This window comes from Pseudomonas sp. GW823-FHT06B06 (genome assembly GCF_058795195.1).
The window spans coordinates 168,633-222,567 of record NZ_JBXAHO010000008.1; the positions used below are offsets into that span (position 1 = coordinate 168,633).

At 59.2% G+C, this 53,935-nt stretch carries 51 protein-coding genes and 2 pseudogenes (1 of these 53 running past the window's edge); 28 read left to right on the forward strand and 25 right to left on the reverse strand.

Annotated features, from left to right (window positions below):
* Window positions 1-1,385, reverse strand: the 5' portion of a protein-coding gene (aspA, locus tag AC1Q8Q_RS09815; protein WP_020797941.1) for an aspartate ammonia-lyase. 40 nt of this gene lie to the left of the window's left edge; 1,385 of the gene's 1,425 nt are visible here — the first part of the coding sequence; it begins with the start codon at window positions 1,383-1,385; the stop codon falls past the left edge of the window.
* 180 nt (window positions 1,386-1,565) lie between these two features.
* Between aspA and AC1Q8Q_RS09820 the strand changes: the two genes are divergently transcribed.
* The 5 genes from AC1Q8Q_RS09820 to AC1Q8Q_RS09840 all read left to right on the forward strand — a co-directional run bounded on the left by AC1Q8Q_RS09820 (window position 1,566) and on the right by AC1Q8Q_RS09840 (window position 5,375).
* Window positions 1,566-2,483 (forward strand): LysR substrate-binding domain-containing protein, encoded by a 918-nt coding sequence (locus tag AC1Q8Q_RS09820; RefSeq protein ID WP_033045512.1) that lies wholly within the window; start codon window positions 1,566-1,568, stop codon window positions 2,481-2,483.
* Between the two features lie 328 nt (window positions 2,484-2,811).
* Entirely contained in the window at window positions 2,812-3,303 is a 492-nt protein-coding gene (gene purE / locus AC1Q8Q_RS09825; protein WP_007971731.1) for a 5-(carboxyamino)imidazole ribonucleotide mutase, read from the forward strand.
* 11 nt (window positions 3,304-3,314) lie between these two features.
* A complete protein-coding gene (locus tag AC1Q8Q_RS09830; RefSeq protein ID WP_020797939.1) occupies window positions 3,315-4,397 on the forward strand; it encodes a 5-(carboxyamino)imidazole ribonucleotide synthase in 1,083 nt (360 codons plus the stop codon).
* A gap of 112 nt (window positions 4,398-4,509) precedes the next feature.
* Window positions 4,510-4,755 carry a GlsB/YeaQ/YmgE family stress response membrane protein gene (locus tag AC1Q8Q_RS09835; RefSeq protein ID WP_020797938.1) on the forward strand — a complete coding sequence of 82 codons (246 nt, stop codon included), beginning with the start codon at window positions 4,510-4,512 and terminating at the stop codon, window positions 4,753-4,755.
* Window positions 4,756-4,838: 83 nt separating this feature from the next.
* Window positions 4,839-5,375, forward strand: coding sequence for a DUF3299 domain-containing protein (locus AC1Q8Q_RS09840; RefSeq protein ID WP_083349920.1), 537 nt, complete (start codon window positions 4,839-4,841; stop codon window positions 5,373-5,375).
* An 84-nt stretch (window positions 5,376-5,459) separates the two neighbouring features.
* On the opposite strand, the gene AC1Q8Q_RS09845 is transcribed toward AC1Q8Q_RS09840, so the two are convergent.
* Window positions 5,460-6,359, reverse strand: coding sequence for a D-hexose-6-phosphate mutarotase (locus AC1Q8Q_RS09845; protein WP_492615004.1), 900 nt, complete (start codon window positions 6,357-6,359; stop codon window positions 5,460-5,462).
* A gap of 73 nt (window positions 6,360-6,432) precedes the next feature.
* Window positions 6,433-6,837, reverse strand: coding sequence for an acyl-CoA thioesterase (locus AC1Q8Q_RS09850; protein ID WP_007896491.1), 405 nt, complete (start codon window positions 6,835-6,837; stop codon window positions 6,433-6,435).
* 362 nt (window positions 6,838-7,199) lie between these two features.
* Between AC1Q8Q_RS09850 and AC1Q8Q_RS09855 the strand changes: the two genes are divergently transcribed.
* The 8 genes from AC1Q8Q_RS09855 (at window position 7,200) to AC1Q8Q_RS09890 (ending at window position 17,737) form a co-directional block, all read left to right on the forward strand.
* Window positions 7,200-8,498, forward strand: coding sequence for an MFS transporter (locus AC1Q8Q_RS09855; RefSeq protein ID WP_168757000.1), 1,299 nt, complete (start codon window positions 7,200-7,202; stop codon window positions 8,496-8,498).
* Between the two features lie 234 nt (window positions 8,499-8,732).
* Complete coding sequence (locus tag AC1Q8Q_RS09860; RefSeq protein WP_020797934.1) at window positions 8,733-9,731, forward strand: phosphate ABC transporter substrate-binding protein PstS; 999 nt, start codon at window positions 8,733-8,735, stop codon at window positions 9,729-9,731.
* Between the two features lie 190 nt (window positions 9,732-9,921).
* Window positions 9,922-12,204 (forward strand): ABC transporter permease subunit, encoded by a 2,283-nt coding sequence (locus tag AC1Q8Q_RS09865; RefSeq protein WP_033042684.1) that lies wholly within the window; start codon window positions 9,922-9,924, stop codon window positions 12,202-12,204.
* A 15-nt stretch (window positions 12,205-12,219) separates the two neighbouring features.
* Window positions 12,220-13,890: a phosphate ABC transporter permease PstA gene (gene pstA, locus AC1Q8Q_RS09870; RefSeq protein WP_020797932.1), complete on the forward strand. Its 1,671-nt coding sequence runs from the start codon at window positions 12,220-12,222 to the stop codon at window positions 13,888-13,890.
* A 131-nt stretch (window positions 13,891-14,021) separates the two neighbouring features.
* On the forward strand, window positions 14,022-14,855 hold the full coding sequence (gene pstB, locus AC1Q8Q_RS09875; RefSeq protein ID WP_020797931.1) for a phosphate ABC transporter ATP-binding protein PstB: 834 nt from the start codon (window positions 14,022-14,024) through the stop codon (window positions 14,853-14,855).
* A 71-nt stretch (window positions 14,856-14,926) separates the two neighbouring features.
* Entirely contained in the window at window positions 14,927-15,688 is a 762-nt protein-coding gene (gene phoU / locus AC1Q8Q_RS09880) for a phosphate signaling complex protein PhoU (RefSeq protein ID WP_008064514.1), read from the forward strand.
* Between the two features lie 80 nt (window positions 15,689-15,768).
* Window positions 15,769-16,665: a response regulator gene (locus tag AC1Q8Q_RS09885; protein WP_020797930.1), complete on the forward strand. Its 897-nt coding sequence runs from the start codon at window positions 15,769-15,771 to the stop codon at window positions 16,663-16,665.
* 175 nt (window positions 16,666-16,840) lie between these two features.
* A complete protein-coding gene (locus AC1Q8Q_RS09890; RefSeq protein WP_168756999.1) occupies window positions 16,841-17,737 on the forward strand; it encodes a peptidoglycan DD-metalloendopeptidase family protein in 897 nt (298 codons plus the stop codon).
* A 114-nt stretch (window positions 17,738-17,851) separates the two neighbouring features.
* Here AC1Q8Q_RS09890 and AC1Q8Q_RS09895 read toward each other — a convergent pair whose 3' ends face one another.
* The 3 genes from AC1Q8Q_RS09895 to phoB form a co-directional block, all read right to left on the reverse strand.
* A complete protein-coding gene (locus AC1Q8Q_RS09895; RefSeq protein WP_008064508.1) occupies window positions 17,852-19,192 on the reverse strand; it encodes a hemolysin family protein in 1,341 nt (446 codons plus the stop codon).
* A 123-nt stretch (window positions 19,193-19,315) separates the two neighbouring features.
* On the reverse strand, window positions 19,316-20,602 hold the full coding sequence (gene phoR / locus AC1Q8Q_RS09900) for a phosphate regulon sensor histidine kinase PhoR (protein ID WP_240963565.1): 1,287 nt from the start codon (window positions 20,600-20,602) through the stop codon (window positions 19,316-19,318).
* A gap of 80 nt (window positions 20,603-20,682) precedes the next feature.
* Window positions 20,683-21,372, reverse strand: a complete 690-nt coding sequence (phoB, locus tag AC1Q8Q_RS09905; protein ID WP_020797927.1) for a phosphate regulon transcriptional regulator PhoB — start codon at window positions 21,370-21,372, stop codon at window positions 20,683-20,685.
* A gap of 152 nt (window positions 21,373-21,524) precedes the next feature.
* Between phoB and AC1Q8Q_RS09910 the strand changes: the two genes are divergently transcribed.
* The gene (locus AC1Q8Q_RS09910; RefSeq protein WP_168756998.1) at window positions 21,525-21,911 is read left to right on the forward strand and encodes a COG4315 family predicted lipoprotein; all 387 of its coding nucleotides are present in this window, start codon (window positions 21,525-21,527) and stop codon (window positions 21,909-21,911) included.
* Between the two features lie 113 nt (window positions 21,912-22,024).
* Here AC1Q8Q_RS09910 and ubiA read toward each other — a convergent pair whose 3' ends face one another.
* Both ubiA and AC1Q8Q_RS09920 read right to left on the reverse strand, forming a co-directional pair.
* Window positions 22,025-22,915, reverse strand: coding sequence for a 4-hydroxybenzoate octaprenyltransferase (ubiA, locus tag AC1Q8Q_RS09915; RefSeq protein WP_020797925.1), 891 nt, complete (start codon window positions 22,913-22,915; stop codon window positions 22,025-22,027).
* The gene (locus AC1Q8Q_RS09920) at window positions 22,915-23,478 is read right to left on the reverse strand and encodes a chorismate--pyruvate lyase family protein (protein WP_033045499.1); all 564 of its coding nucleotides are present in this window, start codon (window positions 23,476-23,478) and stop codon (window positions 22,915-22,917) included. The genes ubiA and AC1Q8Q_RS09920 overlap by 1 nt, the downstream gene beginning before the upstream one ends.
* 202 nt (window positions 23,479-23,680) lie before the next feature.
* On the opposite strand from AC1Q8Q_RS09920, the gene AC1Q8Q_RS09925 reads away from it, so the two are divergent.
* The 7 genes from AC1Q8Q_RS09925 to AC1Q8Q_RS09955 all read left to right on the forward strand — a co-directional run bounded on the left by AC1Q8Q_RS09925 (window position 23,681) and on the right by AC1Q8Q_RS09955 (window position 29,332).
* Complete coding sequence (locus AC1Q8Q_RS09925; protein ID WP_007995385.1) at window positions 23,681-23,851, forward strand: rubredoxin; 171 nt, start codon at window positions 23,681-23,683, stop codon at window positions 23,849-23,851.
* 18 nt (window positions 23,852-23,869) lie between these two features.
* Window positions 23,870-25,018, forward strand: a complete 1,149-nt coding sequence (locus AC1Q8Q_RS09930) for an NAD(P)/FAD-dependent oxidoreductase (protein WP_020797922.1) — start codon at window positions 23,870-23,872, stop codon at window positions 25,016-25,018.
* A gap of 194 nt (window positions 25,019-25,212) precedes the next feature.
* On the forward strand, window positions 25,213-25,488 hold the full coding sequence (locus tag AC1Q8Q_RS09935; RefSeq protein ID WP_003213368.1) for an HU family DNA-binding protein: 276 nt from the start codon (window positions 25,213-25,215) through the stop codon (window positions 25,486-25,488).
* 205 nt (window positions 25,489-25,693) lie between these two features.
* Window positions 25,694-26,599: a leucine-rich repeat domain-containing protein gene (locus AC1Q8Q_RS09940; protein ID WP_168756997.1), complete on the forward strand. Its 906-nt coding sequence runs from the start codon at window positions 25,694-25,696 to the stop codon at window positions 26,597-26,599.
* A gap of 377 nt (window positions 26,600-26,976) precedes the next feature.
* The gene (locus tag AC1Q8Q_RS09945) at window positions 26,977-27,351 is read left to right on the forward strand and encodes a DUF6124 family protein (protein WP_492615005.1); all 375 of its coding nucleotides are present in this window, start codon (window positions 26,977-26,979) and stop codon (window positions 27,349-27,351) included.
* 148 nt (window positions 27,352-27,499) lie between these two features.
* Window positions 27,500-27,886 carry a hypothetical protein gene (locus AC1Q8Q_RS09950; protein WP_020797918.1) on the forward strand — a complete coding sequence of 129 codons (387 nt, stop codon included), beginning with the start codon at window positions 27,500-27,502 and terminating at the stop codon, window positions 27,884-27,886.
* A 141-nt stretch (window positions 27,887-28,027) separates the two neighbouring features.
* A complete protein-coding gene (locus AC1Q8Q_RS09955; protein WP_168756995.1) occupies window positions 28,028-29,332 on the forward strand; it encodes an NHL repeat-containing protein in 1,305 nt (434 codons plus the stop codon).
* Window positions 29,333-29,422: 90 nt separating this feature from the next.
* Here AC1Q8Q_RS09955 and AC1Q8Q_RS09960 read toward each other — a convergent pair whose 3' ends face one another.
* The 6 genes from AC1Q8Q_RS09960 to exbB form a co-directional block, all read right to left on the reverse strand.
* Entirely contained in the window at window positions 29,423-30,823 is a 1,401-nt protein-coding gene (locus AC1Q8Q_RS09960; protein WP_020797916.1) for an aminoacyl-tRNA deacylase and HDOD domain-containing protein, read from the reverse strand.
* Between the two features lie 78 nt (window positions 30,824-30,901).
* Window positions 30,902-32,977 carry an ATP-dependent DNA helicase RecG gene (gene recG / locus AC1Q8Q_RS09965; protein WP_020797915.1) on the reverse strand — a complete coding sequence of 692 codons (2,076 nt, stop codon included), beginning with the start codon at window positions 32,975-32,977 and terminating at the stop codon, window positions 30,902-30,904.
* Between the two features lie 8 nt (window positions 32,978-32,985).
* Entirely contained in the window at window positions 32,986-33,915 is a 930-nt protein-coding gene (locus AC1Q8Q_RS09970; protein ID WP_008064487.1) for a hydrogen peroxide-inducible genes activator, read from the reverse strand.
* Between the two features lie 174 nt (window positions 33,916-34,089).
* Window positions 34,090-34,839, reverse strand: a complete 750-nt coding sequence (locus tag AC1Q8Q_RS09975) for a TonB family protein (RefSeq protein ID WP_492615006.1) — start codon at window positions 34,837-34,839, stop codon at window positions 34,090-34,092.
* On the reverse strand, window positions 34,836-35,264 hold the full coding sequence (gene exbD / locus AC1Q8Q_RS09980; RefSeq protein WP_020797913.1) for a TonB system transport protein ExbD: 429 nt from the start codon (window positions 35,262-35,264) through the stop codon (window positions 34,836-34,838). Before exbD ends, AC1Q8Q_RS09975 begins: the two co-directional genes overlap by 4 nt.
* A gap of 6 nt (window positions 35,265-35,270) precedes the next feature.
* The gene (exbB, locus tag AC1Q8Q_RS09985; protein ID WP_492615007.1) at window positions 35,271-36,245 is read right to left on the reverse strand and encodes a tonB-system energizer ExbB; all 975 of its coding nucleotides are present in this window, start codon (window positions 36,243-36,245) and stop codon (window positions 35,271-35,273) included.
* A gap of 190 nt (window positions 36,246-36,435) precedes the next feature.
* On the opposite strand from exbB, the gene AC1Q8Q_RS09990 reads away from it, so the two are divergent.
* The gene (locus AC1Q8Q_RS09990; protein WP_020797911.1) at window positions 36,436-37,293 is read left to right on the forward strand and encodes an SDR family oxidoreductase; all 858 of its coding nucleotides are present in this window, start codon (window positions 36,436-36,438) and stop codon (window positions 37,291-37,293) included.
* A 126-nt stretch (window positions 37,294-37,419) separates the two neighbouring features.
* Here AC1Q8Q_RS09990 and AC1Q8Q_RS09995 read toward each other — a convergent pair whose 3' ends face one another.
* The 6 genes from AC1Q8Q_RS09995 to AC1Q8Q_RS10020 form a co-directional block, all read right to left on the reverse strand.
* Entirely contained in the window at window positions 37,420-38,160 is a 741-nt protein-coding gene (locus AC1Q8Q_RS09995; RefSeq protein ID WP_168756993.1) for a hypothetical protein, read from the reverse strand.
* A 67-nt stretch (window positions 38,161-38,227) separates the two neighbouring features.
* Window positions 38,228-38,608, reverse strand: coding sequence for a RidA family protein (locus AC1Q8Q_RS10000; protein WP_003229509.1), 381 nt, complete (start codon window positions 38,606-38,608; stop codon window positions 38,228-38,230).
* Between the two features lie 27 nt (window positions 38,609-38,635).
* Entirely contained in the window at window positions 38,636-40,741 is a 2,106-nt protein-coding gene (gene spoT, locus AC1Q8Q_RS10005; RefSeq protein ID WP_008062824.1) for a bifunctional GTP diphosphokinase/guanosine-3',5'-bis pyrophosphate 3'-pyrophosphohydrolase, read from the reverse strand.
* A gap of 57 nt (window positions 40,742-40,798) precedes the next feature.
* Entirely contained in the window at window positions 40,799-41,062 is a 264-nt protein-coding gene (gene rpoZ, locus AC1Q8Q_RS10010; protein ID WP_007921129.1) for a DNA-directed RNA polymerase subunit omega, read from the reverse strand.
* Window positions 41,063-41,229: 167 nt separating this feature from the next.
* Window positions 41,230-41,850 (reverse strand): guanylate kinase, encoded by a 621-nt coding sequence (gmk, locus tag AC1Q8Q_RS10015; RefSeq protein ID WP_020797909.1) that lies wholly within the window; start codon window positions 41,848-41,850, stop codon window positions 41,230-41,232.
* Window positions 41,851-41,860: 10 nt separating this feature from the next.
* Entirely contained in the window at window positions 41,861-42,724 is an 864-nt protein-coding gene (locus AC1Q8Q_RS10020) for a YicC/YloC family endoribonuclease (protein ID WP_020797908.1), read from the reverse strand.
* A gap of 267 nt (window positions 42,725-42,991) precedes the next feature.
* Between AC1Q8Q_RS10020 and rph the strand changes: the two genes are divergently transcribed.
* Both rph and AC1Q8Q_RS10030 read left to right on the forward strand, forming a co-directional pair.
* Complete coding sequence (gene rph, locus AC1Q8Q_RS10025; RefSeq protein ID WP_020797907.1) at window positions 42,992-43,714, forward strand: ribonuclease PH; 723 nt, start codon at window positions 42,992-42,994, stop codon at window positions 43,712-43,714.
* A 29-nt stretch (window positions 43,715-43,743) separates the two neighbouring features.
* On the forward strand, window positions 43,744-44,112 hold the full coding sequence (locus tag AC1Q8Q_RS10030; protein ID WP_020797906.1) for a DUF4870 domain-containing protein: 369 nt from the start codon (window positions 43,744-43,746) through the stop codon (window positions 44,110-44,112).
* A 167-nt stretch (window positions 44,113-44,279) separates the two neighbouring features.
* On the opposite strand, the gene crc is transcribed toward AC1Q8Q_RS10030, so the two are convergent.
* Window positions 44,280-45,059: a catabolite repression control protein Crc gene (gene crc, locus AC1Q8Q_RS10035; protein ID WP_008062840.1), complete on the reverse strand. Its 780-nt coding sequence runs from the start codon at window positions 45,057-45,059 to the stop codon at window positions 44,280-44,282.
* Between the two features lie 82 nt (window positions 45,060-45,141).
* Here crc and pyrE point away from each other — a divergent pair, with 82 nt between their 5' ends.
* Window positions 45,142-45,786 carry an orotate phosphoribosyltransferase gene (gene pyrE / locus AC1Q8Q_RS10040; protein ID WP_020797905.1) on the forward strand — a complete coding sequence of 215 codons (645 nt, stop codon included), beginning with the start codon at window positions 45,142-45,144 and terminating at the stop codon, window positions 45,784-45,786.
* Between the two features lie 179 nt (window positions 45,787-45,965).
* Here pyrE and argB read toward each other — a convergent pair whose 3' ends face one another.
* The 4 genes and pseudogenes from argB to coaBC all read right to left on the reverse strand — a co-directional run bounded on the left by argB (window position 45,966) and on the right by coaBC (window position 50,137).
* Window positions 45,966-46,871 carry an acetylglutamate kinase gene (gene argB / locus AC1Q8Q_RS10045; protein ID WP_020797904.1) on the reverse strand — a complete coding sequence of 302 codons (906 nt, stop codon included), beginning with the start codon at window positions 46,869-46,871 and terminating at the stop codon, window positions 45,966-45,968.
* 17 nt (window positions 46,872-46,888) lie between these two features.
* Window positions 46,889-48,292, reverse strand: a pseudogene (locus tag AC1Q8Q_RS10050) (phosphomannomutase/phosphoglucomutase); the annotation flags it as partial.
* A 175-nt stretch (window positions 48,293-48,467) separates the two neighbouring features.
* Window positions 48,468-48,923: a dUTP diphosphatase gene (gene dut / locus AC1Q8Q_RS10055; protein WP_008054604.1), complete on the reverse strand. Its 456-nt coding sequence runs from the start codon at window positions 48,921-48,923 to the stop codon at window positions 48,468-48,470.
* A gap of 5 nt (window positions 48,924-48,928) precedes the next feature.
* Entirely contained in the window at window positions 48,929-50,137 is a 1,209-nt protein-coding gene (gene coaBC / locus AC1Q8Q_RS10060) for a bifunctional phosphopantothenoylcysteine decarboxylase/phosphopantothenate--cysteine ligase CoaBC (protein ID WP_020797901.1), read from the reverse strand.
* 136 nt (window positions 50,138-50,273) lie between these two features.
* On the opposite strand from coaBC, the pseudogene radC reads away from it, so the two are divergent.
* The 3 genes and pseudogenes from radC to AC1Q8Q_RS10075 form a co-directional block, all read left to right on the forward strand.
* A pseudogene (gene radC, locus AC1Q8Q_RS10065) lies at window positions 50,274-50,786 on the forward strand (RadC family protein); the annotation flags it as partial.
* Window positions 50,787-51,997: 1,211 nt separating this feature from the next.
* Window positions 51,998-52,330, forward strand: a complete 333-nt coding sequence (locus AC1Q8Q_RS10070) for a DUF2790 domain-containing protein (protein WP_492615008.1) — start codon at window positions 51,998-52,000, stop codon at window positions 52,328-52,330.
* A 218-nt stretch (window positions 52,331-52,548) separates the two neighbouring features.
* On the forward strand, window positions 52,549-53,935 hold a 1,387-nt coding region (locus tag AC1Q8Q_RS10075), incomplete at its 3' end, for an OprD family porin (RefSeq protein WP_492615009.1).

The following is a 53,935-nucleotide window of genomic DNA, read 5'->3' on the forward strand; positions in this document are numbered from 1 at the left end:
TCCGGGCGCAGGATGTCGGCGAGCATGGCGTCGTCGAGCAGACCTTCTTCGCGCACCAGTTCCAATACGCCGCGGCCGCTTTCGAGGGCGATGCGGGCGATACGGGTGGCGTTTTCATAGCCGATGTACGGGTTCAGCGCGGTCACCAGGCCGATCGAGTGCTCGACCAGTTCACGGCAACGTTCTTCGTTGGCGGTGATGCCGGTGATGCAGTGCTCGCGCAGCATGTCCATGGCGCGTTGCAACAGGCGGATCGAGTCGAAGATCTTGAAGGCGATCAGCGGCTCCATCACGTTCAGTTGCAGCTGGCCGCCTTCGGCCGCGATGGTCAGGGCCAAGTCGTTGCCGATGATCTGGAACGCTACCTGATTCACGGCTTCCGGGATTACCGGGTTGACCTTGCCTGGCATGATCGAGCTGCCTGGCTGACGCGCCGGCAGGTTGATTTCGTTGATGCCGGTTCGTGGGCCGCTGGACAGCAGGCGCAGGTCGTTGCAGATCTTCGACAGCTTGACCGCGGTGCGCTTGAGCATGCCGGAGAACAGCACGAAGGCGCCCATGTCAGAGGTGGCTTCGATCAGGTCGGCTGCCGGTACAAGCGGGTGACCGCTGATGGTGGCCAGGCGCTGAACGGCCAGGTGCTGGTAACGCGGGTCGGCGTTGATGCCGGTGCCGATTGCGGTACCGCCCAGGTTCACTTCGGTCAGCAGCTCGGGTGCCAAGGTCTTCAGGCGTGCCAGGTCTTCGCCCAAGGTCGTGGCGAACGCACGGAATTCCTGGCCAAGGGTCATCGGCACAGCGTCTTGCAGCTGGGTACGGCCCATCTTCAGGACGTGGCTGAATTCTTCACCTTTGGCGGCGAACGACTGGATCAGGCTGTCGAGGCTGGCCAGCAGCGCGTCATGACCCAGCAGCAGACCCAGGCGGATCGCGGTCGGGTAGGCGTCGTTGGTCGACTGCGCCATGTTCACGTCGTTGTTCGGGTGCAGGTACTGGTATTCGCCCTTCTGGTGACCCATGGCCTCCAGCGCGATGTTGGCGATGACTTCGTTGGCATTCATGTTGGTAGAAGTGCCAGCGCCGCCTTGAATCATGTCCACCACGAATTCTTCGTGGAAATCGCCGCGGATCAGTCGTGCACAGGCTTCGCTGATGGCCGCGTGCTTGGCTTCACTCAAGTGACCCAGCTCGCGGTTGGCGTCAGCGGCGGCTTGCTTGACCATGGCCAGGCCGACTACCAGCTTCGGGTAATGCGAGATCGGAACGCCGGAGAGACGGAAGTTGTTCACCGCTCGCAGGGTCTGGATGCCGTAATACGCTTGAGCCGGTACTTCGAGTACGCCAAGCAGGTCTTTTTCTGTGCGGAATGATGCAGCGGAGGACATGATAGAAATCATCTCAATATGGACCCGGGCTGTGCCGGAACACTGCAAATGCTAGGCTTGTGGAGAATTTTGGGCCAATGCTGTTAAACACTGGCCTATGCACATTCGGCATAATGCCCATGTGACGCCATGTTGACGGCGAGCGTGTGACCTAATTTGGTGCGTGTCCGGGAGGATGTGATGAATCTGGAAAGTAAATGGCTGGAGGACTTCAGTGCCCTGGCCGCCACCCGCAGCTTCTCCCAGGCAGCGGAACGCCGCTTTGTGACTCAACCGGCCTTTAGCCGCCGAATCCGCAGCCTCGAAGCCGCGCTGGGATTGACCCTGGTCAACCGCTCCCGCACGCCGGTCGAGCTGACGGCGGCAGGCCAGTTGTTCCTGGTTACCGCGCGTACCGTGGTCGAGCAGCTCGGTGAGGTGCTGCGCCACCTGCATCATCTGGAAGGCGGGCAGGGCGAAGTGATGCAAGTCGCGGCGGCACACTCACTGGCTCTTGGGTTTTTCCCTCGCTGGATCGCGCAACTGCGCAATGAAGGCTTGAACATCGCCACACGGTTGGTCGCCACCAACGTTGGCGACGCCGTGCATGCGTTGCGCGAGGGCGGTTGTGACTTGATGCTGGCGTTCTATGACCCGGACGCGGCCATGCAGATGGACCCTGAGATTTTTCCTTCCTTGCACCTTGGGCACACCGAAATGCTCCCGGTGTGCGCGGCAGACGAGCAGGGCAAGCCCCTGTTCGACCTGGAGGGCGAGGCAAGCGTGCCATTGCTGGCCTACAGCGCCGGAGCGTTTCTTGGGCGTTCGGTCAATGGTTTGCTGCGCCAGCGCGCGCTGCGCTTTACCACCGTGTATGAGACCGCCATGGCCGATAGCCTCAAGAGCATGGCCCTGGAAGGCCTGGGGATTGCCTGGGTACCACAACTGAGTGTGCGCGCCGAGCTGGCGCGCGGTGAATTGGTGGTGTGTGGTGGCCCGCAATGGCATGTGCCGCTGGAGATTCGTTTGTACCGCTGCGCGTTGGTGCGCAAAGCCAACGTGAGGTTGTTGTGGCGCAAGCTGGAAGGCGGGGCAGCGCAGGGCGCGACCAATTCTTGAACACAATGAAAACCCTGTAGGAGCGGGCTTGCCCGTGAAGGGGCCAGCAAAATCAACATAAATGTGTGATGTGTCGACGTTATCGCAGGCAAGCCAGCTCCAACAGGAATTCGTGGTGTACTGGATTGACCTTCAGGTCAATAAATCCGGTGCTTTGCGGTGGGTGACAGATGGTCGCAATGGGGGCTGTTTATCTGCTTCATTGAGGTATACTGCGCGGCCTTCGGCCGGTTCGCCTGGCCATAATTCGTACAATCAAGCCACGCATTCTGCGTGGCTTGTTGTTTTTTGATGCGCCTGCGGGCGCCCAGAGAGAAGAGGCACGACGATGAGTGCATTGGTTGGCGTGATCATGGGCTCCAAGTCCGATTGGTCCACCCTTAGCCACACCGCCGATATGCTGGAAAAGCTCGGCATCCCTTACGAGGTGAAAGTGGTCTCTGCCCACCGCACCCCGGACCTGCTGTTCCAGTACGCTGAAGAAGCCGAGGCGCGTGGCATCGAGGTGATCATCGCCGGTGCCGGTGGCGCAGCCCACTTGCCTGGCATGTGTGCAGCCAAGACCCATCTGCCGGTGCTGGGCGTGCCGGTGCAGTCGGCGATGCTCTCGGGCGTCGATTCGCTGCTCTCCATCGTGCAGATGCCAGCAGGCATTCCGGTCGCCACCCTGGCCATCGGCAAGGCCGGTGCGATCAACGCCGCCCTGCTTTCGGCGAGTATCCTGGGCGCCAAGCACCCGCAGTTCCACGCGGTGCTGAAAACCTTCCGTGCTGAACAGACAGACAGCGTCCTGGAAAATCCAGACCCACGCATCGCCTGAGGTTGTTGACGATGAAGATCGGTGTAATCGGTGGCGGCCAATTGGGTCGCATGTTGGCGCTGGCGGGAACTCCGCTGGGTATGAACTTCGCTTTCCTCGACCCGGCGCCGGACGCGTGTGCCGCCGCGTTGGGTGAGCATCTGCGCGCCGATTACGGCGATCAGGATCACCTGCGTCAGCTGGCCGATGAAGTCGATCTGGTGACTTTTGAGTTCGAGAGCGTCCCGGCGGAAACCGTGGCGTTCCTGTCGCAGTTCGTGCCGGTTTACCCGAGTGCCGAAGCCCTGCGCATCGCTCGTGATCGCTGGTTCGAAAAGAGCATGTTCAAGGACCTGGGCATTCCAACCCCGGCGTTCGCCGACATTCAGTCGCAAGCCGATCTGGACGCCGCCGTGGCTTCCATCGGTCTGCCAGCCGTGCTGAAAACCCGCACCCTGGGTTACGACGGCAAGGGCCAGAAAGTCCTGCGTACAGCTGAAGATGTGGTTGGCACTTTCGCCGAGCTGGGCAGCGTGGCTTGCCTGCTGGAAGGTTTCGTACCCTTCACCGGCGAAGTCTCGCTGATCGCCGTGCGCGCCCGCGATGGCGAAACCAGGTTCTATCCGCTGGTACATAACACCCACGACAGTGGCATCCTCAAGCTGTCCGTGGCCAGCACCGATCACCCGTTGCAAGCCTTGGCCGAAGATTATTCCAGCCGTGTGCTCAAGCAGCTGAATTATGTTGGCGTGATGGCGTTCGAGTTCTTTGAAGTCGACGGGGGCCTGAAGGCCAACGAAATTGCCCCGCGCGTACACAATTCCGGGCACTGGACCACCGAAGGTGCCGAGTGCAGCCAGTTCGAAAACCACCTGCGGGCGGTCGCCGGCCTGCCGCTGGGTTCAACCGCCAAGGTCGGCGAAAGCGCAATGCTGAACTTCATCGGTAAAGTGCCGGAGACCGACAAAGTCCTGGCCATCGCCGATTGCCACCTGCATCACTACGGCAAGGCATTCAAGGTCGGCCGCAAGGTGGGTCACGCCAATCTGCGCTGTGCAGACCGCGAAACGCTGGCCGCACAGATCCTCAAGGTCGAAGCGCTCATCGCCGAGTAAAACAGTTTCATGTGGCAGCGGCGGAACCATTCAGGGACCGCCGTTCTCTCATGGCAGGATGCCAAAGTCTGACTAGGCTTTGGACACTGCCATTTAATCAGAGGGAAATGCCATGGGAATCATCGGAACCATCTTTATCGGCTTGATCGTCGGCCTGCTGGCACGCTTCCTTAAACCGGGCGATGACAGCATGGGCTGGATCATGACCATCCTGCTTGGTATCGGCGGTTCGCTGGCAGCCACCTACGGCGGCCAGGCTCTGGGTCTCTATCAAGCGGGTGAAGGCGCAGGCTTCATCGGCGCACTGGTGGGCGCCGTCATCTTGCTGGTGATCTACGGCTTGATCAAAAAGAACTGACTCAAGCGACAAAGTCCTCTCGGCTGCGCAGCCCGGGAGGACTAGAATGCCCGGCGATCTCCTTAACCCTACCGGGCATTTTCATGCGACGTCTTCTGCTGACTCTTGTTTTACTGAGTACGGGCCTTGCCCATGCCGGCGAGCTGCCGGAAACCGACTGGCTCGAACTGATGCCCAAGTCGGACCAGAAAGCCCTCGAGGCCATGCCTGAAATCGACCACGACTCTCCGGAAGCCAATGGCACCTTCACTGAAAAAGGTGGCATGAAGCAGAGCAAGGGCTTGCCCGCGGTGATGTATTCGACCAAGACCGTAGCGTCCATGAACGACAAGGACATCCGTATCGGTGGCTATCCGGTACCGCTGGAGTCCGACGCCAAGGGCCGCAGCACCTTGTTTTTCCTTGTGCCATACCCGGGGGCCTGCATCCACGTACCGCCGCCGCCACCCAATCAATTGGTGCTGGTGCGTTATCCCAAGGGTTTGAAGCTGGAGGATATCTACACGCCGCTGTGGGTGACCGGCACGCTGAAGATCGAGAAGGTCAGCAATGACCTGGCGGATGCGGCGTATGCGCTGGACGCGGCGAAGGTGAGGGTGGTGCAGGAATCGGACCTGTGATCGAGTGAAGCAAAAAGATCGCAGCCTGCGGCAGCTCCTACAGGGATCTGTGTAGGAGCTGCCGCAGGCTGCGATCTTTTGATCTTAAAGCACTTTGCTGCCAATACTCACGCCGAGTGTATGACTGGCCCCCGGAGCCAAAGCCACCACATCACCCATCACATTTGCCGTTTCAATGCACAGCATGCGTTGCCAGCCATCGTCGGCCATGTCGCTGAAAGCCGCGGCGCGTTCGGTCCATGGGTTCCAGATTACAGCCGAACGTGAACCGGAACTGGTGAGCTCGATACGCCGCTCCCAGGACGGGTCGACAATGCTGAGCTGGGTCGGCGTATCGAGGTAAATGCGATCGGTTTCGCCGGTAAAGTGCAAGTCACCGGACTGGGTCACGGTTTTCCAGTCGTCCAGCGTCTCGATATAGCTCAGCCCGTCCAGCCCTTCGACATGCACATTTCGCACATCACTGACGGCGAAATAGCTGTGCAGCGCCTGGCTGATCGTGACGGTGTCGGTGCCCTGGTTGTGACTGGTCAGGCTGATATGCAGTTGCTCATCCAGACGAATGCTCAACTTCAGGTCGACCTTGTGCGGCCAGCCAGGCAAGCCGCCTTCGGGGCAAGGCAAGAGGAACTCGATCTTCAGGCTTTCGCCCTCGGCCTCGATGCCGCCCAATTCCCAGTCGATCGCCCGTACCAGCCCGTGAGCGGCGGCGGGTTCGCTGCTGACGCGCATTGCCTGGACACTCTGCGGGTTGCGCGCCAGGTTGCCGAACCACGGCCAGCACACTGGCACACCGGCGCGGATACTTTTGCCCGCCTTGAACACGGCCTCGTCGTTGAGCCAGATCAGCGGTGGCTGGCCGGCCACTTGATAGCTGAGGATGTGCGCGCCTTGCTGGGCCACCAGCAATTCGGCCTGGCCGTGGCGGATGCGCCAGCAGTTCAGTTCATCCAGTTTGACGGCTTCAACGTTGGGCGTGCTCATGGGACAGCTCTCGATCAGTAACAATGACTGCAATGGACCGCAAAACGCTTATCGGGTTTAACGCAGCCCGTTTTTAACGTGCCCGGGGCGGAACCGAACGAGTACGGCCGCTGCCATCGATGGCGACGAACACAAACACCGCTTCGGTAACTTTGCGCCATTCGCTGGACAGTGGATCGTCGCTCCAGACCTCGACCATCATCTGGATCGAGCTGCGGCCGATTTCCAGTGCCTGGGTATAGAAGGAGAGCTGGGCGCCCACTGCGACCGGAACCAGGAATGCCATGCGGTCGATCGCGACAGTGGCCACGCGACCGCCAGCCACCTTGCTGGCCATCGCAGTACCGGCCAAGTCCATCTGCGCCACCAGCCAGCCGCCGAAAATATCGCCAAAGCCGTTGGTTTCGCGAGGAAGCGCGGTAATTTGCAGGGCCAGGTCGCCTTGCGGGATCGGATCTTCTTGTTCGAGCTCTATCATGCGGGGGGTGCCTCTGACCCGTGACTCTTCGTTGTGTAGCGGATAAATAGCCGTCCTGGAAAAACGATTCATCCCCGAACTCACTGCGTTCGTCACGTTTTTCGTAAGGCGCCTAAAGGGAAACTCTGCGAAATCGCCTATGAACCTGACAGGCGTTTTCGCACAGCAACCCCTTACAAGCTATTACACAATTGCGAGTATATCGGTCGATAGACTCCGATACGACCGTCCGGTTCTCATTTTGCCCATCAAATACGCGCCTCTATGTGCTTTTTCGAACAATTTGCTATCGTGCCGGTCCTGCCCGAGCCCTTGCCAGCGTTGTTGGGGCGGCAGACCTGACTATAAGAGAAGCCCTTGCCATGACCACAGCGCCCTCGAGTATCGCGCAGCCTTCCCCATCCGCACGTCCGCTGACCCGCAACGACTACAAGACGCTATCGCTGTCGGCCCTGGGCGGCGCGCTGGAGTTCTACGATTTCATCATTTTCGTGTTCTTCGCCACGGTGGTGGGCAAGCTGTTCTTCCCGGCGGACATGCCCGAGTGGCTGCGCTTGATGCAGACTTTTGGCATCTTCGCCGCCGGCTACCTGGCGCGGCCACTGGGCGGCATCGTGATGGCGCACTTTGGGGACCTGTTGGGGCGCAAGAAGATGTTCACCCTGAGCATCTTCATGATGGCGGTGCCAACCCTGATCATGGGCCTGTTGCCGACCTATGCACAGATCGGCATGTGGGCGCCGATCCTGTTGCTGCTGATGCGGGTGATCCAGGGCGCGGCAATTGGCGGTGAGGTGCCGGGTGCCTGGGTCTTCGTTTCTGAACACGTACCGCAACGGCATGTCGGCTATGCCTGCGGCACCCTGACCAGCGGCCTGACGGCGGGTATCCTGCTGGGTTCCCTGGTTGCCACGGCGATCAACAGCATTTACACGCCAGTTGAAGTGGCGGATTACGCCTGGCGGATCCCGTTCCTGCTCGGTGGCGTGTTCGGTCTGTTCTCCGTGTACCTGCGCCGTTGGCTGCACGAAACTCCGGTGTTCGCCGAGCTGCAGCAGCGCAAGGCTCTGGCCGAGGAGGTGCCGTTGCGCGCGGTGCTGCGTGACCATCGCGGTGCAATTGCCATTTCGATGCTGCTGACCTGGCTGTTGTCCGCCGCCATCGTGGTGTTGATCCTGATGACCCCGACCGTGCTGCAGACGGTGTACCACTTCGCGCCAACCACCGCGTTGCAGTCCAACAGTGTGGCAATCGTGTTCCTGAGCATTGGCTGCATCATTGCCGGTGCGTTAGCGGATCGCTTTGGTGCGGGGCGTGTGTTCGTTGTCGGATGCACGGCATTGCTGGCCAGTTCCTGGACGTTCTATCACAGCCTGGCCGACCATCCCGAATGGTTGTTCCCGCTGTATGCCCTGACTGGTCTGCTGGTGGGCACCATCGGCGCGGTACCGTACGTGATGGTCAAGGCGTTCCCGCCAGTGGTGCGTTTCAGCGGCCTGTCGTTCTCGTACAACGTGGCCTACGCGATTTTCGGTGGTTTGACGCCGATGGTCGTCAGCCTGCTGCTCAAGGAAAGCCCGATGGGACCGGCGTATTACGTGGCGGTGCTGTGCGGGGTCGGGATTTTGGTGGGGGCGTATCTCTGGAAGAAAGGGCGCTAATTCACCGCCGATCGTTCCCACGCTCTGCGTGGGAACGCAGCCAAGGTCGCTCCGCGGCCCTTCCTAAAGCTGGAACGCGGAGCGTCCCTTGAGGCATTCCCACGCAGAGCGTGGGAACGATCTGTCGGCAGATGCTGGCCTTTCATCCAATTGTCATATTTCAGCCATAGAGTGTTCACACGGCCTGCTGATACTTGGCCCCGAATAACACACCCTATCTGCTAGGAGTAAGGCATGAAACTGAAGCGTTTGATGGCGGCAATGACTTTTGTCGCTGCTGGCGTTGCGACTGCCAACGCGGTTGCCGCTGTTGACCCTGCTATCCCGAGCTACACCAAGACCACTGGTGTGTCGGGCAACCTGTCCAGCGTCGGTTCCGATACCCTGGCCAACCTCATGACCCTCTGGGCTGAGAACTACAAGAAAGAATACCCGAACGTAAACATCCAGATTCAGGCCGCCGGTTCGTCTACCGCGCCACCTGCGCTGACCGAAGGCACCGCTAACCTGGGCCCGATGAGCCGCAAGATGAAGGATAACGAGCTGCAAGCCTTCGAAACCAAGTATGGCTACAAGCCAACCGCTATCCCGGTTGCCGTGGACGCCTTGGCTGTATTCGTGCACAAGGACAACCCGATCAAGGGCCTGACCATGGCTCAAGTCGACGCGATTTTCTCCTCGACTCGCCTGTGCGGCGCCAAGACCGACGTCAAGACCTGGGGTGATCTGGGCGTGACCGGTGACCTGGCCAACAAGCCGCTTCAACTGTTCGGTCGTAACTCGGTATCCGGCACCTACGGCTACTTCAAGGAAGAAGCCCTGTGCAAAGGCGACTTCAAGCCAAACGTCAACGAACAGCCAGGTTCGGCTTCGGTCGTGCAGTCGATCAGCTCCTCGCTGAACGGTATCGGTTACTCGGGCATCGGCTACAAGACTGCCAGCGTGAAAACCGTTGCCCTGGCCAAGAAAGAAGGCGGCGAGTTCATCGAAGACACCGAAGAAAACGCCCTGAACGGCAAGTACCCGCTGTCCCGCTTCCTGTACGTATACGTCAACAAGGCCCCGAACAAGCCTCTGGCCCCGCTGGAAGCCGAGTTCGTGAAGCTGGTTCTGTCCAAGCAGGGCCAGGAAGTCGTGGTGAAAGACGGCTACATCCCGCTGCCAGCCAAGGTTGCAGCAAAAGCACTGGCTGACCTGGGTCTGCAGGAAGGTACCGAAGTCGCAAAAAAGTAAAACCCTGATCCGGGGCTAACCCCGGATCTCTTTGGGGGGCTTGTGTGGTGAGGGGATAAATCCCCTCGCCACGGAATTGCGTTCCAACACCCCCAAATTTTTCGCTCCGCTGCCGGTTTCACCGGGCGGCGGATTTGTTGCGTCACTGCACTGTCATCTTTCTGTCATACAGGATCGCTAGGGTGTGCGAATGAATGATCTGGCCAATTCCACAATGACTACAAATCCCCCCAAGCGAATTGATTTCAATACGCCTGAGCTACAACGCAAGCGCCGTATCCGCGCGCTCAAGGATCGCCTGACCCGTTGGTACGTCCTGGTGGGCGGCCTCGCCGTTCTCGGCGCGATCACGCTGATCTTTTTCTTCCTCGCCTACGTCGTTGCGCCCCTGTTTCAGGGGGCCAGCCTGACATCCAAGGACGCCATCACGCCGGCCTGGATGCAAGACGCCGGCAAGCCGTTGATGATCTCCCTGGAAGAGCAGAACCAGGTCGCGATGCGGGTTTCCGACAAGGGCCAGGCACTGTTCTTCGACATCGACAGTGGTGTCGAACTCAAGCGCGTCGATCTGCCGATCCCGGCCGGTGCCAGCGTGACGTCCATCGGTGACGACCAGCCAGGTCACCCACTGGTGGCGGTGGGCTTGTCCAACGGCCAGGCCATGGTGTTCCGCCACACCTACAAAGTCAGCTACCCGGACGGCAAGAAGACCATCTCGCCAGCCATTGAATACCCGTATGGCGAATCCCCGATCACGCTGAACGAGGCGGGTGGTGCGCTGGAACACGTCAGCCTCAACGCCAACGATTCGACCCTGATGCTGGTGGGTTCTACCGGTTCGCAACTCAATGTTTTGTCGCTGACCAGCGAAGAAAACATGATGACAGGCGAAATCACCAGCGAGCAGAAGCGCATCGATCTGCCGCAGATGACCGAGCCGGTGAAGAACATTTTCGTCGACCCGCGTCAGCAGTGGCTGTACGTGATCAACGGTCGTGCCCAGGCCGACGTCTTCAGCTTGCGTGACAAGAGCCTGAACGGTCGCTACAAACTGCTGGAAAACGGTGAAGCCGAAATTACCGCCAGTACCCAGCTCGTAGGCGGCATCTCGCTGATCCTTGGCGACTCCAAAGGTGGTCTGGCCCAGTGGTTCATGGCCCGCGACCCGGATGGTGAGCAGCGCCTGAAGCAGATCCGCACCTTCCAGATGGGCACCACGCCCATCGTTGAAATCACCGCCGAAGAGCGCCGCAAGGGCTTCGTCGCCCTCGACGCCTCGGGCAAGCTCGGCGTGTTCCACAGCACCGCACACCGTACCCTGCTGGTCGACCAGGTGGTCGAAGGCCAGGGCCTGTTCGGTCTGTCGCCACGGGCCAACCGCGTGATCGTGGAGGCCGGCGGCAAGTTGCAACCGTTGCTGCTGGACAACCCGCACCCGGAAGTGTCGTGGAGCGCGTTGTGGAGCAAGGTCTGGTACGAGAACTACGACGAGCCTAAATACGTCTGGCAATCGACCGCCGCCAACACCGACTTCGAACCCAAGCTGAGCCTGTCGCCGCTGACCTTCGGTACCCTGAAAGCCGCGTTCTACGCCATGCTGCTGGCCGCTCCACTGGCCGTCGCCGCGGCGATCTACACCGCGTACTTCATGGCTCCGGGCATGCGCCGCAAGGTCAAGCCGGTGATCGAGCTGATGGAAGCGATGCCGACGGTGATCCTCGGTTTCTTCGCCGGTCTGTTCCTCGCCCCTTATGTGGAAGGGCATCTGCCGGGCATCTTCAGCCTGCTGATGTTGCTGCCAATCGGCATCCTGGTCGCCGGTTTCACCTTCAGCCGACTGCCGGAATCGATTCGCCTGAAAGTCCCTGACGGCTGGGAAAGTGCCCTGCTGATTCCAGTGATCCTGTTCGTCGGCTGGCTGTCGTTGTACATGAGCCCGTTCATGGAGAACTGGTTCTTCGGCGGCGACATGCGCATGTGGATCTCCCACGACCTGGGCATCACCTACGACCAGCGCAACGCCCTGGTGGTCGGCCTGGCCATGGGCTTCGCAGTCATCCCGAACATCTACTCCATCGCCGAAGACGCCGTATTCAGCGTGCCGCGCGGCCTGACCCTGGGCTCGCTGGCCCTCGGTGCAACGCCGTGGCAGACCATGACCCGCGTGGTGATCCTCACCGCCAGCCCGGGCATCTTCTCGGCGCTGATGATCGGCATGGGTCGTGCGGTCGGCGAAACCATGATCGTGTTGATGGCCACCGGTAACACCCCGGTCATGGAAATGAACCTGTTCGAAGGCCTGCGTACCCTGGCCGCCAACGTCGCGGTGGAAATGCCGGAGTCGGAAGTCGGCGGCAGCCACTACCGCGTGCTGTTCCTCTCGGCGCTGGTGCTGCTGCTGTTCACCTTCGTCATGAACACCCTCGCGGAACTGATTCGTCAGCGTCTGCGCAAGAAATACTCGTCGCTTTAAGAAAGGTAGAAGTCTGTGAAACAGAACTCCCTGAAAGGATGGTTCAAGAGCGGCGCCCCGGGCGTCTGGATCAGCGGTGGCGCGGTGTCCATCGCGGTCATCATGACCATTGGCCTGCTGGCGGTGATTGCCGTGCGCGGCCTGGGTCACTTCTGGCCGGCGGACCTGATCCACGCCAGCTACGACGTGCCGGGCCAGGCCAATCATTTGGTCATCGGCGAAGTAGTGCAGAAGGAAGAAGTGCCACGTGCGCGTTTGAAGAGTGCCGGCCTGCCGGTGCCTGAGGACGGCCCGGAGTTCATGACCCGCGAGCTGATCAAGGTCGGCAACCGTGACCTGAACGGCACCGATTTCACGTGGATCGTCGGCGAGTGGCTGACCAATCAGAAAACGCCGGTCGAATTGATGGCGCTTGAGCGTCGCGAGTGGGGCAATTTCTACGGCTACCTGGTCAACGTCAAACAGGACGGCAAGGTGATTGCCGAAGGCGAGGCTGCATGGCCCGAGCTGCAGGCGCGGATCAACCGCGTGAATCAGCTGGCTGCCCAGCTCAAGACCCTGGAGAAGTCCGACATCGGCGCGATCAACGCCGGTCTCGAACGCATCCGCCTGCACGGCCGCAAATTGGAACTGGACGGCAAGCTCGACGCCGCTGCGCAAGCGGACATGGAATCCGAGCGCGCCGAGCTCAATGCCCGTTATCAGGACATCGAGGCCCGTCTGGGCGATCTGCACGCGCAGTTCAACCGCGACAGCCTTACTGCCCGCGATGCCAACGGCAAGGAAATCGAAATCAGCCTCGGTAAAGTGGTTCACGCCTACCAGCCGAACGCCATGGGCACCTTTACCAAGATCGGTTTCTACTTCAGCAAGGTCTGGGAGTTCCTGAGCGACGACCCGCGTGAAGCGAACACCGAAGGCGGGATTTTCCCGGCGATCTTCGGCACCGTGATGATGACGTTGATCATGGCGATGATCGTGACCCCGTTCGGCGTACTGGCCGCGGTGTACCTGCGTGAATACGCCAAGCAGAACACCCTGACCCGGGTGATCCGCATCGCGGTGAACAACCTGGCGGGCGTTCCGGCGATCGTCTATGGCGTGTTCGGGCTGGGCTTCTTCGTCTACGTGCTGGGTGGCTCACTCGACCGCCTGTTCTTCCCTGAAGCCTTGCCGGCGCCGACCTTCGGTACACCGGGCCTGTTGTGGGCATCGTTGACCCTGGCGCTGCTGGCGGTGCCGGTGGTGATCGTGGCCACCGAAGAAGGCCTGGCGCGGATTCCTCGCACCGTGCGTGAAGGCTCGTTGGCCCTCGGCGCGACCAAGGCGGAAACCTTGTGGAAGATCGTATTGCCAATGGCCAGCCCGGCCATGATGACCGGCATGATCCTCGCCGTGGCACGCGCCGCGGGTGAAGTGGCGCCGCTGATGCTGGTGGGTGTGGTGAAGCTGGCGCCGTCGCTGCCGGTGGATGGTAATTACCCTTACCTGCACCTGGACCAGAAGATCATGCACTTGGGCTTCCACATCTATGACGTCGGTTTCCAAAGCCCGAACGTCGAAGCCGCGCGGCCGTTGGTGTACGCCACGGCGCTACTGTTGGTGCTGGTGATCGCGACGTTGAACCTGTCGGCCGTTTATATCCGTAACCACCTGCGCGAGAAGTACAAGGCGCTGGATAGCTGATTAGCAGCAGCAATTATTTCTATGTGGGAGCGAGCCTGCTCGCGAAGCTTTTGGCGCCATTGATGGCCCCTTCGCCAGCAGGCTGGCTCCCACAAAAATTGAACCGAATTTGTTAGCACAGGGAGCCTCCCATGCAGCACGAAGCACATACCCACGGCATCAACATGTCGGCCCTGGGTCGCGACAAACAGAGCCTGAGCCTCGAGCAGGAAACCGTGGCCATCGAAGTGCCGGGCCTGAGCCTGTTCTACGGCGACAAACAAGCACTGTTCGACGTCAGCATGAACATCCCGAAACAGCGCGTGACCGCCTTCATCGGCCCGTCCGGCTGCGGCAAGTCGACGCTGCTGCGCACCTTCAACCGCATGAACGACCTGGTGGACGGTTGCCGTGTCGAAGGCGCGATCAACCTCTACGGCAACAACATCTACCGCAAGGGCGAAGACGTGGCCGAGCTGCGTCGTCGCGTCGGCATGGTGTTCCAGAAGCCGAACCCGTTCCCGAAAACCATCTACGAGAACGTGGTCTACGGCCTGCGTATCCAGGGCATCAACAAGAAACGCGTGCTCGACGAAGCGGTTGAGTGGGCGTTGAAAGGCGCGGCCCTGTGGGACGAAGTCAAAGATCGTCTGCATGAATCGGCGCTGGGCTTGTCCGGTGGTCAGCAACAACGCCTGGTGATTGCCCGTACCATCGCCGTGGAGCCGGAAGTGCTGCTGCTCGACGAACCTTGCTCGGCACTCGACCCGATCTCGACACTGAAAGTCGAAGAGCTGATCTACGAGCTGAAATCCAAGTTCACCATCGTCATCGTGACCCACAACATGCAACAGGCCGCGCGGGTTTCCGACTACACGGCGTTCATGTACATGGGCAAACTGGTGGAATTCGGCGATACCGATACCCTGTTCACCAATCCGGCGAAGAAGCAGACCGAAGACTACATCACCGGTCGTTATGGCTAGTAAGCGGTTGTTGCTCACTAAACTGACGCTGCGGTCCACCGCACCTTACCGGACGCTCCAAGGACGCCAACATGATTAGTAAAGAAGGCCTTACCCACCACATTTCCGCGCAGTTCAACGCCGAGCTCGAGGAAGTGCGCAGCCACCTCCTGGCCATGGGCGGGCTGGTCGAAAAGCAGGTCAACGACGCGGTCACCGCGCTGATCGAGGCCGATTCCGGCTTGGCCCAGCAGGTGCGTGAGATCGACGACCAGATCAACCAGATGGAACGCAATATCGACGAAGAATGCCTGCGTATCCTGGCCCGTCGTCAGCCGGCGGCGTCCGACTTGCGTTTGATCATCAGCATTTCCAAATCGGTGATCGACCTGGAGCGCATCGGTGACGAAGCGACCAAGATCGCCCGTCGCGCCATCCAGCTGTGCGAAGAAGGCGAAGCGCCGCGGGGTTACGTCGAGGTTCGCCACATTGGCGACCAGGTGCGCAACATGGTCCGTGATGCGCTGGATGCCTTTGCCCGTTTTGACGCCGACCTGGCCTTGTCGGTGGCGCAGTACGACAAGATCATCGACCGTGAGTACAAGACGGCCCTGCGTGAACTGGCGACCTACATGATGGAAGACCCACGCTCTATCTCGCGGGTCTTGAGCATCATCTGGGTACTGCGTTCGCTGGAGCGCATCGGCGACCACGCACGCAATATCTCGGAGCTGGTGATTTACCTGGTGCGAGGCACAGACGTACGTCACCTGGGCCTCAAGCGCATGAAGGAAGAAGTTGAAGGAACCAGCGGCGAAACCGCTAATGTTCCGGGCAAATCTGACGATAAGTAAGATTGCCCAATTAAAGCGCCCGGCCTATTGGCCGGGCGTTTTCGTTTGGGAGTCGCCGGGATTTTTTAAAGGGGTTGTGGATGAGTAAGGTCAGTGTGTTGGTCGTGGACGATGCTGCGTTCATTCGTGACCTGGTGAAGAAATGCCTGCGCAACTATTTCCCGGGCATGCGCATCGAAGACGCGGTCAACGGCCGCAAGGCGCAGTCGCTGCTGGCCAGGGAGGCATTCGACCTGGTGCTGTGCGACTGGGAAATGCCAGAGATGTCCGGCCTGGAGCTGCTGACCTGGTGCCGCGAACAAGACAGCCTCAAAGGCATGCCATTCGTGATGGTGACCAGTCGTGGCGACAAGGAGAACGTCGTCCAGGCGATCCAGGCCGGCGTTTCCGGCTACGTCAGCAAACCCTTCACCAACGAGCAACTGATCACCAAGGTCAAGCAGGCGCTGCACAAGGTCGGCAAACTCGACAGCTTGATCAGCGTGGCGGCGACCAAAACGATCTCGGCATTTGGTAACGACACCCTGAACGCATTGACCAGTGGCAAGCCTGCCGTGAGTGCTCCGGCGCCCGCGGCAGCATCCCCAGGGTTGCTCAACAGCCCACCGGTCAAGGCTCCGGTGGCTGCTACTGGCGGCGGTGGACGCGGCCAGGGTCAGCTGCGGCTGCCCAACGGCATCCAGCCGTGCGTGATCAAGGCGCTGAGCCTCAAGGAAGCGCTGCTGGTGGTCAAGCGCACCGACAGCCTGCCGCAGGTCCTCGACAGCGCCGTACTGGATCTGGAGCAGGGCGAGAGCGCCGAAGTGGCCCGCCTCAATGGCTACCTGCACGCTGTGGTGGCCCACGAGCCCAAGCCCGACAGCGACTGGCTGCAGCTGACCTTCCGCTTTGTCGATCAGGATGCGCAGAAACTCGACTACATTTCGCGATTGATCGCTCGTGGTACGGCGCAGAAGCATTTCATTCCTGGCGCTTAAGACCGCCTTCGCGAGCAAGCCCGCTCCCACAGGGTTTGCGCCGACCTGTAGGTGCGAGCTTGCTCGCGAAGAGGCCCTCGAAATCACCGTACATCCATCTGAACATCTGCCGACTTCACAGGTCCATTGCGCCTGCTAGGCTCAATCCAAAACCTGAATCGACAGAATCCCGCCCATGTTCGCGCGCCTACTGTTTTTCTGTGGTCTTTTCATCGCCTCGACTTCGGCCATGGCAGTGACCATCTACAAGTCCACCGACGCCAGTGGCGTGGTCTCCTACAGCGACCGCCCCACGAAAGGCTCCAGCGTGTTCACGTTCCGCGATCGCATGGTCGAGAACTTCGAGCGTCAGGTGTACCTCGTGATCATGAAAAAGGACGGCGTGGACAGCGTCTACGTTCGCAATGACCTGTATGCGCCGGTCGAAATCGAATTGAGCTTTACCGGGTTGAACAACGTCAGCGGTGCACCGAGTCGTCCCATTCGTCGGGTAATGCCATTGCGAAGCAGCATTCGCCTGGCGCAGCTCACGCCGACCAGGGCCGGGCGGCCGCTCGCCTACCTTCCCAAGTTCGAATATTCCCTGGGCGACCCCGAAGGCGCTGCCGTGGCCTACCGATACCCGTACCCCTGGCGTGGCGGACCGTTTCGCGTGAGCCAGGGCGCCGAAGGCCAATACAGCCACTTCGGCCCGAGGAATCGCTACGCCATCGACATCGCCATGCCGGAAGGCACGCCGATCATTGCCGCGCGGGGCGGGATCGTGGTGAAGACCGAAAACGGGCAGACCGGGCGCGGTACCGATCCGTCGGGCAATTTCGTGCGGGTGCTGCATGATGACGGGACGATGGGCGTGTACCTGCACCTGCAAAAAGGTTCGGTCAGCGTGCGCGAAGGGCAGCGGGTCGTCGTGGGCAGCCCGCTGGCGCTGTCGGGCAATACCGGCAACAGCAGCGGGCCGCATCTGCACTTCGTGGTGCAGCGCAATACCGGCATGGGGCTGGTGTCGATCCCGTACCAGTTCAAGCAACCGATGGGGGCGTTACCCAACTTCGCGCTGGGCAAACAATAATGCGTTGACTGATCTGACGCCTTCGCGAGCAGGCTCGCTCCCACATTTGAAATGCATTCCAATGTGGGAGCGAGCCTGCTCGCGAAGGGATCGACTCGGCTCTGGATCAGCCCATCAATCGAGCATCAACACCTTGGCCAGCACAATCTTCGGCCCTTTCATCTTCTTGATGATGATGCGCAGGCCTTCGACTTCCAGCACTTCTTCCTCTTCAGGAACGCGCTTGAGGCTTTCATAGACCAAACCTGCGAGGGTTTCGGCTTCAACGTGGTCCAGGTCGATACCCAGCAGGCGCTCGACCTTGAACAAGGGCGTATCGCCCCGTACCAGCAGCTTGCCTGGCTGATAAGCGAGGATGCCGCGTTCGGCCTTGCGGTGTTCATCCTGGATATCGCCCACCAGCACTTCCAGCACGTCTTCCATGGTCAGGTAGCCGATGATGTTGCCGTCGGCCTCTTCGACCACGGCGAAGTGCGAGCCGCCCTTGCGGAACTGCTCCAGCAGCTGCGACAACGGCATGTGCCGCGACACGCGCTCCAGCGGGCGGGTCAGTTCGGCCAGGTTGAACGACTCGGGAATGTGGTCCAGGGCCGCCAGCTCCAGCAGCAGGTCCTTGATGTGCAGCAGGCCGACGAACTCCTGGCGCTCGCTGTCGTACACCGGGTAACGGCTGAACTTGTGGCGACGGAACATCGCCAGGATTTCCTTGAGTGGCGCGTTGAATTCCAGGGTCACCAGGTCTTCGCGGGAGTTGGCCCAGTCGACCACTTCCAGTTCGCCCATTTCCACGGCCGAGGCCAGTACGCGCATGCCCTGGTCGCTCGGGTCCTGTCCACGGCTGGAGTGCAGGATCAGTTTCAGTTCTTCCCGGCTGTAATGGTGCTCGTGGTGCGGGCCGGGTTCGCCTTGCCCGGCGATGCGCAGGATCTGGTTGGCGCTGGCATTGAGCAGGTAAATGGCCGGGTACATGGCCCAGTAGAACAGGTACAGCGGCACGGCGGTCCACAGCGACAGCAGTTCGGGTTTGCGGATGGCCCAGGATTTCGGGGCGAGTTCGCCGACCACGATGTGCAGGTACGAAATGATGAAGAACGCGGTGAAGAACGACACGGCCTTGACCACTTCGGCCGAATCGACGCCCACGGCACTCAGTACAGGCGCCAGCAGGTGCGCGAACGCAGGTTCACCGACCCAGCCCAGGCCCAGCGAGGCGAGGGTGATACCCAATTGGCACGCCGACAGGTAAGCATCGAGCTGACTGTGCACGGTGCGCAGGATGTGTCCACGCCAGCCGTGCTGCTCAGCGATGGCTTCGACCCGGGTCGAGCGCAATTTGACCATGGCGAATTCCGCCGCAACGAAAAAGCCGTTGAGCAAAACCAGGATCAGAGCAAAAAGGATCATGCCGAAGTCGGCGAATATTGTTGCGAGGGTCAAGCCAGGGGAAGGGTCCATGATGGAGTTTTGCGGGTTCCGTGTAATCGAATGAAAAGAAAAAAGTGCACCTGAAAGGCAGGCACAAGTCAGCCAATGTAGCGGCTGACCGGGCAATTGCCTAGTGGCGTGTGCTGGCCGGTATCAGTCGGCGGTGCTGATCACCCGGGATTTGCTGACCTGAGCGGGTGCAAAGTGGCAGGTAAATGTACTCCCGTGGCCCGGCACGCTGCTGATTTCCATGCGCGCGCGGTGACGCAGCAGGACATGCTTGACGATCGCCAGGCCCAGCCCGGTACCGCCAGTGTTGGAATTGCGGCTGGAGTCGACGCGGTAGAAGCGTTCGGTCAGGCGCGGCAGGTGCTTGCTGTCGATGCCGATCCCGGAGTCCTGCACGCTCAGGTGCGCGCCTTGCTCATCGCCCCACCAGCGGATGCGGATGCTGCCTTCGGCGGGGGTATATTTCACTGCGTTGAACACCAGGTTGGAAAACGCGCTGCGTAATTCCGCTTCACTGCCCTTGAGCAGAATCGTCGGGTCGGCTTCCAGGGTGATCTGTTGATTTTTCTGGCCCGACAGCTGTTGAGCATCGCCCTTGATCGACTGCAGCAAGCCATCAATGGCCACCGGCTGGTTGTCCGACGGGTAATCGGTGGCTTCCAGCTTGGCCAGCAACAGCAGGTCATTGAGCAAGGTTTGCATGCGCCCGCCTTGCTGCTGCATCTGTTGCAGGGCACGGGTCCAGCGCGGGTTCACTTCCTCGACGTTATCGAGCAGGGTTTCCAGGTAGCCACAGATCACCGTCAGCGGCGTGCGCAGCTCGTGGGAAACGTTGGCGATGAAGTCTTTGCGCATCTGTTCCAGCTGATGGATACGGGTCACGTCGCGCACCAGCATCAGGTGCTCATTGTTGCCGTAACGGGTGATGTACAACTGGATGCGCATCCGGTCGTTGGTCGGCGAAGGGATTTCCAGCGGTTCGGCGTAGCTGTCCTGCTCGAAGTATTCCTTGAAGCGCGGATGGCGTACCAGGTTGGTCACCGGCTGGCCGCTGTCCTGCGGGGTCTTGAGGCCCAGCAGGGTTTCAGCGGCACGGTTCCACCATTCCAGGTTGCCGTCGCTGTCGAGCATGACCACCGCGTCTTTCAAGGCTGCGGTGGATTCCTGGACCCGATCGATGACCGCTTGCAGGCGCCCGCGAACGCGTTGGTCGCGACGTTGCAGATGGTAGATGCTGTCGAACACCTCGCCCCACAGGCCATAGCCATCGGGAGGTGCTTCATCGGGTTTGTGCAGGCGCAGCCATTCGTGCAGGCGTAGCAGTTGCTTGAGGGTCCAGGCCAGGTAAACGCCAAGCCCCGCGGCGAGGCTCCAGCCGTAGTAGCCGGTGACCAGGCCGATCACCAGGCAGGCGGTGACCAGCAGCAGCATGTGGCGAATCAGGGTGCCATGCCAGTTTTGGTTCACTTGAAAGCGCGTCCTTGTCTACTTCTAAAACGGGGAAATCCGGGTCACGCTTTTGTGGAAAAGCGGTAACCGGTGCCGCGCACGGTTTGTACCAGGTTTTCGTAGGCATCGCCGAGGGCTTTGCGCAGGCGCCGGATGTGCACATCCACGGTGCGCTCCTCGACATACACATTGCCGCCCCAGACCTGATCCAGCAACTGGCCACGGGTGTAGGCGCGTTCCTGGTGCGTCATGAAGAACTGCAGTAGACGGTACTCAGTCGGTCCCATTTCCGCCGGTTTGCCGTCAATGGTCACGCGGTGGCCAATCGGGTCCAGCAGCAGGCCCCCGACTTCGATCGGTGCTTCGCCGTCGGAGGGGCCGGCACGGCGCAGCACGGCCTTGAGGCGTGCGACCAGCTCACGCGGGGAAAAGGGCTTGGTGATGTAGTCATCGGCGCCGACTTCCAGGCCCTGGATCTTGTTGTCCTCTTCGCCCTTGGCGGTGAGCATGATGATCGGGATATCCCCGGTCAGCTCGTCGCGCTTGAGGCGGCGGGCCAGCTCGATGCCGGACGTGCCGGGCAGCATCCAGTCAAGCAGGATCAGGTCCGGTTTGCGGTCGACGATAATGGCGTGGGCCTGCTGGGAGTTCTCCGCCTCCATGCAGTCGTAGCCGGCCATTTCCAACGCAACGGCGATCATTTCGCGAATGGGCGCTTCGTCGTCGACGATCAGAATGCTCCTGCCAACCATGCCTTAATCCTCTTGTCATTTAACTGTCTTGCGCCGCATTAGATAACGGAATTATTGCAGTCGTGTGACAGTATTTTAGTCGCCCGGCGATTGTCATGAACCTGGGCTAAGCTCTAAGTCCGAATCCTGACAACCACAAACGGAAGGTTTCCATGAAACACATTGCTCAATCCTGGAAGGCTTTGCTGGTGACTGCTGCGCTTGCCTTGCCGACAATGGCCTTCGCCGCCGAGCCGGCGATGATGAAAGACGGCATGATGGTCGACCATAAGGGAATGACTTTGTACACGTATGACAAAGACTCGGGCGGCAAGTCGATGTGTAATGACGAGTGCGCCAAGAATTGGCCTCCGATGATGGCGCCAGCGGGGGCCACTGCTTCAGGCAAATGGAGCGTCATCAAGCGCGATGATGGTACGAGCCAATACGCTTACGACGGCAAGCCTCTGTATACATTCGTGAAGGACAAAAAACCCGGTGACATGGTAGGCGACAAAATGAAGGACGTCTGGCACGTCATGCACGAGTCGCAGAAGTAAACGTGTAGGAGCTAGCATGCTCGCGATGGTCGTCAACGATAACGCGGCAAGCCTGACATCCCGCGGCGTCTGTGAAACCTTCGCGAGCATGCTCGCTCCTACATGAAAACGGGTCAACGCAACCCGTAATCCAGCACGATCCCGACAAAAATCGCCAACCCGGCCCAATGGTTGTGCAAGAACGCCTTGAAACAGCGCATACGGTCCTTGTCACGGGTGTACCAGAACTCCCAGGCAAAACAGCCCGCCGCCACCGCCAGTCCCAGATGGAACCAGCCGCCGAGCTCGAATTTAGACCCGGCCAGCAGCAGGCAACCCAGCGCCAGCCCCTGAAGGGTCAGGATGATCACCCGATCAGCCTCGCCAAACAGGATTGCCGTGGACTTCACGCCGATCTTCAAGTCATCGTCGCGGTCGGTCATCGCGTAGTAAGTGTCGTAACCCACCGTCCACATCAGGTTGGCGATCCATAGCAGCCACGCCGCCGCCGGCAGTTCGCCGGTCTCGGCAGTGAACGCCATTGGCATCCCCCAGGAAAACGCCGCGCCCAGCACCACTTGCGGGTAATAGGTGTAGCGCTTCATGAACGGATAGGTGAAGGCCAGGGCCAAGCCACCGAACGACAGCCACACCGTTGCCGCGTTGGTGCACAGCACCAGCAGGAAGCTCAGGCCCATCAATAATGCAAAGAACGCCAACGCTTCTTTGGAGCTGATCTTGCCGCTCGGCAGCGGGCGCTGTTCGGTGCGCTTCACATGGCCATCGACCTTGCGGTCCGCCCAATCATTGATCACACAGCCCCCCGCGCGGGTCAGCACCACGCCAAGGACGAAAATCACGATATTGGCCAGCGACGGCGAGCCCTTGCCGGCAATCCACAGCGCCCATAGCGTCGGCCACAACAGCAGGTAGATGCCGATCGGCTTGTCCATGCGCGTCAGCTGAATGAAATCCCAGGCCCGGGGATTCAAGCGGTTCAAGGACTTGAGCAGGCTCTGGTACATCAGCAATTCTCCGGATGGACGCGGGCGGCGCTCCACAGGGTCGGCAGGAAGATCTCGGCCACCAGCACACTCAAGGCGCCACGGTCGAATCGCGAGCGGCGAGCCCACAGCCCGGGCGCCCGCACTTCGCTGGGCAACCACGCCTGCGGGTAGTGGCAAACCTCGATGGCACGGCGCTGGAAGGCGTGATCGCAAAACAGCAGCTCGCCCAGGGAGCGACTGCCCAATTCGTCCATGTGCAAGCCGTCGCCCTGCAACGCGCTGCGCGCCGCGACGCTGCGGGCAAACACCAGGGCTTGCCCGTGTCCACGCAAATACACCTCGCGCACCCAGCCTTCACTGCCCTCGGCCAGGTCCAGCGCCGCGCATTCATCCGTGCGCAGGGGCTGCCAGCCTTCGAATAATGGCGTGACGCTAAACGCATCATTCGTCAGATGAATGAGACGCCTGGTCAGCGAGCCATTATCGAACAACCAATCGAGGATAGACGTGTCGGGGAGAGGCGTCAGTTGGCTTTGAAAGAGCCAGGTTGGGGGAGGGCAGGGGGATTCTGTGTGTTGCACAATGAGTCATTATTGGCAGCAAAGGAGCCTGTGAGCTTACCATGTCAGCCACCAATGTTGATTGATCCGGGCCACCCGATGCTCCGAACCGGCTTGCATCTGTCGTGCCCGATCAGTAAAAAAACGCTTTGAGCTGGATGGCAACGCAGTAACCATCGACCGTCCGCGCCGGCAATAGCCTGAATCCCGAGGAATTACCTGAATGAAAAAGTGGCAATGTATCGTCTGCGGCCTGATTTATAACGAAGCCGACGGTTGGCCCGATGACGGCATTGCGCCGGGCACCCGTTGGGAAGACGTTCCGGCAGATTGGCTGTGCCCGGACTGCGGTGTGGGCAAAATGGATTTCGAAATGATCGAAATCGCCGCCTGAACAACTGAGGAGTAAGGAATGAACGCACCTGTCGTAATCGTTGGTACCGGGCTGGCTGGCTACAACGTCGCTCGCGAGTTTCGCAAACTCGACAGCGAAACCCCGCTCCTGCTGATTACCGCCGATGACGGGCGCTCCTACTCCAAACCGATGCTCTCCACCGGTTTCGGCAAAAACAAGGACGCCGACGGCCTGAGCATGGCCGAACCGGGCGCGATGGCCGAGCAATTGAAGGCCGAGGTGCGCACCCATACCCGCATCAGTGGCATCGACCCGGGCCACAAGCGCCTGTGGATCGGCGAGGAAGCGGTGATCTACCGTGACCTGGTGTTGGCGTGGGGGGCGGAAACCGTGCGCGTACCCATCGAAGGTGATGCAGGTGATTGCGTGTTCCCGATCAACGATCTGGAAGACTACGCGCGCTTTCGCGCGGCTGCGGCCGGCAAGCGGCGGGTCTTGTTGCTGGGCGCCGGCCTGATCGGTTGCGAGTTCGCCAACGACCTGACCCTGGGCGGCTACGAGGTGCAACTGGTTGCACCGTGCGAGCAGGTCATGCCGACCCTATTGCACCCGGCAGCGGCCGCAGCGGTCCAGGCCGGGCTGGAAAGCCTGGGTGCACGCTTCCACCTCGGGCCGGTGCTCAATCGCCTGCAGCGGGTTGCTGACGGCCTGGAGGCCCATCTTTCCGATGGTCAGGTCATACCGTGCGACGTGGTGGTGTCGGCCATTGGCCTGCGTCCGCGCATCGACCTGGCCGCCGCTGCCGGCCTGCAGGTCAATCGCGGCGTAGTGGTCGACCGGCACCTGCAAACGTCCCATGCCAACATCTACGCCCTGGGTGACTGTGCCGAGGTCGATGGGCTGAACCTGTTGTACGTGATGCCCCTGATGAGTTGTGCGAGAGCGCTGGCACAGACCCTTGCCGGCAACCCGACGGTGGTCAACTACGGCCCGATGCCGATCACTGTCAAAACCCCGGTGTGCCCATTGGTGGTATCCCCGCCGCCACGGGGTACGGAGGGCTTCTGGACAGTCGAAGGGCAGGGCGCCGACATCAAGGTTTTATGCCGTGATGCCCACGGCAAACTGCTCGGTTATGCCCTCACAGGCGCAGCCGTGATGGAAAAGCTGGCCCTCAACAAAGAGCTTCCGGCACTGCTGGCGTAAATACCGGTCGTTCTGTCGGAATCACCCCCATTTTGCCCGTACATTGGCCGTGCCGACACTGGCGCGGCTCCTCACTGCGTGCCATCCTCACTCCCGTCTGCCGCAGAGTAGAGCACCTGCGGCGCTTTGGGCGCTGCTCCATAGAGGGCGGCACGGACATAACAACAAAAAACCGTCAAAGGGGCTTCACTAATATGCGTAAACCAGAACTCGCCGCAGCCATCGCTGAAAAAGCAGATCTAACCAAAGAGCAGGCCAACCGCGTCCTCAACGCCGTTCTCGAAGAAATCACCGGCGCCCTGCACCGCAAAGACAGCGTGACGCTGGTAGGTTTCGGCACCTTCCTGCAACGCCACCGCGGTGCCCGCACCGGCAAAAACCCGCAAACCGGTGAGCCGGTTAAGATCAAGGCCAGCAACACTGTTGCATTCAAACCGGGTAAATCGTTGAAGGACAGTGTTAATCCGTAATCTGTTTCGCGAACCTGCAGTTCAGGGGAGCGGACTGAAGAATGGGCACGCCAATGAGATTGGGTGCCCATTTTTTGTTAATCGAGAAGTCTTGCTTATCAAGCATGTAGCCAAGTGGCTTTTGTCAACTGTCAGCTATGACAGTTACCGAACTTCAACCGATGGTTTATAAAAGGAGTTCATTAAATGCGGGCAAGGTGACGACATGACTTCGGACACTGCTATTGCAAAGGCTTTTTCCCCTGTGATAATCCCGGCAAAGATAAGGACGCTCTTTGACGACCTTTCTTTTGCGCACATTGCGGCCGCACATATTTCAGAAGCCACGGGCATACCGGTGACCATCGACGATGTCGTGACGCAGGACATGCTTGATAAAGTGACGGTCTTGAGTGTGCTGAGCGGGGCGCCTGGAAAGTTCACCAGCCTGCGAGGCATTGGGCATCTGCGCAATTTGCAAAACGTAATGATAGAAAATCAACCTGTCACTCGCCTGCCTGAAGACTTCGGAACGTTGGCAAAGTTGACGTCGGCGCACTTCATCAACAGCGCACTCAAATCAATTCCGGACTGGATAGGGAATCTCACCAGCCTGACCCAGTTGAATCTGAGCTCTCAAAGGCCGCTGGGCATTATGAGAGGCAGTATTCCGGAGTCGATCGGTAATCTGACAAGACTGGAACGCTTCGACTTGGGTAATAACAATAATCTGTGCGGAAAACTGCCAGACTCAATGGCTAGGCTGACCGCCCTCAAAAACCTGTTGATTCAAAGTAACGGGTTTGAAGACATGACTGTGTTGAATGCCATGCCTTCCACCACCAATATTAATTTCCACAATCAAGCCTTGGGCATTTTCGACTTGGGCAAAGTACGCCAAAACAATTCGCTGACCATCAGGCTGCCTGAAATATTTGTTCAGGCCCAAACACCGGATGACAAGCTGTATGAGCCGAGTGGAGTTCAAATCGTGGGCGCTCCAGGAACGCATCTGGACCCAAACCGGCATGATGTGCATTTGCCGACCGGCACCACTGGTACGTTCGAAGTGATGCTGGCGATTCATGGGCGGCTGACAAATGTGAACTATCGCTACGCGGTGATCGAGTAACGGCCAACGATCCTTTGGTTAGCGGATGAAGAACCCCGAGATACGTCCCGCGTCTTGCAGGAAGTTTCCGGCAAGCTTGCGGGACAAACATCAAAATGTCGCAGCCTTAGGCCATTCCTACAGGACGATTTTTTTTCATGTTCAGGATCGGTGTGTGAGGGCAGTCCAGAGCCGAGTGCGATGAATTACCTATTTACCATTCTGCTGATGGCCATGGCGATTGTGCTACCAAACGGCAGGTTTGGAATCGTTAAACGTATCTCGAAAATGATGAATTTCCTTACAAAATTGAGGAAGCATCTGACGCTTTTTTAAGGTTGGCCTTCGGAAGCGCGACGGTTAGTTTGGTCACTCCCAATCTTCATCGGAGATATACCATGCCCAAGGCCAAAGAATTGCCCGCCGGATTAGAAAGCGCTAGCACTACCCCGTACATGTCCGCGACTTCAAGAAAGTTGCACCATGCCGCCACCCGCGCCCTGGACCATTACCTGAAACCCAATGCCTTGGTCATGACCGGGGCTCATCCACCCGGCGCGATCTTTGTCGTGGCGCCTGACATCGACAACGAGACGCTATTAGCCCACGCCTGTGAGTCGTTGGCGTCGGCCAACGTGATGGCAAGTGAAATCGCCGCAATGCTCGAGGGGGCGCACCGCAGTACGATGCTGGCGCTTCAGCAGGTGATCATGCTCGGTGAACTGGCGGTAAATCGAGTGCTGGATAACGTCGCCCCACCACACCCCGTCTGAGTCCAGAAAAGGCAGGCTTTCGTCCGTGACTTGGTAGTCATCGGCGTCAAAAATCCAGGCATCTCCTCCAAACATATCTGGAAGGTGGCGTTCTGGAATTTAATCGCTACACTGCGCCGGCCGTTCATTTTTCTTCTGAGGCTTGCGCATGAAATTTCGTTTTCTGCTGTGGATGCTGGGTTTGTTGATGGGTAAGGCCAGTCGGACCAATCCGGCGTTTCAGCAGCAGCTGGGTGATAAAGAACTGGTGTTTCAACTGCAGACCCTGGACGGGAAAGTAGCGCGGCACTTCCGGGTGAAGGATCAGCGCATCACCAGCAAGGCGGGTGTGTATGCCGAGCCAGCGTTTGCGATTGCCTTCAAGGATGCGGCCTACGGCTTTGCCACGATGCAGGCCAAGAACAAGCAGTTGGCGTTCATGACGGGTATTCAGGACAAGTCGATTCAGATCAAGGGCAACCCGGCGCTGGTGATCTGGTTCCAGGGGTTGACCAAGTATTTGAAGCCGCGGAAGAAGCCAACTAAAGGTAGCTGAGTTCCGATTTTTTGGCCTGATAAGTCGGTTATCTTGCCTCAAAAGAATGTATAGCTATCATTTCTGACAGGTGTTTTAAATGAGGACATGCTCCATTGTGGGGGTCTTAGTACATCAATGCCGACCTGGTGGAGCCTGATCATGAGTCAATCGCAAGCTAAAATAGCTGGGAATTTTTACGATCAAACTTTTGGTATCGGAGGTGTTGTAACCTTCCCAATCGATAATGTCGCCGCTAGTGATTTTCCTCAGGCGATAGCTACCCTGCCACAAAACAAATTGCTGATGGTTACTACTGGTGACGATACAAGTCTAAAAATGGTAAGGCTAAATGAAGACGGATCACTTGACTCGTCGTTTGCCAGTGGTGGGAGTGTCGTTGTTCCGACGTCCCGTATCGGTTATTTTTATGCTAACTCATTGGATTTGTTGCCAGATGACAAGTTTCTTGTTAGTGGCGCGATAAATAACACTGTCGCAATTGTTCGGCAGGTAAAGGATGGTGCGCCAGATCCCTCGTTTGGCGAGAATAATGATGGTCAAGTCAGTTATAACGTTTACAATTTTCTTGATAGCAATAGCTATCCTGGTGCCAGTTTTCACAGCAGTGATGCTGAGGGGGAGCAGGTCGATAAATCAACCGGTTACTCAAGCGGTGTTAGAGGAGTCGCAACTGCACTGGATGGTCAAATTGTTTTGACTCGGACTATCAAAGTCGGCGCAAGCGATTTTAGGGTAATCGTGATTCGACTGAGCGAGAATGGTTCATTGGACGAAACATTTGGTGGTAAGGGCTATGTATTCATTGCTTCCGCTAGCTCGGAGGAGCGTTTTAGTCGTGGGGTACTGTTACAGCAGGACGGTAAAGTTTTGGTTTTCTTTAAGTATAACGGCTATGTCCATGTCATTCGCTATAATCAGGACGGAAGCGTTGACATAAGTTACGGTGATAAAGGAACTGGTATTGTGACCATTCCGAGTATTAACTTATCTAGCACGCTAACTTCGATGGCACTAAAGCCTGGCGGGGGGGTGGTAGCAGCAGGCGATAACTCAAGCGTTTCTGGAAGGAGTACGCTACTCGTTTCACTAACTTCGAATGGCAGTTTTTCCAAAGATTTCAATGAGGGGCAGCCAGCGTTATCTGTTTATTCTGGATATTCAAACAATGTGGTGAAAAGCCTTGCTTTGCAGGATGACGGGCGAATCCTAGTGGGGCTGGCAGTGTTTGTTGGTGATAGTAGAGAGCTGGTCAACCTGGTTGCGCGTTACCTTCCTGATGGGTCTTTTGATACGACGTTTGGTGGCGGAAAAGGGTTTATTGCTTTCGACGCAACTGAGGGCTTTTTCAGATCTCTAGCAGTGTTGCCGGACCACCGGGTGGTTTTTTGTGGGTATGGACGCGTAAGCGGTCTAGCAGGCCATGTGGTGCGCTGCTTGGCTTGATTTCTTCGGCCACCTTTACCCATTGCCAGCATGCTTGCTCCCACAGGAAGATCCAAATCCTTGTAGGAGCGATGCTGGCCCGCGAAGCTTTTAGGGTTGACTGAATTGCGACGCCAGCTCACGCAATAACACTTCAGCCTCCAGCACTTTGCTGACAACGTCTTCGGCTTTAGCACGGCTCAGGCCGAGACGTTCGAGCAGGGCGTCCGGGATATCTTCGTCCGGTCCCGAACCAATGCCCCGGCTGCGCAGCAGGCGTACGGCCAGGCAAACAAGGTTCGGGTATTCGGCGTAGGTGCCGTCGTAGTTTGGATCGTGCTGGAAGCGCAGCGCGGTGGTGAGTTCTTCCGGCATGTCCCAGTAGCGCATCAGCCATGAACCGATCTGTTCGCGACTGATGCCGAGCAGGTGTTGCTCGATGTAGCTGTGGCACAGGTGTGGGTTGACCTCCATGTGACGGCAGATCAGCGAGAAGTGCGGCGGGAACACGTGGGCCAGCAGCAGGTAGCCGAAGTTGTGCAGCAGGCCCGCCAGGTAGGTCAGGCCCGCTTCCGGGCGCTGGGTGCGGGGCATGGCCCGGGTCAGGCCTTCGATGACCGCGGCCGTGTAGATCGATTGCTGCCAGTACGGAGTGCTGTGTTGCGGGCGGTCCTTGGGCAGGCTCAAGGTTTTTCCCAGGGCCAGGCCCAGCGCCAGGTTGATCACCAGGTCGAAACCCAGTACCCGGACGATCGCGTCTTCTACCGAACGAATCTTGCCCGGTGAGGCGTAGTACGGCGATGCGGCCCAGCTCACCACTTGTGCGGCGAGGGCCGGGTCGGTTTCGACCACGCCGGTAATGTCGTCGATAGTGGCGTTAGGGTCGACGCGCAGCTTGATGATCTTCTGCGCCGTTTCGGCCAGCGGTGGAATCTCGATGGTCGCTTCCAGTCGTTGCTGGATACGTCGCGCCGTGAACGCCTGGACGGCTTGGGAGATCTCATCGCGGTCATCGTCAGGGCGATCAAGGTTGGGGCGGATGCTGCTCAGGTTCTCGCCGAAGTTGGCGGCGCTGGCCTTGGTCAGCATGGACCTGAAGGCTTCGCTGGTGATCTCCAGCAGCACGCCCGGCTCCCCCGAATTGACCAGCACCATGGGTTCGCGCAACAGGCTTTCTTCATACAGGCAGGGTGAACTGGTCAGCGATGGCAGGCCCGGCAGCAGGCTCAGGCTGTGTTTGCCGAGCATTTTCTGCAGACGCTCGGTCGACACGGCTGTGAGGCGGCGGCCTGTGAGTTCGGTCAGGCGATTGAGGTCCAGCAATTGACTCTGCGGATACAGCACCATCAGCGCGCCGACACTGTCATCGAGCAGCACGGCCTGGACTTTGCGCGCAGCGTTCAGGCCGTGATGGTCGAGCACTTCTTCGAAGGTAATGCCCATTTTGTCCAGCAGCAGCCGAATGACCGACGGAGCGTGCGGGGCAGCAGGTGCGAGGGCAACTTCGGTCATGGTCTGTATCCGTTCCAAAACAATTTCAGGAGTATAACCAGCTTGCTCAAAGCCATCGCCTGGAAACTGAGACGCTGCTCACACTTGGCCGTATTGCTGCCCGTGGCGCAACCAGCGGTCGAGTAACGGGCTGACATGGTCAGGCCAGCGTTCCAGCAAGGCCTGGGCGGCGTCGCGTACGGCAGGCAGCAGGTCGGCATCGCGCATCAGGTCGGCGACCTTGAATTGGAGCAGGCCGGTTTGCCGTGTGCCGAGCATTTCGCCGGGGCCGCGCAGTTCGAGGTCTTTTTCGGCAATCACAAAACCGTCGTTGGTTTCGCGCATGATACCCAGTCGCTGACGTCCGATCTGGGACAACGGCGGATGATAAAGCAGCACGCAATGGCTGACCGCGCTGCCCCGCCCCACGCGGCCGCGCAACTGGTGCAGTTGCGCCAGGCCCAGGCGTTCGGGGTTTTCGATGATCATCAGGCTGGCGTTGGGTACGTCCACGCCGACTTCAATGACTGTGGTGGCGACCAGCAGTTGCAGGTTGCCGGCCTTGAACTCGGCCATCACCGCCGCTTTTTCGGCAGGCTTCATGCGTCCATGGATCAAGCCGACTTTTAATTCGCCGAGGGCGGCGGTGAGGTCTTCGTGCGTAGTTTCAGCGGCCTGGCAGGTCAGCTCTTCCGATTCTTCGATCAGCGTGCACACCCAATAGGCCTGACGCCCTTCGGCGCAAGCACCGCGCACTCGTTCGATCACTTCGACGCGCCGGGTGTCAGTGACCAGCACCGTGTTCACCGGAGTACGGCCGGGGGGCAGTTCGTCGAGGATCGAGGTGTCGAGGTCGGCGTAGGCGCTCATGGCCAGCGTCCGGGGGATCGGCGTGGCGGTCATGATGAGTTGGTGCGGACACATCCGCCCGCCGACGCCTTTCTGCCGCAGCGCCAAGCGCTGCTGTACGCCAAAACGGTGCTGTTCGTCGATGATCGCCAGCGCGAGATTCTTGAACTGTACTTCGTCCTGGAACAGCGCGTGGGTGCCGACCACCATCGGCGCACCGCCCGCGATCTGCTCAAGCGCGGCGACACGGTTCTTGCCCTTGAGCTTGCCGGCGAGCCACGCGACTTCGATACCCAACGGTTCGAGCCAGCGCTTGAAGGTGATGAAGTGCTGCTCGGCGAGGATTTCGGTGGGCGCCATCAGGGCGACTTGATAACCGGCTTCCAGCGCCTGGAGTGCAGCCAACGCGGCGACCACGGTCTTGCCCGCGCCAACGTCGCCCTGAATCAGTCGCAGCATGGGTTCGTGCTGGCTGAGGTCGTAGGCGATTTCGTTGCCCACCCGTTGCTGCGCGCCCGTCGGGGTGAAGCCGAGGTTGGCTAAATATTGGCCGGGCAGCTTCGTGGCTTTCGGCATCGCTGGCGCGCGCAGGGCACGCATGCTCTCGCGCAGGCGCTGCTGGGACAGTTGATGGGTCAGCAGCTCTTCGAAGGCCAGGCGGTGCTGGGCCCAGTGATGACCCAAGGCGAGTTCGTCGACGTCAGCATCGGCAGGCGGGTTATGCAGGTAGCGGATCGCATCGGCCAGCGGCGCCAATTGGTAGTCGCGGGCCAATTCCTTCGGCAGCCAGTCGGGCAGGCTGCTCGGGCCGAGCAAAGTCAGGGTTTGCATGCACAGCTGTCGAAGACGCTGTTGGGTCAGGCCTTCGGTGAGCGGGTACACCGGGGTCAGGGTTTCATCCACGGGCGGTGGTTCGTCGCCGGTGATGGCGCGGTATTCCGGGTGGTAGATTTCCAGCCCCGAGGCGCCGGGCCGCACTTCGCCGTAGCAGCGAATCCGCGTGCCGCGCTTGAGGCCTTCTTTCTGTGCATTGCTGAAATGATAGAAGCGCAGGCTCAGGCCGCCGGTGCCGTCCTGCATGCGCACGACAAGGCTGCGGCGTCGGCCCATGACCACGTCTGCGCCGCTGACGGTGCCTTCGACGACGGCGTCCTGCCCTGGGCGCAGTGCGCCGATCGGCACTACGCGAGTGCGATCCTGGTAACGCAATGGCAAATGAAACAGAACGTCCTGGAGATTCTCCAGGCCGACCTTGGCCAGTTTTTCGGCCATGGCTTCGCCGACACCCTTGAGTGCCGTCACCGACACTTGCGACAACTCAGTCATGGCGTGGCTTAACCGGCCGTTACCGGTGCGGCGGGTTTGGCCACCGAGCACAGGCGAATGGAGTCAGCGAGAATTTCAATGGCCTTGGGTCGCGGGAAGCTCGCACGCCAGGCAATGGCTACGGTGCGGAATGGCACCGGCGCCGACAGTGGTCGAACCTCGATCACGCCGGGGGCGTAGTGATGGCTATCGACCGCCGACAGCGGCAAGATTGAAATGCCGAGGCCGGAGGCCACCATGTGGCGGATGGTTTCCAGCGAACTGGACTCCACCGTGGTGTGCTTGGCGCCGTCGTTGCCCTTGGCCAGTGTCGGGCAGGCTTCGAGTACCTGGTCGCGGAAGCAGTGCCCTTCGCCGAGCAGCAGCAGGCTCTTGTCGTTGAGCAGGTTGGCGTCGATGGATTCTTTCTGCGTCCATGGGTGCTGGGCCGGCATCAGGACATAGAACGGCTCGTCATAGAGCTGCAAGGTCAGCACGTCGGCTTCGTTGAACGGCAGGGCGATGATGATCGCGTCGAGTTCGCCATTGCGCAGTTTGTCGCGCAGCACGTGGGTGAAGTTTTCCTCGATGTACAACGGCATCTGCGGGGCAACCCGGTGCAGTTGTGGAATCAGGTGCGGAAACAGGTATGGGCCGACGGTATAGATCGCGCCGACCTTGAGCGGCGCGGTCAGCTGGTTCTTGCCAGCCTGGGCCAGTTCGCGAATGCCCTGGGCCTGCTCGAGTACTTTTTGCGCCTGGGCGACGATCCCTTCGCCAACCGGGGTCAAGCGCACGGCGCTTTTGCTGCGCTCAAAAATCAGCACACCGAGTTCGTCTTCAAGCTTTTTCACGCCCACCGACAGGGTTGGTTGGCTGACGTGACAACGCTCGGCGGCATGGCCGAAGTGTTGTTCTTGGGCGAGGGTAACGATGTAGCGTAATTCTGTGAGGGTCATAGCAAGCGTCCATGAAGTTGCGAGCCAAGCATACCGGCTGCAATCGATAGACGCACGTTATCAGAAGGTATGTGGCGTGTAACACAGGGCAATACCGGTTTGCCGTATCCAGATATGCAAAAGGCACCTTATCGGTGCCTTTTGCAGAGCCAGGGGCCTGGATGGCCGGTGTGATCAGCGTCGGCGCTTGTCGATCGAGTACACAAAGGGTGCAACGATTTCGATGGAGCCATTGGTCAGCATGTCGGCCGGCGGCTTGGGCAGCGGTTGGGCACGGCGGATCATGTCCAGGGTCGCCCGGTCCAGATCGGCTGTGCCCGAAGCGCCCACCAGCTCGAAAGACAGGACGTTGCCTTCGCCGTCCACCACGAAACGCAGACGGTTCATGCCTTCCTTGCCCCGTGCCTGTGCAATGGCAGGGTACTTCTTGTACTTTTGCAAGTGCGCCAGCAATGCGCCTTGCCAACTCGCCTTGGCCGCGACTTGAGCCGCTGAAGGGCCTGGTGCGGGCTGTGCGGACTTCTCCGTCGGCGCCTGGGTCGGCTGCGTGTCGGCGGGTTTCTCCTCCGACGGCTTTTCCTTTGGCGGATCAGGCTTCTTCTCTACCGGTTTGGGCGGCTGAGGCTTCGGCTTGGGTTTTACCGGCTTGGGCACGGCAATCTCGGCCTTCGGCGCTTCGGCAAGCTTGGGTATCGGCAATTCTTCAACCGGAGCGGGCGGCTGCGGTGGCGTGACGACCTTCGGCGGTGCAGGCGGTGGCGGGGCGGGAAGCGGTGCCAGTTCGACCATCATTGCCTGAGGTGGCAATTCGATGGGCGGGTGGGCAGTCCAGTTCACGGCCAGTGCGATGGCCAGCGCGTGAACGCCCAGCACGATGGCCAGGCTACCGCTGTAACGCGTCAGCTTATGGCGCGTATTGATCATTTCTTGGCTGCCGTCTCGAGTCCGACCAGGCCCACCTTCAGGTAACCGGCGGCGCGCAGATTGTCCATCACGCTCATCAGGTCGCCGTAATCCACGCCTTTATCGGCCTGGAAGAAGATCGTCGTGTCTTTCTTGCCCTGGGTCCTGGCGTCGAGCGTGGCGCCAAGTGCTTCGACCTTCACTTCGTCTTCGCCGAGGAACAGGCGCTGGTCAGCCTTGACGCTGAGGAACACCGGTTTCTCCGGCCGTGGCGCCGGCTTGGCGGTGGACGCGGGCAGGTCGACCTTAATGTCTACGGTAGCCAGCGGGGCCGCCACCATGAAGATGATCAGCAGCACCAACATCACGTCGATGAACGGCGTGACGTTGATTTCGTGGTTTTCGGACAGATCGTCGTCTGCCCCTTCTTTCAAATGCAGGCCCATGGCCGATTACCCCACTTTCACCATGTGCGGATGTGAGCTGCGCTCAGGCTGGTGGTCGAGGTCGCGGCTGACCAGCAGCAGGACCTCTGCCGACGCGTCGGAGACCTGCGCTTTGTAACCGGCGATGGAGCGGGCGAACACGTTGTAGATCACCACCGCAGGGATCGCTGCAACCAGGCCCAGAGCCGTGGCCAACAGGGCTTCGGCGATGCCGGGGGCGACGACGGCGAGGTTGGTCGTCTGGGTCTTGGCGATGCCGATGAAGCTGTTCATGATGCCCCATACGGTACCGAACAGGCCGACGAACGGCGCTGTGGAACCGATGGTGGCAAGCACGCCGGTGCCGCTGCTCATGTTGCGACCGCAAGCCGCTACCAGGCGCTCAAGGCGGAAGCTGACGCGCTCCTTGATGCCTTCTTTTTCACGGCTGTTGACCGACAGGCGCATCTCTTCGAGGGCATCATGGACCAGCAGGTTGGCCAGGGTGCCTTCCTTTGCCGCAGTGGCGCTGGCTTCCTTGAGGGAGGCGGACTTTTTCAGCTGGGCGATTTCACCGCGCAGGCGACGCTTGGCGCCCATCAACTCAAGACCCTTGGCGATCCAGATGGTCCAGGTGATGATCGAGGCGATGGCCAGGCCGATCATCACGATTTTCACGATGATGTCGGCGTTCTGGTACATGCCCCACGGCGACAGGTCATGGGCCATGCCCAGGGTGTTGTCGGCCTCGAGGACTTCGGGAGCGTCTTCACCAATCGCGTCTGCCGGTACTGCCTGGGCAGGATCGGTCGCGACCGGCGCCGCTGCCGGGCCGGCGTGGTCGGCCTGGGCAGGTGCGGCGGCGGCAGTCGGGGTGGCGGGGGCTTGTGCGTCAGCAAAGGTGGCGGTTGGCGCCAGCATCAGGCTGAGTAGCAGGGCGGCCACCGCGCTCCAGGCGCGAGGTCGTTTGGTTGGCGAAGCGGAGAGTTGAATACGTGTCATGCTGGGCCGGACCTGAAGGAAAAAGACGGTTAATGTTCTTCCAGGCCTCGTAAGGCCGAGAACAAAAGTGGTCCGCATTATTGCAAGTAATTCTTGTTAACAGAAGTAATAGCGTCTCTTTTTTTCCTGCATTGCTAGCCGCTCGTCCATTGCCAGCGCTGGTTTGTCCATTTTCAAGGAGAGTTTTCTGATGTCCGCACCCTCTGTTTTGATCGCCGGTTGCGGTGATGTCGGCAGTCGCCTGGCCACGCAGTTGTTGGCTGGCGGGTGGGAAGTCCATGGCCTGCGCCGTGACGTTTCGCGCCTGCCCGACGGGGTTGTCGGAGTGGCCGGCGACCTGTTCAACAAGGACTGCCCGGCAACTTGGCCGGTCGGTGCGGTGGATTACCTGGTGTATTGCGCGGCCGCCACCGATCACGATGAAGCGGGTTATCGGGCCGCTTATGTCCAGGGCTTGCAGCATGTGCTGGAGTGGCTGGACGACTATGGCCAGGTGCCCAATCGCTTGTTGTTCGTTTCCAGTAGCAGTGTCTACGGCCAGCAGCAGGGCGAGTGGATTGATGAGACTTCGCCAGCCGTGGCGGCGGGTTACTCGGGGCGAGTGATGCTTGAAGCGGAGCAGATTGCTCTCAATAGCGGCATCCCGGCCAGTATCGTGCGTTTGACCGGTATCTACGGCCCGGGTCGTGAATGGTTGCTGACCCAGGTTCGCCGCGGGTATCGCGTGGCGATCGATCCGCCGCTGTACGCCAATCGAATTCATGCCGATGACGCCGCCGGCTTGATGGCGTGTCTGCTCGAGGCGGACCGGCGTGGAGTGGCACTGGACGATGTCTATATAGGTGTTGATGACGAACCCGCCGCGCTGGCGGATGTGGTGGGCTGGTTGCGCGAGTACATGGGTGTGACCGAATGGGCGGAGGACGCCACTGTGCGCCGCACCGGGAGCAAGCGTTGTAGTAACGCGCGGGCGAAGGCGTTGGGTTGGATGCCGAAGTATCCGAGTTTTCGCGAGGGTTATGCGGCGATCATTGAAGGGAATTGTTAACTGCCAGACGCCCGAATCAATCGTGGGAGCGAGCCTGCTCGCGAAGAGGCCGTAACATTCAACATTTATGTCGACTGATACACCGCTTTCGCGAGCAGGCTCGCTCCCACATGGGGCATGTGTGGATTACTGTTTTTCCAGCAGCCACTTGCGATTGCCCGGTGTGTACTGGGGCATTTCGTCTGCCTGGGCGGTATTCACCGCCTGGAAGATTTCCAGTTCCTTGCCTTTGCGTGCAAAGATCCAGGGGTTTCCTTGTCCGTTGAGTTGCAACCACATGTTGTCGTTGCCACCGCTCATCGATGCACAATCACCCGCCAGGCACAGCGCATAGCGATCGGCTTCCGGCAAGCCGATGACCTGGCCGTCGGCCTGGAACTGCACGCTATTGCCTTCGCCGGGGCCGCTGACGACCTTCCAGCTACCGCCCATGTACGCCGTGTACAGCGCGCGTTCGAAACTGGCACCCATCGGTGCGCCATCCGGAACCGGAATCAATGCGCGGTCGAAGACCTGCTCGGGTTCGTTGTCGCTGGCGGCCTGGCTCAGTTGCTTGCCGTCACGCTTGAGCTCGCTGGCAGAGCTGCCATAAAAGTCGACTTTCCAGGCGCCGGACTGTTCGCCCAGCAACTTGCCTTCGACATTTTCAAAACCATTGGTGTAGCGGGCCTGACTGGCTTTGGTGTTGACGTCCCACTCCAGGTTCGGACCATAGGCCTGGAGGGCTTCACGCAGGGGGCCGCCTTTGGCTGCAGCATCGATCGCCGCCTGGTTGATCCAGGTGCCGCTGATATCACGGTCGGCAGGGTTGCTGGCACAACCGCCCAAAAACAGGGCGAGCAGCGAGAGAACAAGCGCTTTGCGCATGGTGGAATCCTTTCAGGCTTTCTTTACTGCAGAGCGGTCGGCGCAGCCATTGGCTGCGCCAGACGCGTTACTCGATGACCAGGATGGCATCCATTTCAACCTGCGAACCCTTTGGCAGGGCCGCAACGCCAATGGCGGCGCGTGCTGGGTAAGGCTGGTCGAAGTATTTGCCCATGATCTCGTTGACCTTGGCGAAATGGCTCAGGTCGGTGAGGAAGATGTTCAATTTGACGATGTCCTTGAACGAACCACCGGCGGCTTCGGCCACGGCCTTGAGGTTCTCGAACACCTGGACGGTCTGTGCTTCGAAGCCTTCGACCAGTTCCATGGTTTTTGGGTCCAGAGGGATCTGGCCCGACATGTAGACGGTGTTGCCAGCCTTGATCGCCTGGGAGTAAGTACCGATGGCGGCCGGGGCCTTGTCGCTGGTGATAACAGTCTTGGTCATGAATGACTCCTTGTAATGGATGGGTGGCTACGCGCGCATGCGGGTGATGCGGATCACCCCGGTCAGGGCGCGCAGTTTCTTGATCACACGGGCCAGGTGCACACGGTCGTGCACGCTGACCACCAGTTGGACCACGCTGATGCGACCATCGCGTTCATCCATGCTGATTTTTTCGATGTTGCCGTCGGCCGCGTTGACGCTGCTGGCCAGCAGGGCGATCAGGCCGCGCTGGTGTTCCAGCTCAACGCGCAGTTCGACGTTGAATTCGCCGGTGACATCCTTGGCCCACGAGAGCTGGATGCATTTTTCCGGGTTGTGGCGGATTTCGCTGATGTTGCGGCAGTTGTCCAGGTGCACGACCATGCCCTTGCCCGCGGACAAATGACCGACAATCGGGTCGCCCGGGATCGGTGTGCAGCACTTGGCGTAGCTGAGGACCAGGCCTTCGGTGCCGCGGATCGCCAACGGGCCTTCGGGGCTGGGTAACTGCTCGCCTTCGCCAAGCAGGCGTCGGGCGACGACGTAGGCCATGCGATTGCCCAGGCCGATGTCTTCAAGCAAGTCTTCGATCAGTTCGAGGCGGTACTCGGCAAGCATCGCTTTCACGCGCTCGGCCGGGATTTTTTCCAGCGAGCTGTCGAAGCCGTTGAGCACCTTGTTCAGCAAGCGTTCGCCCAGGCTGATGGACTCGGAACGGCGCTGCAGTTTCAGCGCATGGCGAATATGGGTGCGTGCTTTGCCGGTAACCACGAAATTGAGCCACGCCGGGTTCGGCCGTGCGCCGGGAGCACTGACGATCTCGACCGTGGAACCGCTTTGCAACGGTTCGGACAGCGGCGCGAGGCGACGGTTGATCCGGCAGGCAATGCAGCTGTTGCCGACGTCGGTGTGCACCGCGTAGGCGAAGTCGACCGCCGTGGAGCCCTTGGGCAGCTCCATGATCCGGCCCTTTGGCGTGAACACGTAGACCTCGTCCGGGAACAGGTCGATCTTCACGCTTTCGATGAATTCCAGCGAGTTGCCGGCCCGTTGCTGCATTTCCAGTACGCCCTTGACCCACTGGCGCGCGCGCGCATGCGTGCCTTTTGGCTGCTCGTCGCCGCTGGATTTGTACAGCCAATGGGCGGCGATGCCGTTGTTGGCCATCTCTTCCATTTCGCGGGTGCGGATCTGGATCTCGATCGGAACACCGTGCATGCCGAACAGCGTGGTGTGCAGCGACTGATAGCCGTTGGCCTTGGGGATCGCGATGTAATCCTTGAAGCGCCCCGGCAACGGTTTGTACAAATTATGAACAGCACCCAGCACGCGGTAGCAGGTATCGACCTTGTCGACGATGATCCGGAATGCATATACATCCATGATCTCGTTGAAGGCCCGACGCTTGCCGCGCATCTTCTTGTAGATGCCGTAGAGGTGTTTCTGGCGCCCGCTGACCTCGCCCTGGATGCCATCGATGGCCAGGCAATGGCTGAGGGATTCTTCGATCTTGTTGACGATTTCCTTGCGGTTGCCCCGGGCGCGCTTGACCGCCTGGTAGATTCGCGCGGAACGCATCGGGTGCATGGCCTTGAAGCCGAGGTCTTCGAATTCTATGCGGATGGCGTGCATGCCCAGCCGGTTGGCGATGGGTGCATAGATTTCCAGGGTTTCCTTGGCGATGCGCCGGCGCTTTTCGCCGGACAGCACTTCCAGCGTGCGCATGTTGTGCAGGCGGTCGGCCAGCTTGACCAGGATCACGCGAATGTCGCGCGCCATGGCCATGGCCATTTTCTGGAAGTTTTCAGCCTGGGCTTCGGCCTTGGTCTCGAAGTTCATCTGGGTCAGTTTGCTGACCCCGTCGACCAGTTCGGCCACGGTTTCGCCAAATTGCGCTTGCAGCGCTTCCTTGGCAATGCCGGTGTCTTCGATCACGTCATGCAGCATGGCCGCCATCAGGCTCTGATGGTCCATGTGCATGTCCGCAAGAATATTCGCCACCGCAAGTGGGTGCGTGACGTACGCCTCACCGCTACGGCGGCGTTGGCCGTCGTGGGCTTGTTCGGCGTAGAAATACGCTCGGCGGACCAGGTTGACCTGGTCTTTGCCGAGGTAGGTCGATAAGCGATCGGCGAGGGCGTCTATGCTCGGCATGATGACTCCTGCCGCAAGCTGTGTTCCCGCGCCGTGCTACGTCGACCAGGCATAGGCTTAGACGGCCTCGTTGGACTCGTCCTCGAATGCAGCGAAAAGCGGTTCATCTTCAACGATTTCGGCTTCGGCGATAGCTGCGTAGTCGATCAGGCCTTCAGCGATTTCACGCAGGGCGACGACGGTAGGCTTGTCGTTTTCCCATGCTACTTTCGGCTCTTTGCCGCCGGTGGCCAGTTGACGGGCACGCTTGGTAGAGAGCATGACCAGCTCAAAGCGGTTATCCACGTGTTCTAGGCAGTCTTCAACGGTTACGCGGGCCATGGTCTTCCTCGTAGCAAATGCAATATGCGCGCTGCCCGGATGGGCGAGCGGACTCAACAGTTTAAAAAATCACCAGCGTTTAGGGAAGCGCTGATTTTTTGACCAAGCTCTTCAACGCGCTGCAAGTGCCAATGTAAAGCCCTTGCAGCTGTTTTGGGAAGAGCTCTTTAGCCGAGTAATTCAGCCAGTAATTTGCCAAAACGTTGCTGCTGGCGTTTTTGTTGCAACTGATTGGCGCGGAAAATCGCCTTCAGGTCGTCCAGTGCGTGGGCGAAATCGTCGTTGATGATCAGGTAGTCGTAGTCGACGTAGTGGCTCATTTCGCTGACGGCTTCGCGCATGCGACCTTCGATGATCTCGTTGCTGTCCTGGCCGCGGTTGTCCAGGCGCTGGCGCAGGGCCTCCTGGCTCGGCGGCAGGATGAAGATCGAGCGCGCCTGGGGCATCAGCTTGCGCACCTGCTCGGCGCCTTGCCAGTCGATTTCCAGGATCAGGTCATGGCCTTCGTCCAGCGTCTGCTGCAGATGGCTCTGCGAGGTGCCGTAGAGATTGCCGAACACCTCGGCGCGCTCAAGGAAATCGCCGTGCTCGATCATCTTCACGAACTGTTCGCGCGAGACGAAGTTGTAGTTCACGCCATCCACTTCGCCCGGGCGCATCGCGCGGGTGGTGTGGGAAACGGAAACCTGGATCTGCGGCTGGGCGTCGATCAAGGCCTTGACCAGGCTGGTCTTGCCGGCGCCCGAAGGCGCGGAAATGATGTAGAGGGTGCCGGTGCTATGGGTCATGGGGTTTGCCTTACTCAATATTCTGCACTTGTTCGCGCATCTGCTCGATCAACACCTTGAGGTTGACCGCAGCCTGGGTGCTGCGCGGGTCGAAGGCTTTGGAGCCCAGTGTGTTGGCTTCGCGGTTGAGTTCCTGCATCAGGAAGTCCAGGCGCCGACCGGCGGCGCCGCCGGACTTGAGCACCCGGCGAACTTCGATGATGTGAGTGCTCAGGCGATCCAGTTCTTCGGCGACGTCGCTTTTTTGCGCGAGCATGACCATTTCCTGCTCCAGGCGCTGCGGGTCCATCTCGGCCTTCATGTCGGCAAAGCGGTCGAGCACTTTCTGGCGCTGGGTGGCGAGCATCTGCGGAACCAGTTCGCGCAGGGTCACCACGTCTTCTTCAATGGACGTCAGGCGATCGTTGATCAGCCGTGCCAGCTCCGCGCCTTCGCGCTCGCGGCCGGCCTTGAGCTCTTTGAGGCCCTGGTTGAACAGTGCCAGTGCCTCGGCGTTCAGCGCTTGCGGGTCGGTCGCGTCGCCCACCAATACGCCGGGCCAGGCCAGCACTTCGAGTGGGTTGAGCGCAGCCGGGTTCTTGATCAGGCTGGCAATGGTCTCGGCGGCCGCAACCAGTTGTGCTGCGCGTGCCTGGTCCACCTGCAGTGGTTTACCGGTATTTTCTTCGGTGAAGCGCAGGGTGCATTCGAGCTTGCCTCGGGAGACAGCCTGGCGCAGCGCTTCGCGTACGGCGCCTTCGAGGTCGCGGAAGGACTCCGGCAGGCGCAAGTGGGGTTCCAGGTAGCGGCTGTTGACCGAACGCAGCTCCCAGCTCAGGGTACCCTGGCCCCCGGCTTTCTCGACGCGGGCGAAGGCGGTCATGCTGTGCACCATGGAGGTACCTCGCAATGCAGATCGGCGCGCAACTGACGTTCCGGCAATCCGATATGAATGAATTTAAGCCGACTGGCAGCAAAGGCGCAGGATTGTAGCGCAGTGGCGTGGATGCGCCCAAACACACGGTGTGACAAAGGCCTGCAGGTCGTCGGCAGCGGGCTGTGCAGAGCCTTCGCTCGTCCGAGGATTTTTTTAGAAGTGCCCAGTCGTGTCTGGCGGCTCTATAATGCTCCGCAGTTTTCCGTCCCCGTACAGGTATCCCTTATGAAACGTCCAAGTGGTCGCGCTGCCGATCAGCTCCGCTCGATCCGCATTACCCGCAACTACACCAAACACGCCGAGGGATCCGTACTGGTCGAGTTCGGTGATACCAAGGTCATCTGCACCGTCAGCGTCGAAAACGGCGTGCCGCGGTTCCTCAAGGGCCAGGGCCAGGGCTGGTTGACGGCCGAGTACGGCATGTTGCCGCGCGCCACCGGCGAGCGTAACCAGCGTGAAGCCAGCCGCGGCAAGCAAGGCGGCCGTACCCTGGAGATCCAGCGCCTGATCGGCCGTTCCCTGCGCGCTGCGCTGGACATGTCCAAGCTGGGTGACATCACCCTGTACGTTGACTGCGATGTGATCCAGGCTGACGGTGGCACGCGCACCGCCTCCATCACCGGCGCCATGGTTGCCCTGGTCGATGCCTTGAAAGTGATCAAGAAGCGTGGCGGCCTGAAAGGCGGCGACCCACTCAAGCAAATGATCGGCGCCGTGTCGGTGGGCATGTATCAAGGCGAACCTGTGCTCGACCTCGACTACCTGGAAGATTCGGCGGCCGAGACCGACCTGAACGTGGTGATGACCAGCACTGGCGGCTTCATCGAAGTCCAGGGCACTGCCGAAGGCGCGCCGTTCCAGCCTGAAGAGCTGAACGCCATGCTGGAACTGGCGAAAAAAGGCATGAACGAAATCTTTGATCTGCAAAAGGCTGCACTGGCCGACTGATCTGGATACCTGTAGGCAAGGAGGGCGCCATGAGTGAAGAGCAACAGCTACTTCCCACCCCGAGCAAAGAGGTTCGGCAGTGGGCTATGTTTTGTCACTTGTCCGCCTTGCTGGGGATCTGGATTCCATTCGGTACGCTGATCGGCCCGCTGGTTCTGTGGCAGATGAAGCGCGAGATGGACCCGTTCATCGACGCGCAGGGCAAGGAGGCGCTGAACTTTCAGATCACGGTCGCCATTGCTTCCGCCATTTGCTTGCTGCTGATGCTGGTGATTATCGGGTTTTTCCTGTTCGGCCTGGTGGCGATTGGGGCGCTGGTCTTGACCATCATCGGTGGTGTGAAAGCCAATGAAGGGGTGCCATATCGGTATCCGTTCACCTGGCGGTTGATCAAATAACGATCAGCGAAGATCTTTTTGTGGGAGCGAGCCTGCTCGCGAAAGCATTGTGCCAGGCGACATTTGTATTAACTGACACTCCGCCTTCGCGAGCAGGCTCGCTCCGACAGAAAACTAATCACCCATAAAAAAGCCGACATCGCTGTCGGCTTTTTTGCATCTGACACTTAGATGGTCAGCGTCCAGTCGTAGTCCACGATCAGTGGCGCATGTTGCGAGAACCGTGGCTGACGTGGCAGGCGCGCGCTGCGTACGAAGCGGCGCAGGCCCGGGGTCAGGATCTGGTAATCGAAGCGCCAGCCGAGGTTGAGCATTTCGGCCTGTTCGTTATCCGGCCACCAGCTGTACTGGTCGCCTTCACGGCTGACTTCGCGCAGGGCATCGACGTAACCCATGTTGCCGACAATCTCGTCCATCCAGGCGCGTTCAGGCGCCAGGAAACCCGGGGATTGCTGGCTGTCACGCCAGTTCTTGATGTCCAGTTTCTGTTGCGCCACATACAGCGAACCACAATAAATGTACTCGCGGCGTTTGCGCCGCTGCTTGTCCAGGTACTTGGCGAAGTCGTCCATGAGCTTGAACTTCTGGTTCAAGTCCTCATCGCCGTTCATCCCGGAAGGAAGCAGCAGGGTTGCAATACTAACTTTGTCGAAATCTGCTTGCAGGTAGCGCCCGTAGCGGTCTGCCGTCTCGAAACCGAGACCGCTGATGACAGCCTTCGGTTGCAACCGCGAGTACAAAGCCACGCCGCCTTGGGCGGGAACTTCGGCGTCGCAGGCATAAAGGAAGTATCCATCCAGTTGGAAGGCTGGATCGTCCAGTTCAAAGGCGGAGGCACGGGTGTCCTGCAGGCAGATGACGTCGGCATTCTGTGCCTGCAGCCAACTGAGCAAACCTCGCTCGACTGCAGCCTGAATACCATTGACGTTCACACTGATGATCCGCATAAATGGCCCCAAAAATCGCGTGCGTGTATGATACACGGCGTCAACCTAATTAGCTAAATCCGTGGTATTTGGGGTTTTTTTCATGCAAGCGTATCAGCGCGATTTCATTCGTTTTGCCATCGATCGCGGCGTTTTGCGCTTCGGTGAGTTCACCCTGAAGTCCGGGCGCACCAGTCCTTACTTCTTCAATGCGGGCCTGTTCAACTCGGGTTCGGCCTTGGCGCAGCTGGGTCGTTTCTACGCTGCAGCCATTGCCGAAAGCGGTATTGGCTTCGATGTTCTGTTCGGTCCGGCCTACAAAGGGATCCCTTTGGCGGCGACCACTGCAGTGGCATTGGCCGAACATCACGGTCGTGACCTGCCATGGTGCTTCAATCGCAAGGAAGCCAAGGCTCACGGTGAAGGCGGTAGCCTGGTCGGCGCGCCGCTGACCGGCAATGTGCTGATCATCGACGACGTGATTACCGCTGGCACCGCGATCCGTGAAGTGATGCAGATCATCGCCTCCCAGGACGGCGCCAAGGCGGCCGGCGTGCTGATCGCCCTGAACCGTCAGGAGCGTGGCAACGGTGAGTTGTCAGCGATCCAGGAAGTGGAGCGTGATTTCGGTATTCCCGTGATCAGCATCGTTTCGCTGAACCAGGTGCTGGAATTCCTCGCCGACGATCCGCAGCTCAAGCAGCATTTGCCAGCCGTTGAAGCCTATCGCGCGCAATTCGGCGTTTAACACGATCCCTGTAGGAGCTGCCGCAGGCTGCGATCTTTTGATCCTGTTTTTTACAAGCCAAGTCAAAAGATCGCAGCCTGCGGCAGCTCCTACAGGGATATTCAGGTTTCATAGGGATCGTGGGCAAAAAAAGACCCCGTTCAGCCAGGCTGAGCGGGGGCTTTTTTGTGCGCTATCGCTTACGGACGCTTGCGATTGCTGATCAGGGTGCCCACACCGGTATCGGTGAAGATCTCCAGCAGAATCGCATTCGGTACCCGACCGTCAATGATCAGCGAGCTGCCCACGCCACCCTGGACCGCTTCCAGAGCACAACGGATCTTGGGCAGCATGCCGCCATAGATGGTGCCGTCGGCGATCAGGTCGTCGACTTGCTGGGTGGTCAAGCCGGTCAGGACCGTTCCCGCCTTGTCCATCAGGCCGGCGATGTTGGTCAGCAGCATCAGCTTCTCGGCTTTCAGCGCTTCGGCGACTTTGCCGGCCACCAGGTCAGCATTGATGTTGTACGACTCGCCGTTTTCGCCGACGCCGATTGGCGCGATCACCGGGATGAAGTTGCCTTTGACCAGCAGGTTCAGCAGCTCGGTGTTGATCCCGACCACTTCGCCCACCTGGCCGATGTCGATGATCTCCGGTTGGGTCATCTCCGGGGTCTGGCGGGTGACGGTCAGTTTCTTCGCACGAATCAGCCCGGCGTCTTTGCCGGTCAGGCCAATGGCGCTGCCGCCATGACGGTTGATCAGGTTGACGATGTCCTTGTTGACCTGGCCACCGAGGACCATCTCGACCACGTCCATGGTAGCGGCATCGGTAACGCGCATGCCGTCGACGAAGTGGCTCTCGATCGACAGGCGCTTGAGCAGATCGCCGATTTGCGGGCCGCCGCCGTGAACCACGACCGGGTTGATGCCCACGGCCTTCATCAACACGATGTCGCGGGCGAAGCCGGTTTTCAGCTCCTCGCTTTCCATCGCGTTGCCGCCGTATTTGATCACCAGTGTCTTGCCGACATAGCGGCGAATGTAAGGCAGCGCTTCGGACAGGACCTTGGCGGTGTTGGCGGCGGCTTCGCGTTCGAGGGTCATTCAGGGCTCCGGGTGAATCAGAACGGTAGTTGGAGATCAGGTGCAACACGCTTCAACTGGACGTGGAAAACGTCCTTGATGCGCGAAAGTTCTGCCTCGTCATCGGCCTCGAAACGCAGGACCAGCACCGGTGTGGTGTTGGAAGCGCGAACCAGGCCCCAGCCTTTGGCATAGTCGACTCGCACGCCGTCAATGGTGGTCAGGTCGGCGCCTTCGCCCCACTTCGCGTCGTGCAATGCATCAATGATGCTGAATTTGCTCTCTTCGGTCACATGGATATTGATTTCCGGCGTAGAAATATCGTTCGGGAAGGTCGCGAACAACTCTTCGGCCGTGGATTTCTCCTTGCTCAGGATCTCCAGCAACCGCGCGGCGCTGTAAATACCGTCGTCGAAACCGAACCAGCGCTCCTTGAAGAAGATGTGCCCGCTCATTTCGCCGGCCAGCAGGGCGCCGGATTGTTTCATTTTTTTCTTGATCAACGAATGACCGGTTTTCCACATGAGCGGACGACCACCGTATTCCTTGATCAGCGGGATCAAGCGGCGAGTGCATTTAACGTCGAAGATAATTTCGGCGTTCGGATTGCGCGCCACCACGTCACGGGCGAACAGCATCAACAGGCGGTCCGGAAAAACGATGCTGCCAGTGTTGGTCACCACGCCGACGCGGTCGCCGTCGCCGTCGAAAGCCAGGCCGATATCCGCATTGGTTTCCTTGACCTTGGCGATCAGGTCGACGAGGTTTTCAGGCTTGCCCGGGTCCGGGTGATGGTTAGGGAAGTTGCCATCGACCTCGCAGAACAGCGGGATGACTTCGCAGTTCAGCGCCTCGATCAATTGCGGGGCGATCACGCCGGCTGCACCGTTGCCGCAGTCCACCACGACTTTCAGGCGACGGGCCAGTTTGATGTCCTGGACGATTTCGGTGTTGTAGCGATCAAGGATCTCGACCCGGGTGATGCTGCCCTTGCCGCTGGTCAGGTTGTTGGTCTTGAGGCGGTCATGCAGGGCCTGGATCTGTTCGTTGGCCAGGGTATCCCCGGCAATGACGATCTTGAAGCCGTTGTAGTTCGCTGGGTTGTGGCTGCCAGTGAGCATCACCCCGGATTTGCCGGCCAGCACGTTGGCGGCGTAGTACAGCGCGGGCGTTGGCACCAGGCCGACGTCGCTGACGTGGCAACCGCTGTCGGCCAGGCCTTGAATCAGCTGTTCAACCAGCTCGGGGCCGGACAGGCGACCGTCACGGCCAACGGATACATTCGGTTCATCCTGGGCCAGGCTCTGTGCGCCGATGGCGCGACCGAGCCAGTAAGCCGTTTCGGCGTTGAGAAATTCCGGGACGGTGCCGCGTATGTCATAGGCACGGAAAATACTGTCGGGGAACTTGGGGGCAACGCGCACTGGGGTGCTCATCTGGGGAAATGCTCCATATTGAAAGTGGCTGGACCTGCCTGCGAACGACTCGACGGCAGGTTCAAACTGAAAGGTATGACGGCGTTTTTCGCCCAGAGTTCGTGGTGCGAAAAGGCCATGCCAGCGACGCGAGCGGCTTTGGGCCGTTCAATCCATTGATTTCAGAGGTATAGCGAACGTATCAGTGACTGCCGGAATGACCGAAACCGCCGGTACCACGCTGGGTTTCGACAAACTCTTCAACCATCTCGAAATGCGCCTGCACCACCGGCACCAGCACCAGCTGCGCCAGGCGTTCGCCGACGGCCATGGTGAAGTCGGTCTGGCCACGGTTCCAGCAGGAGACCATCAGCGGTCCCTGGTAGTCGGAGTCAATCAGTCCGACCAGGTTGCCCAGGACGATACCGTGTTTATGGCCCAGGCCGGAGCGCGGCAGGATCAGCGCCGCCAGGTTCGGGTCGCCGATGTAGATCGACAGGCCAGTGGGGATCAGTACCGTTTCACCCGGCTTGATCACGATGTCCTGCTCCAGCATGGCGCGCAGGTCGAGGCCGGCGGAACCTGGCGTGGCGTACTGTGGCAGCGGAAATTCGGTACCGATGCGGGGGTCGAGGATCTTGGCTTGCAAAGCGTGCATGTAAATTAAACCTGGTTCAGACGTTCGGCGATAAAAGTGATCAGCTGGCGAGCAATCTTGCTCTTGCTGGTCTGGGCGAAGAGTGTGGCGTGAAGTTCACGGTCGATTACGCTGCAGGCGTTTTCTTCGCTGTTGAAGCCAATGCTCGGGTTGGCGACGTCGTTGGCGACGATCAAATCGAGGTTCTTGTCTTTCAGCTTGCGGGCAGCGTAGTCGAGCAGGTGTTCGGTTTCGGCGGCGAAACCGACGCTGAACGGACGGTCGGGGCGTGTAGCGATGCTGGCCAGGATGTCCGGGTTGCGCACCATTTGTAGCAACAAGCCGTCGCCGTTCGTAGGATCTTTCTTGAGTTTCTGTGGTGCAACGACTTCTGGGCGGTAGTCCGCGACCGCTGCCGAGGCGATAAACAGGTCGCAAGGAATCGCCGCTTCGCACGCGGCGAGCATGTCGCGGGCGCTGACTACGTCGATGCGCGTAACACGGTCCGGGGTCGGCAGATGCACCGGGCCCGTGATCAGGGTTACGCGGGCGCCGGCTTCAACCGCCGCTTCCGCCAGGGCAAAGCCCATTTTTCCGGAGCTGTGGTTGGTGATGTAGCGCACCGGGTCGATGTTTTCCTGGGTAGGGCCGGCGGTGATTAGCACGTGCTTGCCGGTCAATGCCTGGCGCTGGAAGCAGTCTGCCGCGCATTGAGCCAGCTCCGTCGCTTCGAGCATGCGCCCAAGGCCGACGTCGCCGCAGGCCTGGCTGCCCGAAGCTGGACCGAAGGCCTTGATGCCACGGTTTTCGAGGGTTTGCAGGTTGGCCTGGGTGGCCGGATCGCGCCACATGGCCTGGTTCATCGCCGGAGCGATGGCAACCACTGCGTCGGTGGCCAGCACCAGCGTAGTCAGCAGGTCATCGGCAATGCCCTGGGCCAGGCGCGCGATCAAATCCGCGGTGGCGGGGGCGATCAGCACCAGATCGGCCCATTTGGCCAGCTCAATGTGGCCCATCGCCGCTTCGGCCGCCGGGTCCAGCAGGTCCAGGTGCACTGGATGCCCGGACAGGGCCTGCATGGTCAGCGGAGTAATGAATTCAGCGCCGCCACGGGTCATGACCACGCGCACTTCCGCGCCCTGATCGATCAGGCGGCGAACCAGGTCGGCGCTCTTGTAGGCAGCGATACCGCCGCCGACGCCCAGAACAATGCGTTTCCGATACAGCCGCTGCATAGGCCTGCCTTTCATTTTCGTTGATGACTGCGTTGCGATACCCCCTCCCCAGGAGTGAAATCGCCCGCAAAAAAGATGGGCTACGATATCACAGCGACCGCTACGGAACAGCGGCGCCCACAGACAGGGAGGTGCTATGAGTATTCGCGATTGGCCGGCGTCGGAACGGCCGCGGGAGAGGTTGCTTGAACAGGGCTCGGGAAGTCTTTCGGACGCCGAGTTGCTGGCGATATTTTTACGAACTGGCGTGGTGGGTAAAAGTGCCGTCGATCTGGCGCGACACCTGTTGAATCAGTTTGGCAGCCTGCGTTTGCTGTTGGAGGCCGACCAGGAAACGTTCAGCAAGCAGTTGGGGCTCGGTCCGGCGAAATTCGCGCAGTTGCAGGCTGCTCAGGAAATGAGCAGGCGTCACTTGGCTGAGCGTGTGCGCGAAAAATCGGCACTGGAAAATCCGCAGGCGGTGCGTGAATACCTCAAGTCGATGCTGCGTCATGAGCCCCACGAGGTATTTGGCTGCCTGTTTCTCGACTCCAGGCATCAGGTCCTGGCGTTTGAGGTGCTGTTTCGCGGCTCGATAGACAACACCAGCGTTCACCCGCGGCAAGTGGTCAAGCGTGCATTGGCTCACAATGCGGCGGCACTGATCCTTCGCGGTTATGGTGTCAAGAAAACTGTTGCATTGCGCTGAAAAGGTCGTTTTAGGGCTGCTTGACGGGGTTTTACCGAGTTTTAAGGTTTCATCTTGAGTGTTGCAAATCCTACCCCCTTCAAGGCCAGCTGTGATCACTCATCCTCACAGGCCTCATGTACCTTCGCGCACGTATCGGACCCGCTTGGTCTTCACCAGCTCGGAGGCCACTCGTGCCAATCTAGAAGTTGGGCTTGGATGATTTTGTCAGGATTGCCTCGCCCCTGATGACCCTGCCGACAAGGGGAGCGGCAGCCACTGTGGGATGAGTTAGCCGTAGGGGATATCGCCATTCTGAGCGTTTCAGTCAATCTATTGGGTCGAGTCCATAGTCGAAAGCGCCATCTGCGGAGGGCGCTTTCGACTTGGCAAGTAGGGCCGCTTGCTGACCAAAAAAGCGGTCCGTAAGGGGTTGAGAGCAAGTGTTCGTGACTGACCGCCATCGACCGATTTTGTTGAAAAAGTCGATCCGCCCAAACGGCCTGTTCTGTGACTGGTTAAGGCGCATTACGGAAAAAATGATCCTCAGCGCGGCATTGGGTCTGGAATGGCAAACAATGTGAGGATTGATGTGGCCCCTTCAGGTCAGGGTCAGTCAGTATTTATTCTAGATCCACGACCGTCGATTTACAGAATGAATACTTTAGGTGTAGGCGCTGCGCTTCAGCCTCCTGCGACTGCTTTTGGACTGGCTTACCGATTGCTTGAAGGCCAGCATCGGCTGAAACTGCTTGCTACTGCCGGTGGTGACTTATGTCGAATACGACGTCGGTGCTTATGGTTCCACGTACAGATCGAGGAACGTGAACGATCCAAATGGTGGCGTTTCAATCTCATGACCAGCGGCGAATTCCCGCTTCGGGCTTTTGGTCGCCTGGAAATCCGAACATCGGGCCATAGTAAACGTACAGCTCGTTGGCACTGGTGAGATCAACAACGGCAGACGTTAGTTGATGGAACTACTTGTTGAAATTGATCTGATCAGGCTGGCCGCAAAAATAACACGTTTGAAAGCTTTGACGAGATGCGAGGGTCGGAATTCAAACGCATATTTTTCCAATCGTGTTCCCTTACATACGAAACCTTACGAATAAGTAATCCTCATGCCAGCTTCCTGAAAGGCGTTATTGGTTATTCTCTAGTCAGAAGTTATTGAGAACCAGGAGATAATCATGAAATCATTCAAAGCAATTTTTGCTCTCGCTATTTTGGTCTCGTCGTCATTGGCCATGGCTGAGGGAGGCGGTGACCGCGTTTACGGTCGGATGATGCAGGAGAACCAACGGGCGATGGAACAATACGCATTGAAAAATGGTAAGTCTACCCCTGAAGTTGTTCATTATGAATATGGAATGAACCTCGATATTCAGAAGTTGGTCAGTGTCACGCAAGCCAACAAAACCTGTAGTGTTGCACCTTCGCGCATGACCTATGAAGACTCGGCTGGCAAGCTCAATACGGTGGAGTACAGGGTTATGGGTACCAACTGCCCGCATGGAAGCTAGGTCAATGGAGCCTACCTGCATCAGGTTTTTTTGGCATGGATTTTAAATACGCTTTCTGTTTGCTGACATAGAAGTAATTTTCAGGTCACGTTGGAGTTATCTTTTGTATGAAATTATGTCTGCCGGCACGTAGGGGGAACCACTACGTGCCGGTGGCTTTTTATAACGATAAAAAATTTCATAAAGAAACTCTGCCAAGCTAAAGCCTGGAGTGTTAAATGAACAATAAAAGCTTTTATGGTCTTTCTCTCATTGCCCTTGGCGTGAGCATGGGGCAAGCCGCATTGGCCGTTGAGCAAAAACCTGAGGGGTTCATTGAAGGGAGCAGCTTTAACCTTCTCAATCGTAATCTCTATTTCAATCGTGACTATCGAAAGGGTCAGTCAAGTCCTACAGGCAATGGCTACTCTGAAGAATGGGCTCAAGGGATTATTGGACGTTTTGAGTCGGGCTTTACCCAAGGCACCGTCGGGTTCGGCATTGATGCATTTGCAATGGTAGGACTCAAGCTTGATTCGGGTGATGGGCGCTCGGGGGCTCGAAGCTCAGTGGATGTCATGCCCTACAACAGCAAAGGTCAACCTGAAGACTCTTACTCAAAAGTAGGCGGAGCCGCGAAGGCTCGCTTTATGGATACGGTGGTCAAAGTAGGAGACGTATTTCCATCCACGCCTGTCGTGGCGTATGGCGATTCTCGACTGCTGCCAGAGAGCTTTAGGGGGGCAACGTTCACCAATACCAGCATTAAGGACCTGACCATTCAGGGTGGCCGGCTGCATGCGATGAGCCAACCCAATTCGAGCAGCATGCGTGACGGCTTTTCGACTTTCTATGCCGGTGCTGTTGATGCTCCGTGGATTGCTTACCTAGGCGGGGATTACACCGTTAATGACCATATTGGTGTGAGTCTTTACACCAGCCAATTTAAGGACGTTTGGAATCAGTATTACGCTGGCACTTCCCTTAGTTATCCGGTCTCAGACAACGTCGCGTTGATCGGTGGATTCAATTACTACCGCGCAGTCGACGAGGGTCAAAAACTCCTAGGCAGCTTTGATAACAATATCTGGAGCGGCAAAACCGGGGTCAAATTCGGCGCCCACACGGTGACCGTTGGCTATCAGCGCAGCAACGGCGATGACGACTTCGATTATCTGCGCCAATCGGACTCGATTTTTCTGGATAACTCCATCCAGTACAGCGACTTCAACTCACCGAAAGAGCAATCCTTGCAGTTACGTTATGACTTGGATATGCAACCTTTCGGTATTGCGGGCCTAAGCTTCATGACTCGCTACGCGAAGGGGTGGGACGCTGATTATTCCAACGCGAACAGCGTGTACATGCGTCGCGGAGCAGACGGAGCGCCATTGCAAGACCAAAAGCGTTGGGAGCGAGACATTGAGGCGAAGTACATCATCCAGTCAGGCTCTCTGAAGGACATGTCTCTGCGTGTTCGCCAAGCAACCACGCGTGCTACTGATTTCGAATCTGATTTGGATGAGGTCCGACTGATTGTCGAGTACCCTGCGCATTCCACGCCATCCGGCCACCCAGTCCACCAACATCCGGCCACCCGTTCCACGCTCATCCGGCCAGGCAGTC

Excerpts from the sequence above, each read along its gene's own strand:
- AC1Q8Q_RS09820 (WP_033045512.1), top strand. The coding sequence starts at position 1,566 with ATGAATCTGGAAAGTAAATGGCTGGAGGACTTCAGTGCCCTGGCCGCC.
- purE (WP_007971731.1), top strand. The coding sequence starts at position 2,812 with ATGAGTGCATTGGTTGGCGTGATCATGGGCTCCAAGTCCGATTGGTCC.
- AC1Q8Q_RS09830 (WP_020797939.1), top strand. The coding sequence starts at position 3,315 with ATGAAGATCGGTGTAATCGGTGGCGGCCAATTGGGTCGCATGTTGGCG.
- AC1Q8Q_RS09835 (WP_020797938.1), top strand. The coding sequence starts at position 4,510 with ATGGGAATCATCGGAACCATCTTTATCGGCTTGATCGTCGGCCTGCTG.
- AC1Q8Q_RS09840 (WP_083349920.1), top strand. The coding sequence starts at position 4,839 with ATGCGACGTCTTCTGCTGACTCTTGTTTTACTGAGTACGGGCCTTGCC.
- AC1Q8Q_RS09845 (WP_492615004.1), bottom strand. The coding sequence starts at position 6,359 with ATGAGCACGCCCAACGTTGAAGCCGTCAAACTGGATGAACTGAACTGC.
- AC1Q8Q_RS09850 (WP_007896491.1), bottom strand. The coding sequence starts at position 6,837 with ATGATAGAGCTCGAACAAGAAGATCCGATCCCGCAAGGCGACCTGGCC.
- AC1Q8Q_RS09855 (WP_168757000.1), top strand. The coding sequence starts at position 7,200 with ATGACCACAGCGCCCTCGAGTATCGCGCAGCCTTCCCCATCCGCACGT.
- AC1Q8Q_RS09860 (WP_020797934.1), top strand. The coding sequence starts at position 8,733 with ATGAAACTGAAGCGTTTGATGGCGGCAATGACTTTTGTCGCTGCTGGC.
- AC1Q8Q_RS09865 (WP_033042684.1), top strand. The coding sequence starts at position 9,922 with ATGAATGATCTGGCCAATTCCACAATGACTACAAATCCCCCCAAGCGA.
- pstB (WP_020797931.1), top strand. The coding sequence starts at position 14,022 with ATGCAGCACGAAGCACATACCCACGGCATCAACATGTCGGCCCTGGGT.
- phoU (WP_008064514.1), top strand. The coding sequence starts at position 14,927 with ATGATTAGTAAAGAAGGCCTTACCCACCACATTTCCGCGCAGTTCAAC.
- AC1Q8Q_RS09885 (WP_020797930.1), top strand. The coding sequence starts at position 15,769 with ATGAGTAAGGTCAGTGTGTTGGTCGTGGACGATGCTGCGTTCATTCGT.
- AC1Q8Q_RS09890 (WP_168756999.1), top strand. The coding sequence starts at position 16,841 with ATGTTCGCGCGCCTACTGTTTTTCTGTGGTCTTTTCATCGCCTCGACT.
- AC1Q8Q_RS09895 (WP_008064508.1), bottom strand. The coding sequence starts at position 19,192 with ATGGACCCTTCCCCTGGCTTGACCCTCGCAACAATATTCGCCGACTTC.
- phoR (WP_240963565.1), bottom strand. The coding sequence starts at position 20,602 with ATGCTGCTGCTGGTCACCGCCTGCCTGGTGATCGGCCTGGTCACCGGC.
- phoB (WP_020797927.1), bottom strand. The coding sequence starts at position 21,372 with ATGGTTGGCAGGAGCATTCTGATCGTCGACGACGAAGCGCCCATTCGC.
- AC1Q8Q_RS09910 (WP_168756998.1), top strand. The coding sequence starts at position 21,525 with ATGAAACACATTGCTCAATCCTGGAAGGCTTTGCTGGTGACTGCTGCG.
- ubiA (WP_020797925.1), bottom strand. The coding sequence starts at position 22,915 with ATGTACCAGAGCCTGCTCAAGTCCTTGAACCGCTTGAATCCCCGGGCC.
- AC1Q8Q_RS09925 (WP_007995385.1), top strand. The coding sequence starts at position 23,681 with ATGAAAAAGTGGCAATGTATCGTCTGCGGCCTGATTTATAACGAAGCC.
- AC1Q8Q_RS09930 (WP_020797922.1), top strand. The coding sequence starts at position 23,870 with ATGAACGCACCTGTCGTAATCGTTGGTACCGGGCTGGCTGGCTACAAC.
- AC1Q8Q_RS09935 (WP_003213368.1), top strand. The coding sequence starts at position 25,213 with ATGCGTAAACCAGAACTCGCCGCAGCCATCGCTGAAAAAGCAGATCTA.
- AC1Q8Q_RS09940 (WP_168756997.1), top strand. The coding sequence starts at position 25,694 with ATGACTTCGGACACTGCTATTGCAAAGGCTTTTTCCCCTGTGATAATC.
- AC1Q8Q_RS09945 (WP_492615005.1), top strand. The coding sequence starts at position 26,977 with ATGCCCAAGGCCAAAGAATTGCCCGCCGGATTAGAAAGCGCTAGCACT.
- AC1Q8Q_RS09950 (WP_020797918.1), top strand. The coding sequence starts at position 27,500 with ATGAAATTTCGTTTTCTGCTGTGGATGCTGGGTTTGTTGATGGGTAAG.
- AC1Q8Q_RS09955 (WP_168756995.1), top strand. The coding sequence starts at position 28,028 with ATGAGTCAATCGCAAGCTAAAATAGCTGGGAATTTTTACGATCAAACT.
- AC1Q8Q_RS09960 (WP_020797916.1), bottom strand. The coding sequence starts at position 30,823 with ATGACCGAAGTTGCCCTCGCACCTGCTGCCCCGCACGCTCCGTCGGTC.
- recG (WP_020797915.1), bottom strand. The coding sequence starts at position 32,977 with ATGACTGAGTTGTCGCAAGTGTCGGTGACGGCACTCAAGGGTGTCGGC.
- AC1Q8Q_RS09970 (WP_008064487.1), bottom strand. The coding sequence starts at position 33,915 with ATGACCCTCACAGAATTACGCTACATCGTTACCCTCGCCCAAGAACAA.
- AC1Q8Q_RS09975 (WP_492615006.1), bottom strand. The coding sequence starts at position 34,839 with ATGATCAATACGCGCCATAAGCTGACGCGTTACAGCGGTAGCCTGGCC.
- exbD (WP_020797913.1), bottom strand. The coding sequence starts at position 35,264 with ATGGGCCTGCATTTGAAAGAAGGGGCAGACGACGATCTGTCCGAAAAC.
- exbB (WP_492615007.1), bottom strand. The coding sequence starts at position 36,245 with ATGACACGTATTCAACTCTCCGCTTCGCCAACCAAACGACCTCGCGCC.
- AC1Q8Q_RS09990 (WP_020797911.1), top strand. The coding sequence starts at position 36,436 with ATGTCCGCACCCTCTGTTTTGATCGCCGGTTGCGGTGATGTCGGCAGT.
- AC1Q8Q_RS09995 (WP_168756993.1), bottom strand. The coding sequence starts at position 38,160 with ATGCGCAAAGCGCTTGTTCTCTCGCTGCTCGCCCTGTTTTTGGGCGGT.
- AC1Q8Q_RS10000 (WP_003229509.1), bottom strand. The coding sequence starts at position 38,608 with ATGACCAAGACTGTTATCACCAGCGACAAGGCCCCGGCCGCCATCGGT.
- spoT (WP_008062824.1), bottom strand. The coding sequence starts at position 40,741 with ATGCCGAGCATAGACGCCCTCGCCGATCGCTTATCGACCTACCTCGGC.
- rpoZ (WP_007921129.1), bottom strand. The coding sequence starts at position 41,062 with ATGGCCCGCGTAACCGTTGAAGACTGCCTAGAACACGTGGATAACCGC.
- gmk (WP_020797909.1), bottom strand. The coding sequence starts at position 41,850 with ATGACCCATAGCACCGGCACCCTCTACATCATTTCCGCGCCTTCGGGC.
- AC1Q8Q_RS10020 (WP_020797908.1), bottom strand. The coding sequence starts at position 42,724 with ATGGTGCACAGCATGACCGCCTTCGCCCGCGTCGAGAAAGCCGGGGGC.
- rph (WP_020797907.1), top strand. The coding sequence starts at position 42,992 with ATGAAACGTCCAAGTGGTCGCGCTGCCGATCAGCTCCGCTCGATCCGC.
- AC1Q8Q_RS10030 (WP_020797906.1), top strand. The coding sequence starts at position 43,744 with ATGAGTGAAGAGCAACAGCTACTTCCCACCCCGAGCAAAGAGGTTCGG.
- crc (WP_008062840.1), bottom strand. The coding sequence starts at position 45,059 with ATGCGGATCATCAGTGTGAACGTCAATGGTATTCAGGCTGCAGTCGAG.
- pyrE (WP_020797905.1), top strand. The coding sequence starts at position 45,142 with ATGCAAGCGTATCAGCGCGATTTCATTCGTTTTGCCATCGATCGCGGC.
- argB (WP_020797904.1), bottom strand. The coding sequence starts at position 46,871 with ATGACCCTCGAACGCGAAGCCGCCGCCAACACCGCCAAGGTCCTGTCC.
- dut (WP_008054604.1), bottom strand. The coding sequence starts at position 48,923 with ATGCACGCTTTGCAAGCCAAGATCCTCGACCCCCGCATCGGTACCGAA.
- coaBC (WP_020797901.1), bottom strand. The coding sequence starts at position 50,137 with ATGCAGCGGCTGTATCGGAAACGCATTGTTCTGGGCGTCGGCGGCGGT.
- AC1Q8Q_RS10070 (WP_492615008.1), top strand. The coding sequence starts at position 51,998 with ATGAAATCATTCAAAGCAATTTTTGCTCTCGCTATTTTGGTCTCGTCG.